This window comes from Nissabacter archeti (genome assembly GCF_018257325.1).
Lineage (GTDB): Bacteria > Pseudomonadota > Gammaproteobacteria > Enterobacterales > Enterobacteriaceae > Chimaeribacter > Chimaeribacter arupi.
This window is the reverse complement of the sequence record NZ_JAERKB010000005.1, coordinates 1-56,706: the sequence shown is the minus strand read 5'-3', so window position 1 is coordinate 56,706 and position 56,706 is coordinate 1. Positions and strand designations below refer to the sequence as shown.

Below are 56,706 nucleotides of genomic sequence, written 5' to 3'. Positions count from 1 at the left end.
CGTTACCTTGAAAAACCGGCTCACGCCGGTTTTTTTATTTCTGCCACCGCAACGCCGGGCTTATGGCATCGGCGAGGAGACGTCAGCCAGCCGCTCGTCCTGCGGGTCGCGGTGGCTGAACAGCCCGGAGAAATCCGTGTGGCAGATGCGCTGCACTGCCGGGTGCTGAATCATCCGCTCGGCGAAAATCACGTGATACTCCTCTTTCACCGAATCGACCTGCCCCAGCTGATGCACCTGCATCATGCCCTGCATGTCCGCCGCATACAGCGCCGGTGCCACAAAAATGGCATTGTTACGCCGGCCAAATGCCGCCATCAGTGCCGCATCATCAAACTCACCCAGGATTTCCGGCTGGATGCCCTGCGAGCTGAACCAGTTGAGCAACGTGCGCCCAAGCATCGAACGGCGGCCGGGGATCAACAGCTTACGGTGCCGCAGGCAGTCCGGGAAGGGCTGGGGCGGCAGCGGTGCCGCGCAATAGAAGCCCACTGCGCACTCCCCCAGCTTCAGGGAAAACAGCCCCGCCTGCTGGCTGGAATCCACCGTACAATCCGACAGGATCATGTCGAGTTTGTGCTGGCTCAGCTGCTCCAGCAGCAATTCATGGGTTGATTCATAACAGCGCAGGTGAATCTGGCCCTCCTCCGCCACCGCCGTTTCCAGCACCCGGCTGACCAGCCGCTTGGAGAGCGCATCCGCCACGCCGACATCAAACAGCAGGCTCGACTCTTTGCGGTAGTTGACGATATCCAGCATCTCCTGGCTGAGCATAAACATCTTGTCCGCATAGCGGAACACCAGTTGCCCCAGTTCAGACGGCACCAGCCCGCGCCCCTGCCGTTTGAACAGTTTGCCGTTCAGCCGCTCTTCCAGTGCTTTGATCTGGCCGGTGATGGTCTGGGGGGTCAGAAACAGTGCCTCCGCCGCCCCGGCCACCGACCCGGCTTTGCAGACATGCCAGAAATAGTAGAGATGGTTAAAGTTAAGATGAGACATACGCATGATAAAGCCTCACAACCGGCAGACGTTCCTGTCTGCCGGATAATGCCCGGATCAGGCGGGGCGTTTGGCCGGCAGTACCCGGCTCAGGGCCAGGTAACCGAAGCAGGCTGCCAGCAGGGAACCGCTCAGGATGCCCAGTTTGGCATAGTTAATCAGCGCCGGGTCATCATGGCCGAATGCCAGCCCGGCAATAAAGATAGACATGGTAAAGCCGATGCCGCACAGCACGGACACCGCGCCGATATGTTTGAACGTCGTGTTATCCGGCAGCCGGGCTATGCCGCTTTTCACCGCCAGCCAGCAGATCAGGGAGATCCCCAGCGGCTTACCGATAAACAGCCCGGCGATGATGCCGAGCGGCAAATCAGACAGCAGCCCCCCCATCGACACTTCACCCAGGTAGATCCCGGCATTGGCAAACGCAAACAGCGGCAGGATCAGGCGGGCGACCCACGGGTGCAACTGGTGCTCCAGCTCGCGCAGCGGGGAGAATTTGTGGCCGCGGTTAAGCGGGATCAGGAAGCCGGTAATCACGCCCGCCAGGGTGGCGTGGATGCCTGACTGTAGAATAAAGATCCACAAAACTGCCCCCAGCAGCAGATAGAGTGTGCGCGCATTAACGCCGCGCCGGTTCATCACCGCCATTACCAGAATGGTCGCTGCCGCCCCGGCCAGTGCAGTCAGGGAGAGATGGGAGGTGTAGAACAGGGCAATAATCACGATCGCCCCGAGATCGTCGATGATCGCCAGCGCCAGCAAAAAGGCTTTCAGGCTGGCAGGGACGCGGCTGCCGAGCAGCGCCATCACGCCGACGGCAAAGGCAATGTCGGTGGCGGCCGGGATGGCCCAGCCCACACGTGTGACCTCATCCGCGGCGTTAAACAACAGGTAAATCAGGGATGGCGCAATCATGCCGCCCAACGCGGCAATCACCGGGAAAATGGCTTTATTCCAGCCCGCCAGCGCTCCTTCCATCAATTCACGTTTAACTTCCATCCCGACCAGCAGGAAGAAGATCGCCATCAGGGCATCATTAATCCACCAGAGTGATGAATGGCTGAGATCAACACCGCCCAGATGCAGCGGCAACGGGGTGTTGATCAGCCATAAATAGGTATCATGCAGCGGCGAGTTTGCCATGATGAGCGCGATAATGGCCGCCACGATCAGCACAATGCCGCCGGAGGCTTCCATATTGAAGAAATGCCTGATGGTGTTACGCACGAGTGCCATCCTTTATATTTATGATCAGGTTGAACCAGGAGCCTAGAGGTTACGCATTTCAACTCATCGTTAAAAGCAGCTTTTTAGACAACTTTGATTCGGGATAAACGAATTGAACAAATAAATAAAAGGCGGGCGGAACAAAATGTTAAGTAAAAAAAACCAGATGACGTGTCATCTGGTTTTGTTAAGTAAGGTGCGCTTTTACGCAGCCGTCTTTTTAATCCGCTGTTTGAAACAAGCAGCGCCGCAGGTTAGCGGGTCAAATCGTCGAAGAACTTTTTCACGCCGTCGAAGAAGGATTTCGACCGCGGGCTGTTGTTCTCACCCGACGGGCCACCGAGGCTGTCTTCCAGCTCACGCAGCAGCTGTTTCTGTTTTTCGCTCAGGTTGACCGGCGTCTCGACCACCACGCGGCACAGCAGGTCACCCTGCGCCCCGCCACGGACCGATTTCACGCCTTTGCCGCGCATACGGAACAGTTTACCGGTCTGCGTTTCTGTCGGCACTTTCAGCTTCACGCGGCCATCCAGGGTCGGGACTTCAATTTCCCCGCCCAGGGCTGCCATCGCAAAGTTGATCGGCACTTCACAGTAGAGGTTATTGCCTTCACGCTCGAAGATCGGGTGGGCTTTCACCTGCACCTGAACGTAGAGATCGCCTGCCGGTGCACCGTGCTCCCCGGCTTCGCCCTCACCCGCCAGGCGGATGCGGTCACCGGTGTCCACGCCGGCCGGGATTTTCACCGACAGCGTTTTGGATTTCTCTACCCGGCCGTGGCCGTGGCAGGTGTTGCACGGGTCTTTAATGATCTGGCCACGCCCCTGACAGTGCGGACATGCCTGCTGCACCGTGAAGAAGCCCTGGCGCATCTGCACCTGACCGGCACCATGACAGGTTGGGCAGGTGACCGGGGAGCTGCCCGGTTTCGCGCCGCTGCCGTGGCAGATGTCACACTCTTCCAGCGTCGGGATGCGGATCTCTTTGGTGACGCCGCGAACGGCCTCTTCCAGCGTCAGCTCCATGTTATAGCGCAGGTCAGAGCCACGGCTGGCACGCTGACGGCGGCCGCCGCCAAAGATGTCGCCGAACACGTCGCCGAAGATGTCGCTGAAGTCTGCACCGCCGCCACCGAAGCCGCCGCCGCCGCCCATGCCGCCCTGTTCAAAGGCTGCATGGCCGTACTGATCGTAGGCCGCACGCTTCTGGGCGTCCGTCAGGATCTCGTACGCTTCTTTGATCTCTTTGAATTTGGCTTCCGACTCTTTATCACCCTGATTACGGTCCGGGTGGTATTTCATCGCCAGGCGTTTATAGGCCTTTTTGATCTCACGCTCTTCCGCTGTTTTGGAAACGCCTAAAATCTCGTAATAGTCTTTCTTCGCCATTCTGTTGTCCTGCCCTCAACATGCGTGCACGGGCGTAGAGTTTCCCCGACGCCCGTGCCTGGTTATCAGCAGCAGGGTGATATTCCTGGTTTCCCCGGCCTCACCGCTGCTGTGCCCGCTTAAGGGCGATTATTTTTTGTCTTTAACTTCTTCGAATTCAGCGTCGACAACGTCATCTTCTTTCTTGGCACCGTCAGTTGGCTGGCCTTCAGCCGCACCGGCCTGAGCCTGAGCCACTTCCAGCAGCTTGCCGGAAACCTGCACCAGCGCCTGGATTTTCGCTTCGATGTCTGCTTTGTCTTCGCCTTTCAGCGCGGCTTCCAGATCTTTCAGCGCGGCGTCGATCGGTGCTTTGTCGTCAGCAGAGAGTTTGTCACCGGCTTCTTCCAGCTGTTTACGGGTGCTGTGCACCAGATGGTCAGCCTGGTTGCGGGTCTGAACCAGTTCTTCGAACTTACGGTCAGACTCGGCGTTGGCTTCCGCCTCACGCACCATTTTCTGCACTTCTTCATCGCTCAGGCCGGAAGAGGCTTTGATGGTGATCTTCTGCTCGCGACCGGTGTTTTTGTCTTTCGCCGACACATGCAGGATACCGTCCGCATCGATGTCGAAGGTCACTTCGATCTGTGACATGCCGCGCGGTGCCGGCTGGATGCCGTCCAGGTTGAACTGGCCCAGGGACTTGTTGTCCGCGGCACGTTTACGCTCACCCTGCAGCACGTGGATGGTCACGGCGGACTGGTTGTCTTCCGCAGTCGAGAACACCTGGCTGTGCTTGGTCGGGATCGTGGTGTTTTTGGTGATAAGCGGAGTCATCACGCCGCCCATGGTTTCGATACCCAGGGAGAGCGGGGTCACGTCCAGCAGCAGCACGTCTTTCACGTCACCGCTCAGCACGCCGCCCTGAACCGCAGCACCGATGGCCACTGCTTCGTCCGGGTTAACGTCTTTACGCGGCTCTTTGCCGAAGAAGTCTGCCACTTTTTTCTGCACCATCGGCATACGGGTCTGACCGCCGACCAGGATCACGTCGTTGATCTCGGACACAGACAGGCCGGCATCCTGCAGGGCCACTTTCAGCGGCTCAATGGAGCGTGCAACCAGATCTTCTACCAGCGACTCGAGTTTGGCACGGGTCACTTTGATGTTCATGTGTTTCGGACCGGTTGCGTCTGCGGTGATGTACGGCAGGTTCACGTCGGTCTGTTGTGCAGAGGAAAGCTCGATTTTCGCTTTTTCTGCTGCTTCTTTCAGGCGCTGCATCGCCAGCGGATCGTTGCGCAGGTCAATGCCCTGCTCTTTTTTGAACTCATCCACCAGGTAGTTGATCATACGGCTGTCGAAGTCTTCACCACCCAGGTGGGTATCACCGTTGGTTGCCAGTACTTCGAAGGTTTTTTCGCCGTCAACGTCATCGATTTCGATGATGGAGATATCGAAAGTACCGCCACCCAGGTCATAAACTGCGATGGTGCGGTTGCCCGCGCCTTTGTCCATGCCGTATGCCAGTGCGGCAGCAGTCGGTTCGTTGATGATACGTTTGACTTCCAGACCTGCGATACGGCCGGCGTCTTTGGTCGCCTGACGCTGTGCATCGTTGAAGTAGGCCGGAACGGTGATAACGGCTTCAGTGACCGGCTCGCCCAGGTAGTCTTCTGCCGTTTTCTTCATTTTTTTCAGCACTTCAGCAGAGATCTGCGGCGGTGCGATTTTCTGGCCTTTTACGTCGATCCAGGCGTCACCGTTGTCTGCGCTGATGATCTGGTAAGGCATGATGCCTTTGTCGCGCTGGACTTCTTCGTCCTGGAAGCGACGGCCGATCAGGCGCTTGATCGCAAACAGGGTGTTTTGCGGGTTAGTGACAGCCTGACGTTTAGCCGGTTGACCTACCAGGGTCTCACCGTCCTGCGCATAAGCAATGATAGAAGGCGTGGTACGGTCGCCTTCGCTGTTCTCCAGCACGCGAGCCTGAGTGCCGTCCATGATTGCCACACAAGAGTTGGTTGTACCCAGGTCGATACCAATAATTTTGCCCATCTAAACGTCTCCACTAAATATTCATATTCGATCAGGTTGCTAATAGATATGCGGGCGGTTTTTTGCTTTTCAACGCCCGATATGTCCGGCTTGCCCGCGATTAGCAACTGCGGTTGCAAATAAGATGGGGCCAAGCGCGACGGCATCAAGGGGCAGAGATGAAAAAAAAATGCGTTTTCTTCCTTTCCGGATCAATGTTTGCCCATTTGCCGCTGATTATGATGGCGCGCCCTGCACCGTGAAGAAGGTTATCGGGGCATTTTTCCCGTTTTCAAATCCGGCCACTTACTCTTTTGTGATGCAGAGGACCTATGCACACCACGCACTACGCCAACCCCGCGCCCCTTGGGCTGATGGGCTTTGGTATGACCACGATCCTGCTTAATCTCCATAACGCGGGCTTTTGCGACCTGACGGCCGTTGTCCTGAGTATGGGGCTGTTTTTTGGCGGCCTGGCACAGATCCTCGCCGGGCTGTTGGAATTCAAAAAAGGCAACACCTTCGGCATGACCGCCTTTACCTCGTACGGCGCGTTCTGGCTCAGCCTGGTCGGGATTTTACTGCTGCCGCAACTGGGCCTGGCCCAGGCCAGTGACGGCGAAACGCTGGGCGGTTATCTGGCGCTGTGGGGCGTTTTTACCCTGTTTATGTTTTTCGGCACGCTGCGCGCCAACCGGGTGATGCAGTTTGTTTTCGCCAGCCTGGCGCTGCTGTTTGCGCTGCTGGCTGTGGGTAATCTCACCGGCAATGCCGGGCTGCTGCGCATTGCCGGGTTTGAAGGCATCGTCTGCGGTGCGAGCGCCATCTACCTGGCGATGGCGGAAGTGCTGAAAGAGCAGTTCGGGCGCACGGTGTTGCCGATTGGTGAAGCGGCCTGAATAAAACATCGGCGTAAATAATAGAGGAATAAAAAAGCCCTGTCTGACAGGGCTTTTTCTTTGTATTTTTTCTTTTACTGCGCGCTTATCGCTCCGGCGCCAGCGCGATTTTTTGTGCGCCTTCTGATGAGCGCCGGTTCAGCACCAGCCCTACCCCCACCCCTATCGCGGCCAGCGCCAGCACATAATAGGCCGGTGCCATCGGCGTCAGGGTCATCAGCAGGGTAACGCAAATGGGGGTCAGCCCGCCAAAAATCGCGTAGGCCACATTATACGAGAAAGAGATGCCGGTAAAACGCACCGCAGCCGGGAAGGCCCGCACCATCACATACGGCACCGCGCCCACCACCCCGACGCTGAACCCGGCCAGGGTATAGGCGGCGAACAGGGTCGGCGCATCCGCCGAGGCGAGATGGTAAAACGCCCAGCAACCGCCGCCCAGCAGCAGGGAGCCGCCGATCAGCGTCTTGCCGCCGCCGATGCGGTCCGCCAGCATCCCGCTCACCACACAGCCCACCAGCAACGCCACCGTCGCCAGGCAGTTGGCCTGCAACGCCAGCGCCGCCGGGACGCCCAGCTGTTTTTGCAGGTAGGTCGGCGTCATCAGGATCACCACCACGATGCCGGCCGAGAGCAGCCAGGTCACCAGCATACTGATCACCAGGCCGCGCTTATGGGCCGTCAGCACCGTTTTCAGCGGCAACTGTTGCGCCAGCGTTTTGCGTTGCTGCATCTCCGTGAAGACCGGTGTCTCTTTCAACCAGCGGCGCAGGTACATGGCGCCAAGGCCGAACAGGCCACCGAGGAAGAACGGAATGCGCCAGCCGCCCTGCGCCAGCGCCTGGGGCGTCAGCCAGGTGTTCAGCAAGGCGGCGACCAGCGACCCTAATAAAATCCCGGCGGTCAGCCCGGCCGTCAGGGTGCCGCAGGCAAAACCAGTGCGCCGATCCGGCACATGTTCCGCTACAAACACCCAGGCCCCCGGCACCTCGCCGCCGATCGCCGCGCCCTGCAACATCCGCAGTAACAGCAGCAGCAACGGCGCAGCAATGCCGATGGAGGCATAGGTCGGCAACAGCCCCATCGCCAATGTCGGCAGCGCCATCAGCAGGATGCTCAGGCTGAACATCTTCTTACGGCCGGCTTTGTCGCCAAAGTGCGCCATGATGATGCCGCCCAACGGGCGCGCCAGATAGCCGGCAGCGAAAATGCCGAACGTCTGCACTAACCGCAGCCACTCCGGCATCTGCGCTGGAAAGAACAGGTCGCCGATAACAGCCGCAAAGTAAACGAAGATAATGAAATCGTAGAACTCCAGCGCACCGCCCAGGGCGGCCAGGGAGAGGGTTTTGAAATCTTGCCGGTTCAGGCGGGAGGTAGCGTCAGGGATCATAATTAACCACGCGAATCAGGGGTAAAGAGTGCCGATTGTCTGTAAAGTTAACATGACTATATCGGCAATTTATTTACACACCAGCGCTGAGGCAGCTTATGACAGAAAAGCCTGAACTTTAGTTATTTGTTTCGCGGATGGCACTTTTAGGGCGGAAAGCTGCTGTCACCTGGGGGTTGGTCTCCACGTACGGCCCGTCCAGCAACTGGATACAATATGGGACACTGGCGAAGATGCCGTGTACAACTACCTTTCCACTTTCATCTTTCAGCCCTTCCAGCGTCTCCTGAATCGACTTCGGCTGGCCGGGCAGGTTAATGATTAACGCCTGTTTGCGGATCACCGCCACCTGGCGGGACAAAATAGCCGTCGGCACAAAATTCAGGCTGATCTGGCGCATCTGTTCGCCAAAGCCCGGCATTTCGCGGTCAGCTACCGCCAGCGTCGCGTCCGGCGTGACGTCCCGGCGGGCCGGGCCGGTGCCGCCGGTGGTCAGCACCAGGTGGCAGCCGCTCTCATCCACCAGCTCGCACAGGGTCTGCTCAATCAGCGTCTGCTCGTCCGGGATCAGGCGGGTTTCCACCACAAACGGCGAGGTCAGCGCCGTCGCCAGCCATGCCTGTAAAGCGGGAATGCCCTTATCCTGATAAACCCCGCTGGAGGCGCGGTCGGACACCGACACCAGACCAATGCGTAATGTATTCATACTCCACCTTTCCACACATGCTTCATTATGCGCTTTAGTATACGAATTCTGCCCCGGCTGCGATCCTTCCGGCATAAAAAAAGGCGGCCGGAGCCGCCTTTTCTGCGCCTTGTTCCGCCTTACAGCAGATCAGCGATCATTTTTTCCAGCTTTTCCTGATCCGCCGCGAATTTGCGGATGCCGTCGGTGAGTTTTTCCACGGCCATCGGGTCACTGTTGTGCTGCCAGTAGAATTCAGACTCGGTCAGCGGTTGCGGACGATCTTTAATCTCACCGGTATAGGAGAGTTTACGCTCCAGTGTGCCTTCGCTTTCCGCCAGCTCTTTCAGCAGGGCCGGGGCGATGGTCAGGCGGTCACACCCGGCCAGCTCAATGATTTCACCGATATTACGGAAGCTGGCACCCATCACCACGGTGTCGTAGCCATGCTCTTTGTAATATTTGTAGATCTCGGTAACGGACACCACGCCCGGATCTTCGTGGGATTCGAACTCTTTTTTCTCGCCGTTGGCTTTGTACCAGTCGAGGATACGGCCCACGAACGGGGAGATCAGGTACGCACCGGCTTCGGCACAGGCACGCGCCTGGGCGAAGGAGAACAGCAGCGTCAGGTTACAGTTGATCCCGGCTTTTTCCAGTTGCTCCGCAGCACGGATGCCCTGCCAGGTCGAGGCCAGTTTGATCAGGATACGATCGTTGCTGATCCCGGCGTCGTTGTAGAGTTTCATCAGGCGCTTGGCCTTGGCGACGCTCGCCTCGGTGTCATAGGAGAGGCGCGCATCCACTTCCGTGGAGATACGGCCTGGGATCAGCTTCAGGATTTCGAGGCCGATGTTTACGGCCAGCTTGTCAGAGGCATCCATGATTTGCTGATCGTGATCGTTGCTCTGGTCACGCGCCCAGGCAATGGCTTCTTCAATCAGTTTGCGGTATTCAGGGATTTGGGCGGCGTTCAGAATCAGGGAAGGGTTGGTGGTGGCATCTTGCGGCTGATAAAGTTTCATCGCTGCGATGTCGCCGGTATCCGCAACCACGGTCGTCAGCTGGCGCAGGGCAGTCAGTTTATTGGTCATGTTGGCATTTCTCATAGGATGGGTATTCATGGAGGCCGGGCGGCCTGGCCGTTGCCTGATAATAACATGCAACCGAAGCCGCGCAAGGCACGATCTGGGCGAAAACCTTACCGATTCCCACACACCTTCCGCCTGCAAAAATGACGCTGCAATTCAACCAGATCGGGCCAATCGTTCTGACAGGCAGCGCCGTGCAGTTCGTGGTAAAGTCGCGGTGGATGTCAGGTTTATACCGGTGCCCGGTTAACATCATGACCGGGCCGCGCGTGTGCCCCCCGCAATGAGGCCCTTCATGACAGAATTGCTGGATTTTCTTAACGCCCTGCTTTGGGATTCGATCCTGATTTACCTGCTGATCGGTGCCGGTCTCTATTTTATCTACCGCACCGGCGGCCTGCCGCTGCGCCACCTGCCGGAGATGTTCCGCGTGCTGACGCAACGCCGCGCCCACCCGCCGGGCAGCCTCTCTGCCTGGCAGGCGCTGTGCCTCAGCCTCGCGGGGCGCGTCGGGGCCGGTAATCTCGCCGGGGTGGCGGTGGCCATCAATACCGGCGGGCCGGGGGCAATTTTCTGGATGTGGGTAATAAGCTGGCTGAGCATGATCACCGCGCTGGTGGAGAGCACGCTGGGCCAACTCTATAAAACCCGTGACAGCCACGGGCAACTGCGCGGCGGCCCGGCCTGTTATATGGAAAAAGGACTGGGAATGCGCTGGATGGGGGTGGTGTTTGCCCTGCTGCTGATCTTTGCCTTTGGCTTCGCGTTTAATACCTTACAGGCAGGCACCATGGCGGTGGTGAACCGTTATGCGCTGAATTGCCCGCCGCTGGTGCTGGCGCTGGGCCTGTTGCTGCCCGGCGGCCTGGTGCTGTCGGGCGGGCTGCCGCGGATTGCCCGCTGTTGCGCCCTGCTGGTGCCGCTGCTCCTGCTGCTCTACCTGGCCCTGACCCTCTGGACGATGGCGACCCACCTCGCGGCATTGCCGCAGGTGTTCGCGGCCATTTTCCGCGGGGCGTTCGGCGCAGAACAGGCCGCAGGCGGCGCGATGGGTTACGGTATGTCACAGGCGATGACCCAGGGCGCCCAGCGCGGGATGTTCTCGAATGAGGCCGGGCTGGGGACCGTGCCGAATGCCGCGGCCTCGGCCCGCCCGACGCCGTTGCACCCGGTTTCCCAGGGGTATATGCAGATGCTCGGCGTGGTGGTGGACACCCTGATGATCTCCAGCGCCACGGCGATGATCATGCTGCTGGCCGGTACGCCCGGCCGCGCCCACCCGGCGCAGGGTGTGACCTTAACGCCGGAAGCCTTTGCGGCATTTTCCGGGCTGTGGGGCGGCCCGCTGGTGACGCTGGTGGTGTTTCTGTTCGCCTTCACCGCCATGCTGGCCAACTATGCCTATGCCGAAAATAACCTGCTGTTCCTGACCCGCCACCGCCCGGTTGGCCTGGTGCTGTTGCGCGTGCTGGTGCTGTTGGCGGCGGCGGCAGGTATCCTCTGGGATATCAGCTGGCTCTACCCGCTGGCGACCATCGCCACGGCGCTGATGACCCTCACCAACCTCACGGCGCTGCTGCTGCTGTCCGGGGTGGCGTTTACCCTCATCAAAGATTATCACCGCCAGCGCCAGATTGGCCGGGAGCCGGTGTTTAATGCCGCCCACTTCCCGGCGCTGCAAAAACAGCTTTCGCCCGGCATCTGGGAGCGCGAACGCTGAGACGGCGCGCCCTATCAAACTCATCGCCCCTTTTTACGCGGGCATTTGGTAGAGTAGCGCCAGGAAAACAGAGGACTGCCCGTTATGTTGATGATTATCTCCCCCGCCAAAACGCTGGATTATGAAAGCCCGCTGGCGACCACCCACTATACCCAACCGGCACTGCTGGACCACAGCCAGGCGCTGATCGAACGCTGCCGGGCGCTCACCCCGGCCCAGATCGCCAGCCTGATGAGCATCAGCGACAAGCTCGCTGACCTCAACGCCGGCCGTTTCCAGAACTGGACGCCGGATTTCACGCCGGACAATGCGCGCCAGGCGCTGCTGGCGTTCAAAGGCGATGTCTATACCGGGCTGGAAGCGCACACCTTCAGCGAACAGGATTTCAGCTTTGCCCAGCAACATCTGCGGATGCTGTCCGGCCTGTATGGCCTGCTGCGCCCGCTGGATCTGATGCAGCCTTACCGGCTGGAAATGGGCACGAAACTGGACACGCCGCGCGGCAAGGATCTCTACGCCTTCTGGGGGGAAATCATCACCACGGCGCTGAATGAGGCGGTGGCGGCGCAAGGGGATAATGTGGTGGTGAACCTGGCCTCGGATGAGTACTTCCGCGCCGTGAAACCGAAACAGCTTCAGGCCGAGATCGTGAAGCCGGTGTTCCTGGACGAGAAAAACGGCAGTTATAAAGTCATCAGCTTCTATGCCAAAAAGGCGCGCGGGCTGATGAGCCGCTTTATCATTACCCGGCGGCTGACGCAGCCGGAACAGCTTAAAGCGTTTGACCTGGAAGGCTACCGTTTAGACGAGGCGCGCTCGCAGGGCAACGAGTATGTCTTTACCCGCGCCCAGCCGTAACCCGGCCCGGCGGTATAAAAGAAAAAGCCGGGCGAATGCCCGGCTGGAGAAGTACAGATAACAATGCGTACCGATCAGTAGGTGCCTTTCGCCACCCACGGGCGGCCGGAGCCGGTGCCGCGTTCGGTCCCCGGTTCGTCGCCCTGCGTCCACCAGGAGGCCTGGTAGTTGGTGCCTTTCCAGCTGACGGTTTCGCCACCGCTGTACGCTTTGGTTTTGTCCCACAGCGGGTTGGGCGTGTCCTCTGCCGGTGCAGCAGGTTCTTCCGGTTCTTCCGCCGGGATCTCCTCTTCTTCATACTCCTCGTCAGGGTACGCCTCTTCCCCTGCGGCAATGACCGTCAGCACAAAGGTCTCCAGCGTTGAGCTGGCGTTTTTGCTGTCCGTCACTTCCAGCGAGAAGGTGAAGCTGGCTTCGCTGACGACATCCGGGACGATGAATTCAATGTCAGAGGCGGTTTTGTCCGTCACGTAAATCGCCGCCGGTACCGTCCACAGGTACGTGATTTCATCATCATCCGGATCATGGGAACCCACACCATTCAGGCGCACTTTTGACCCGCCCACAACCTGAAGATCAATCGCCGCCACCGGCGCACGGTTCTCAGCACCCGGTTCTTCTTCTTCCGGTGCCGGTTCATCCGGCACGGTGCCGCTGACGTTGATGCCTTCGAAATAGAACGGAGACATATCAATCACTTTTTTGCTGATGCTGCACCCCAGGCCTTCACGCGCCGCGTTAACCAGCACGCCGTTATCCTGGTCGATAGTCCAGGTAAACAGGGCACCCAGCCCTTTCTGTGCCACGTATTCCCCTTTGGCTTTGACGGAGCGCGGGGTTTCGCATGACATATAGAGCTTGGTTTCCGGGTTATACAGGTAATCGGCATCTGCCACCTGGTCGGTGTAGACGTTGAAGCCGTTGCGCCCTTTCTGGTTTTCCAGATCGATGTAGTTCTTGATCAGGTCATACCATTCAGTGGTGCCGCTCTCAAAGGTACCGGTGGTTTTTTCGCCTTCGGTAGGCTTATAGGTGCCTTTCAGCGGGGAGAAACTTTCGATCTCGGTATTCTGGCCGTTACGGGTATAAGCGGCATAGCCGACGTTGATGCGATCGGGTGCCACGCCTTGTGCAATCAGGTAATCCACTGCGGTATCCACGCCCCAGCCGTCTTTTTCCAGCGCATGGAGGTTGGTATGGTGGGCGAGCGTTTCTGCCCAGGGTGTACCGAAGAAGTCATAGGTCATGACGTTAAGGCCGTACAGGCCGGCCTCCAGCAGGCCTTTGATGTTGCTGTGCTCCAGCGTGCTGGGCACCGCCGAGCAGGCGATACTGATTTTGATGTCTTTACGGTTAATCGCCGCAAACTCTTTTGTCAGTTCGGCAATCAGCAGCGCATAGTTTGCGCCGTCTTCCGGGCCGTGCGGGTTGTTGTTCCCGATATTGTTCGGGTACTCCCAGTCAAGGTCTACCTCACTGAACATCGGGAAGCGTTTGAACAGGCCGGCGGTGCTTTTGGCAAAGGCACTGCGGCCTTCGGCGGTTTTCGCCATATTGTGGAACCCGTTACTCAGCGTCCAGCCACCGATACTCAAAGACAGCACCAGGTTATGCCCCTGCGCCTTGGCTTTTTTCTGCAGATCGCGCAGCCCGCCGACAACCCCTTTGGCGTTGGCCTGGGTCAGTGAGGAAAGAGAAAGTTCTACCCAGCCCGGATTATCCAGCCCGCAGTTGGTGGATGACGCGAAATCACCCCACGGGTCAAGGAAGGTGACTTCATTGTCTTTTTTATTGGCCTGCTGTGCCGCATTCGCCACGGTCTGTTGCTTTTCACCCTGATCGCCAACAATACCGATAAAACCTAAAATAATTTTGTCATAGGCGGTCGGGGAAACATTTGCCAGGTCATACCCACGTCCGCGCGCTTCAATCCCGGCGGAGCCACCACTCTGTAAGCGGCCGTCATACTGTGACCAGTCAGTGTAATAACCAAATACTTTAGGTTTATTCGCGGTGTTATATTTATTGTAAACGGGTTTAGTCACCCTGGCAGAGGTGGTGCTGTATTTAATCGTTTCGGTTGCGGGATCAAAACCATCCATCTTATAGGACTGCTCTGACAGATCGTCAGTTTGAATAAGTTTACTTGTCGCCATTTTATTTACCTTATGTAGTGTGAGAAAACATCAAACAGCCTTGCGCTGTGGACGTTATTTTTCGCTCTGCACGCCACGAAAACAAATCACACCACATCAAAATTATTATGTGAACAATCACTCACCCAGATAATAAAGTTTCCCACATGTATTGAGAAAAGAAAAACCCGCTCACCTTCATTGTCAGGCCGCGCTTCCCCGACATCATTTACCTATCTCTGCCGAAGGAAACATTAATTTTCCTGTTCTTAGCCTGACATATTATGTTACGTCCAAATACATAATTATCGCGATAAATCCGGCTCAAAAAATATAATTTGAGTAAAACTCAAAAGGGTATTTAGTAAAACTAAAAAAGGGTGGTTTTTATTGAAGTGCTCCACAGAATAAAATAAACGACAATGTTTTAGCCATCTCAGAACTAGATTATTGTGCAAACGCAATTACGCTTTTAAAAGTCCATCCGTTCCTGCAATGAACGCAACACATAAGAGAGCTTAATATGATGAGCAACTATCTTCTGAATAAGATGTGTATTTTCAATGAGAATGCTAAAGAACTGAAATTAGTGGACAGTGATGTCATTATAAAGCTCACGTCCATGCGGGCACGTTGCCTCAGCTATATCATTGAACATGCCAATGAAGACGTGATTGAAAAATCCTCGCTTTCACAGGCGCTCTGGGGGAAACGCAGCCAATTTGCCAGCGATGCCAGTCTGACCCAAACCCTCTATTTAATCCGGAAAGATCTCAAGACCCTGGGGCTGGATGACTTTTTTATTACCGTTCCGCGCTCTGGTATCCGGGTTAATGATACAGTGCAGATAGAGAAATTAGAGAAGGCGCCGGAGATCGTCTATCCGCGCAAAGGACTTTATCTCACTGGGGGTGCCTTAATTCTGTTTTTAATTGCGGTAGGCACCCTTTTCTTCCTCTATTAGTCGTTATAAACAAGGGGAAACCTTATGTTTACTAATCCTGTTATTAATAGCATCATAGAAAAAGAAGGACATTATGTTGATCACCCTCATGATAAGGGTGGGCCGACATGCTGGGGCATTACGGAAGACGTCGCCCGTAAGCATGGTTACAGGGGGGCGATGAAAGATCTCCCTAAAGAAAAAGCCTATAGTATTCTGGAGGATGACTACTGGCGAACACCGAAGTTTGACAAGGTGCATGACCTGGCGCCGATCCTGGCCCTGGAGCTGTGTGATACCGGTACGAATGTCGGCACCGTTCTTCCGGTGAAATGGTTGCAGCGCTGGCTGAATGCCTTTAATAACCAACAAAAATATTATCCTGATATTGTTGTCGACGGCCTGTTAGGCCCAAAATCATTCTCTTCCCTTGAGAGCTTCCTGAAAAAAAGGAATCCGCATGGTGAGAATGTTTTGATAACCTCTTTGAATTGCAGTCAGGGAAATTACTATCTGGAATTGGTGGAGAAAAGGGAGAAGAACGAAACGTTCATTTATGGCTGGATGAGTACACGCGTAGCATTAATCTGACTGAGATAAAAAGGAGAACGTCCTGTTCTCCTTTTTAGTCTTTTAGGCTGCATTTGCTTACTTAATCACGACCGCATTCCCCCCCAGGATATTTTTAATGCGCTCCCCGGCGACGGTTAACAGCGTACCGGAAAAGGCCCCGCCCAGCCCGGCCATCATGATAATCATATGTGAGCTTAATCCCCGCTCCAGCCCCAGCACACTCAGAATAAAGCCACTGAAGCAGGAGATAACCACCTGCGCAATACAACGGCGCGCCAGGTTCTCTTTGGACAAGCCATCTTTTTGCAGCAGTACGCGGATAATACCGCCCCAGGAGGCCATAATAAGAATGACCAGCAGTAATTCAAATTCCATAAAAGCAAAGTTTTCTACCATTGTTGCGTTCATAACCGATACCTCATTGAGTCATTAAAAAGGAGTTGTCTTGCTGGGGTGCATTTTAGGACCCGGCACCTGGGCCGGCAAATCACGCTGCCTCTCGTTTTCTATGTGACGTGTGTATAAAAATAATTATCTGTGAGCCTGAGCCGGGTTCAACATGTGATTAACTAGAGAAGTCATTACTCTCGTATTTCTTAACAAGTGGGTAAAAGAGAAATATTTAAGGAGGGCTTAAATCAATATTAAATGGCTTTTAATTTAGTAAGCAAGCTTTCAATCGTTGAATGGTAAGCGGAATTAACATAATGGCTGGCATACACATTAACCGGATAAGGCTCTAATTCCGGAGGAAGCGACAGTGTCGCCAGCTTCTTTTTTTCTTTATCTATCAAAAAACGGGCAATATCCTCAGGGACAATCGCAATCATATCACTCTTTTCAATCGCATTAATAATTCCGCTAAAACTGTTGGACCGATAAGCAATTTTACGCTTTCCCCGAAACTCATGGTTAATATGCATAAGCCTGCCTAATAAAGTGGTGTCCATATCGGAGATTTCCCCATTCATGCCTGCATGAGGCAGGGCATAATAATTTGCCAGGGTGATCCCCTCATTGGCGGCCAGCAGGTGATCTGAGCGGCAAATGGCGACAAACTTTTGCAGGCTATTTATTTTCTCCGATATTATTGACTCGTGAACGAGTGGCAAAAATGTTAACGCCAGATCACTTTTATTCTGTAACAGGCTATCGGTTAATTCAAACTCGTCCTGGTTTATCAGGGTATAAAAAACGATATTGTTTATCTGTAAATAGCCCATCTCAATTAATTGTGAGACGTAGTAAGCCTCGGTAAAATCTGATCCGGTTATCCGCAAAAATTCTAAATGACTCTCCTCCTTTTGATAGACTTCAATTATATTATCAACTATATCAATAGCTTGCCTGAAGGAACGGTTAATTTCCAATGCTGACGGGGTGGGCTTGAGTCCGGTGCCGGTTCTAATGAACAACTCCTGACCAAAATGCTTTTGCAGGCGGCTCAGAGAAAGGCTCACGGCGGAAGTGGAAAGGTTCAAACGCTTTGCGGCTTTAGACGCGCTCCCTGCGGCGATCACCTCATCCATAATTCGGATAAGGTTGTAGTCGAATAACGGGGAACGTCTTTCTTTCATTGCTGCCTCATGAGCGTTTTAGGCACGTTATCACTTTAGATATCGCTACATCCCTCTCCGGGTAAAATAACTTAGCCTAACTCACCTAAAAAGATTTAAAATTGAGAAGTTTGCGGCAGGCGAAGTTGGATAATTTTTATGTATAAAAAAAGGCCATTAAAAAATGGCCTTTATCTGAAAAGAGAGGGGAAAAAATTTATGCAGGAATATTCAGTAAAAATTCTCTTATTTTCAGGTAGTCAGCAGGCAGGTCGTGTGACAATAAATCCAGCCCGGCACGTGCCGCTAACGCCTCTGGCAAATCGAGTTCTTTTCCGAGAATCGCTTCCACACTCTCTTTGAATTTTGCCGGGTGCGCCGTTCCCAGGAACAGGCCAAATTCCCCTTCCTGGAGTTGATCGCGTAATAAACGGTAAGCGATGGCGGCGTGCGGCTCAGAGAGATAGCCTTTTTCATCCAGCTCACGCAGGGTATCACGGGTGGTTTCATCATCCACTGCGCCAAAGCCCAGCTCTTTCAGTTGCCAGGTTTTACGGCGGAACAGCTCCTCTACCCGCGGCCAGTTATTCGGCTGGCTGACATCCATCGCGTTCGACAGCGTAGCCACCGTGGTTTGCGGCTGCCAAGCCCCGGCTTGCAGGAAGCGCGGCACCGTGTCGTTGGCATTGGTGGCGGCAATAAAGCGTTTCACCGGCAGGCCCAGGGATTTCGCCAGCAGCCCGGCGGTCAGGTTTCCGAAGTTGCCGCTCGGCACCGACACCACCAGCTGGTTACGTGCCTCTTGCGGCAACTGCGCCACGGCTTCGAAGTAGTAGCAAATCTGTGCCAGCAGGCGGCTGATATTGATCGAGTTGGCGGAATTGAGGCCGAGGCGCTGTTTCAGCTCTTCATCATCAAACGCCTGTTTCACCAGCGCCTGGCAGGCATCGAAATCCCCCTCAACCGCGACGGTGTGGATATTGCCGCCCAGGGTACAGAACAGTTTCTCTTGCAGCGGGCTGATTTTCCCGCGCGGGTAGAGGATAACCACCCGCACATTCTCCATGCCATAGAACGCATGGGCCACGGCGGCCCCGGTGTCACCGGAGGTGGCCGTCAGGATGGTGACCGGCTGGTTGCCGGAGACCAGCGCCAGCATCTGCGCCATGAACCGGCCGCCAAAATCTTTGAATGCCAGGGTCGGGCCGTGGAACAGCTCCAGGGCGGCGATATCCTCTTCCACGTTCACCACCGGGGCCGGGAAAGCGAAGGCGGCACGCACCCGCGCTTCCAGCGTCTCAACCGGGATCTCATCGCCAATCATGGCTGACAGGATGCGGGTGCTGCGGGTCACGAAATCCTGCTCCAGCAGGCGGTCGATCTCCGTCAGCTCAAACTCCGGCAGTTCCAGCGGGAAAAACAGCCCCTGCTGTTTCCCTAACCCCTGCTTAACCGCCTGGGCGAAGCTGACTTGTTCGTTATGATCCTTCAGGTTGTAGAGTTTCATGTCTTATCCTAATTGTCGTGCGCCGGTGGTATCCAGACGGCATATATGAACAAAACCTTCATCATTTTGCAGGTAATGGTTTTGCAGCCATTCCGCCATGCGCTTCGCGGTGGCGGCCTCATTGCATACGGCAAACAGTGTCGGGCCGGAGCCGGAGATTCCGCAGGCCAGTGCGCCGATGTCCCCCGCGGCTTTGCGCGCCTCGGCGAAGCCGGGCAGCAGGCGGGTACGGTACGGTTCGGCGATCACATCGTTCATCAATTTGGCGGCCAGCAGCGGCTGGCGGGTATGGCAGGCGTGGATGAACCCCGCCAGGTAACGCCCATGGCTGATGCAATCCTGCCGGCGATATTGCGCAGGCAGAATGGCACGCGCCTCGGCGGTGGAGACTTTAATGCCGGGATAGGCCATCACCCAGAACCAGTCATCAAAGGCCGGCACCGGCTGGCTGATGATGCCGTCCGCTTCCAGCATCAGTTGCAGGCCCCCCAGGTAGCAGGGGGCGACGTTGTCATAATGCACGCTGCCGGAGATGCGCCCTTCCAGCTCGCCCATTAGGGAGAGCATGGTGGTTTCATCCAGCGGGCGGTCACAAAATTCGTTCATCGCCATCAGCCCGGCGACCACCGAGCAGGCGCTGGAGCCGAGGCCGGAGCCGATCGGCATGTTTTTTTCCAGCGTCATCGCCACCGGGATTTCGCGGCCGACGGCCTGGCAGAAACGCTGCCAGCACTGGTAGACGATATTCTCTTTCGGGTCATCCGGCAGTTTGCTGACGAAACGCCCTTCATTACGCAGACTGAATGTGGCGGCCGCCTCAACGCTGACGCAGTCGCCCAGCAGGGTGCCGTCCACCGGTGACACGGCCGCGCCCAGCACATCAAAGCCTACGCTGACGTTTCCGATTGACGCCGGTGCATACACCTTAACCATATTAAACCCCCAACTTCCATGACAGTGTGCGTAAAAGATCTGCAAAGACGCCGGCCGCCGTGACATCATTCCCGGCCCCGTAACCCCGCAGCACCAGCGGCAGCGGCTGGTAGTAACGGCTGTAGAACGCCAGGGCGTTTTCACCGTTCTTCACTTTAAACAATGGATCGTTGCCGTCAACGGCCGCGATTTTCACTTTGCAGCGCCCCTCTTCAATCACCCCGATATAACGCAGCACTTTCCCGGCGTCCCGCGCCTCCGCCACCCGGCGGGCGAACGCGTCGTCAAGCGTGGGCAGGCGTTGCAGGAAGGTGGCCACGTCACCCTGGCTGTCAAAGGTGGCGGGCAGCACCGGTTCCACCTCAATCTCATTCAGCTCCAGCGTATACCCGGCCTCACGCGCCAGGATCAGCAGCTTGCGCGCCACGTCCATGCCGGAGAGATCGTCACGCGGATCGGGTTCGGTATAGCCCATCTCTTTCGCCTGCAACGTGGCCGCCGAGAGTGACATGCCTTCATCCAGCTTGCCGAAGATAAAGGAGAGCGAACCGGAAAGAATACCGGAGAAGCGAGTAAGCTCATCGCCCGCATTCAGCAGGTTTTGCAGGTTTTCAATCACCGGCAGCCCCGCCCCGACGTTGGTGTCGTAGAGGAATTTGCGGCGGGAGCCTTGCGCGGCTTTGCGCAGCTGGTGGTAGTAATTCATCGACGAGGTGTTGGCCTTTTTGTTCGGCGTTACCACGTGGAACCCATCGGCCAGGAAATCGGCATACTGGTCCGCCACATCCTGGCTGGAGGTGCAGTCCACAATCACCGGGTTCAGCAGGTGATACTCTTTCACCAGGCGGATCAGGCGGCCCAGGTTGAAACTCTCCTGCGCGGCACCCAGCTCATCACGCCAGCTCTCCAGCGCAATGCCGTGCACGTTGGTCAGCATCGCCCGGGAGTTGGCAATGCCGCAGACCCGCAAATCGATGTGCTTTTGCTTCAGCCACGCCTGCTGGCGGTTGATCTGCTCGATCAAGGCACCGCCGACCCCGCCGACGCCAATTACAAACACCTCGATCACCTGATCGGTGTTGAACAGCATCTGGTGGCTGACACGCACGCCGGTGGTGGCGTCATCATTGTTGACCACCACGGAGATCGAGCGCTCAGAGGAGCCTTGCGCAATCGCCACAATATTGATGTTGGCCCGCGCCAGCGCTGAGAAGAATTTAGCCGAGATGCCGCGCAAGGTGCGCATCCCATCCCCCACCACAGAGATCACCGCCAGCCGCTCCATCACATCCAGCGGTTCCAGCAGGCCATCTTTCAGCTCCAGATAAAACTCCTCTTCCAGGGCGTAACGGGTGCGCGCCATATCGCTCTGCGGCACGCAGAAGCTGATGCTGTATTCCGACGAGGACTGGGTGATCAGCACCACGGAGATCCCGGCGCGGGACATCACGGCAAACACACGCGCCGCCATGCCGACCATGCCTTTCATGCCCGGCCCGGAGACGTTGAACATCGCCATATTGTTCAGGTTGGTGATGCCTTTGACCGGGTTGGCCTCGTCATGGCTGTCACCCCCAATCAGCGTGCCCGGTGCCTGCGGGTTGGCGGTGTTTTTGATCAGGCACGGGATCTGGAACTGGGCAATCGGCGTGATGGTGCGCGGGTGCAGCACTTTGGCCCCAAAATAGGAGAGCTCCATCGCCTCCTGATAGGACATCGATTTCAGCAGGCGCGCATCCGGCACGGTGCGCGGGTCACAGGTGTAGACGCCGTCAACATCCGTCCAGATCTCACAGCAGTCGGCGCGCAAACAGGCCGCCAGCACCGCCGCTGAGTAGTCGGAGCCATTGCGGCCCAGCACCACCAGTTCCCCCTTCTCATTGCCGGCGGTAAACCCGGCCATCAGGATAATATGGTCAGCGGGAATGGCCGCGGCAGAGATCCGCAGGGTGGACTCGGTGATGTCCACGGTCGATTCCAGATAGTGCCCCTGGGCCAGCAGCTTCTCGACCGGGTTGATCACCGTGACCGGGAAGCCTTTCGCGCGGAATACCGCTTCCATGATCGCGATGGAGAGTTTCTCACCCAGACAGATGATCGCGGCGTTGACGCTGTCGGGGCACTGCCCCAGCAGGGCGATGCCGTGCAGCTTCTGCTTAAGCTGGGCGATCTCCTGCTCCACAAACGCTTTCACCCCGGCCAGATCGAACCCCGGCTGCGCCTGTGCCAGCCCGGTGAGCAGCTCAGAGAAAATACGCTCGGCATCGCTGATATTCGGCTGGATGTCCTGCCCTGCGACCGTTTTTTCCACCATGGCCACCAGGTGGTTGGTGATCTTCGCCGGTGCAGAAAGGACGGTGGCGACTTGTCCCTGACGTGCGTTGCTTTCCATGATATCGGCCACGCGTAAAAAGCGCTCCGCATTCGCTACCGAGGTCCCGCCAAATTTCAGCACTCGCATTTCTGGTTTCTCCTGAATTTATGCCGAAAAAAAAGCCCGCACTGTGAGGTGCGGGCTTTTTTCTTGTTTTTTCCTGTACGCGTCAGCCCGCCCCGTTACCTGTGGTACCGGTGGTGGTAATAATTGTGGTGTTCAGGCTGATGTGTCGCATGGAGTCTGTCTGTCCGATTTATCTGTCCCCCTATTAGCTAAAGCAATCGCCCTTTCAAGTCAAATTATTTCTCCGGGCACCGGCGGAAAGCGCGAGGCAGCCCGCAAAGCGTTCTCACTGCAAAAGCCCGTGCGCTCCGGCATATCGCTTGATGCACGCAAGACGTGCAGACGATCCCACTGCCTGATCCACGCCGGGCAGGAGAATCCTCAGCGCTTAGTCAGCGAGTTTTTTTTCGATGTCATGCAACAAACGGTGCAACATCGCCGTGTCCCGCTGCGACACACTCCCCAGCCGCTGGTTGATCCAGGCCACCATTTTGTGGTCCTGCTCGCAGCCAAGTTGCGGCAACAGGCCCAGCGCCCGGCTGCGCAGCGCGGCCAGCTGGCCCGGCTCGGCGGCCGGGGCCACCGCCTGCGCCTGCTGATGCAGGGCGGAAAGCTGGTAACAGTAGACCATCACCGCCTGCCCGAGGTTAAGGGACGGGTAATCGGCCTGCATCGGCACGCCGGTCAGCAGATCCGCCAGCGCCAGCTCCTCGTTGGTCAGCCCGGAATCCTCCCGGCCAAACACCAGCGCCGCATGGTGGATCCACTGCTGTTTTTCCTCCAGTTGTGCCTGGAGCTCCTGCGGGGTGCAGTAGTAGTGATAGTGTGAACGGCTGCGCGCCGTGGTGGCGATGGTCAGGTCGATACCGGCCAGCGCCGCCTCCAGGGTGGGATAGTGCCGGGCCTTCTCCAGGATATCGGTGGAGCCGTGGGCGACCCAGCCGGCCTCCGGCTGCCGGTGGGCATCGCTGTCAACGATACGCAGTGACGAGAAACCCATGGTCTTCATGGCGCGGGCCGCCGCGCCGACATTTTCCGGGCGGGCGGGCGAAACTAAAATAATATGCAGTTGCATAACAGGCTCAACAGATCAAAAAAGAGAAACGTTCATTACTTTACCTTGTCGGTGGGATGCTGACCAGTTACGCTAATTTTACAGTGCATTAACATAAAAGCAGGGGCCATTTTCACCGGCTGATGTGCAGAATAATCCGCTTCATGATTAAAAAACTTTAAGTTATAACATTGCTTTATTTATACGGATGAAATTTTTATAAATCAAACGGATATAGTTTATCTTTTTCATAGATAATTAATATTAATTGCCACCATTAATCGTCATTAAAAGCGCAGGAATAATCGTTAAAGTGTGACTAAACCCGGCATTCTACGAAGTGTTTATCACCAATCTGTTAACGTGCTACAATTGAATTTGATATATGTCAACAAAGCGTAGTTTTGTTGGGTGGTAAATTCGATACACACTGTTATATTGCTGTTAATGGGGCTAGGATGTGCGCCTCTTTTGGTTCCCTGGCGCGGTTAGCGTATCTTCCCCAACCAGACTGGCGATGTTGTTGACGTTGATGGAAAGTGCATCAAGAACGAGTTTACGTACTTTAGTCGGGTAGTAAGGTGAGTTGACGGCCATTGCCGCATACAGCTCCATGAGAACAAAGACTTCTGTACTTCCTATTTTCTATTTGTTGGCAATTTTAGGTAGCAAACATGCAGACCCCGCAAATCCTGATCGTCGAAGACGAGTTGGTCACTCGTAATACGTTAAAGACCATTTTTGAGGCCGAAGGCTACCTGGTCTATGAGGCCAATGACGGTGCGGAGATGCACCAGATCCTGTCTGAAAATGACATCAACCTCGTTATCATGGATATCAACCTGCCGGGGAAAAACGGCTTGTTGCTAGCCCGTGAGCTTCGCGAACAGGCGAGTGTCGCCCTGATGTTCCTGACCGGCCGCGATAATGAAGTGGATAAGATCCTTGGCTTGGAAATCGGCGCGGATGATTACATCACCAAGCCGTTCAACCCACGCGAACTGACTATCCGCGCGCGTAACCTGCTCTCCCGCACCATGAACCTGGCGAGCACCGGTGAAGAACGTCGTCTGGTGGAGAGCTATCGTTTCAATGGCTGGGAGCTGGACATCAACAGCCGTTCCCTGATAAGCCCCCAGGGCGATCACTACAAGCTGCCGCGCAGTGAATTCCGCGCCATGCTGCACTTCTGTGAGAACCCCGGCAAAATTCAGACCCGTGGTGAATTGTTGAAAAAAATGACCGGGCGTGAGCTGAAACCGCACGACCGTACCGTGGATGTCACCATCCGCCGTATCCGCAAGCATTTTGAATCCACGCCGGATACCCCGGAAATCATCGCCACAATCCACGGCGAAGGTTACCGTTTCTGTGGTGACCTGGAAGAGTAAATCCCGGAAGCCTAAGGCTCTGCCGGAAACAAAAAAGCCAGCGTCTGCGCTGGCTTTTTTTATGGGTTATCGCCCGCTCCAGGGGATAATCGGCACCGCGCTCAGGGCATTTTTCGGTGAGCCGTCCACGACTTTGTCTGAATAGGTCAGGTAGATCAACGCATTGCGCTTTTCATCATAGAAACGCACTACCTGCAGCTTCTTGAAAATCAACGACGTCCGCTTCTGGAACACCACCACGCCTTTATCCTGCGTCTGTTTGACTTTATCACTCAGCGTAATCGGGCCGACCTGCTGGCAGGAGATGGCCGCGTCTGAGGTGTCTTCAGCCAGCCCCAGCCCACCCTTGATCCCGCCGGTTTTTGCCCGGCTGATATAACAGGTGACGTTATTGACGTCCGGATCATCAAAAGCCTCAACAACAATTTTGTGGTCCGGCCCGAACAGTTTAAACACGGTATCCACTTCGCCGACCTGTTCAGCCTGCGCCATCCCTGCACTGCCCAACAGCAGGCTGCAACATATTAACCAGCTTATTTTCATTTACTTACTCCCTTTTACCATAAAGTAACGCGGTCGGCTTACCACTGCCATCTCTGTACCGTGCTCACAAAAACAGATAATTCTCTACATTTTTACCCCGCAATAGCACGTGCGGGCAAAAAATTCTTCAGAAGTGTTAGTCTGAAAATATTGCTATCATGCGGCGTCAAATTTAGTTGCGCCAATCTTAGTTCAATGAGGACGATCTATGGATCAAGCCGGAATTATTCGCGATCTGCTTAGCTGGCTGGAAAGCCACCTTGATCAGCCGTTATCCCTTGATAATGTGGCAGCCAAAGCCGGGTATTCCAAATGGCATCTGCAACGCATGTTCAAGGATGTTACAGGGAATGCGATTGGTGCTTATATTCGTGCACGCCGTCTTTCGAAAGCCGCGGTCGCGCTTCGCCTGACCAGCCGCCCGATCCTGGATATCGCCCTGCAATACCGCTTTGATTCGCAGCAGACGTTTACGCGCGCGTTCAAAAAACAGTTTGCCCAGACACCGGCGCTCTACCGCCGAGCGGAGGACTGGCACTCTTATGGCATCTGCCCGCCGATCAGGCTCGATAACCAGCCACTGCCGGAACCGGAGTATGTCTCCCTGCCGGAGCAGCATCTGGTGGGCCTGACGCAAAGCTACACCTGCACCCTGGAGCAGCTTTCCCGGTTCCGCAGCGAATTGCGCTCGCAGTTCTGGGGCCAGTTCCTCGGCCAGGTTTCCACCCTGCCGCCGGTGCTGTACGGCCTGCACCACTCCCGCCCGAGCCAGGAAAAAGATGATGAGCAGGAGGTGTTCTACACCACTGCCCTGTTGCCGGAGCATGTGCCGGAGAGCGTGCAGGAGGGGCAGCCGGTGGTATTGCAGGGCGGCGAATACGCGATGTTCCGTTACGAGGGGCCGATCAGCGCCTTCCAGGACTTTATCCTGATGCTGTACAGCACCTGCCTGCCGCTGCTGAAAATGACCCGCCGCAAAGGCTACGACATTGAGCGCTTCTCTCCGAGAGGCGATCAGAGCACACGCCCTCCGAAAGAAGTGGCGTGTGACTACCTGATCCCGATCCGGCGTTAACGCTGGAGTTCATCCAGGGCGGGCAAGTCCAGATGCGAGACATCGCCCGCACTCTCCACAATCCAGCCGGGGGCCAGCCACGGGCTTTGCTGGTGGTCCACGCGGGAAATCGAGCAGTTGCGCAGCCGTAACCGGCGTTCCGCATAAGGCGGCAAGCCGATAATGGTGCCCAGCAGGCAGCCCAGCGCAATACCGTGGCTGACCACCAGCGGCACGCTGCCTGCCGGCAGTTCCAGCAGGCTGTTGAGCGCCTCATGCATCCGCGCGCCCAGCTCCGTCATGGATTCGCCCTGCGGGATGCGGCCATCCGGCGTGCCGTCCACCATCTGTTTGCGCCACGTCTCCTCTTCAGCCGTCAGGCTGTCGATTTCCCGTTCTTCCAGCACGCCCATATGCAGCTCGCGCAGGCGCGGCTCGAGGATAACCGGGCAGCCACACGCATCGGCAATGATCTCTGCGGTACGGCGGGTGCGGCCCAGATCACTGGTGACCACATGGGTGATGCCGAGCGAGCGGGCGCGCTGCGCCACCTGGCGGGCCTGTAGCTCGCCCTTGGCGGTCAACGCGCTGTCTGACTGCCCCTGAATACGGCGCGCCGCATTCCATTCGGTTTCGCCGTGGCGAACAAGATATACCTGTAGCATGTGTGTTTTCCGTTATACTGCGTGAAATTTGCCAAAGAATGCTGAAATCTTTATGTATCACGTGGTCGTCGCAACAACCAATCCCGCCAAACTTGACGCTGTCCAACTGGCTTTTGAAGACATTTTCGGGGCAGGCACGTTCCGTATAGAAGGTGTCAACGTCGACAGCGGGGTGCCGTCCCAGCCAATGAGTAACCTGGAAACCCGCACCGGGGCGCGTCACCGGGTTATTTCAGCCCGCCAGGTGCGCCCGGAAGCGGATTTCTGGGTCGGGATTGAAGCCGGGATAGAAGAGGAGATGACTTTCGCGTGGATGGTGATCGAAAACATGCACCAACGCGGGGAGTCGCGCTCTGCCAGCCTGATGCTGCCGGAAACCATCCTGCAGGGGATCCGCCAGGGCAGTGAGCTCGGGGATGAAATGGCCAGGTTCAGCGGCATTGCCGATGTAAAACGCCGGGGCGGTGCCATCGGCTTGTTTACTGCCGGGGTGCTGAGCCGCACCCGCGTATACCATCAGGCGCTGGTGCTGGCATTGGCCCCGTTCCATAACGAGATCTACCAGCAACGCCGCCGCACGCACTGATCAGGCCGGGTCGTCGAGCAGTTGCTCGGTCAGCCACTGTTTGAGTTCAGGCGTGGCGCTTTTCAAACTGTTGGAGCCGCGGGTGATGGTCGCAATGCCGACCCCCAGCTCCCCTTTCAGCTCACGCTGGCTCAGTTCGCCCCGCATCAGCTCTTCAATAATCCGTAGCCGCGTGCCCAGCGAGGTGCGCTCGTCCGGGGTCAAAAACAGCTGCAACAGCTGCGGGTGCCGGTTTTCGGCAAACGCCTGCTGGAGCAGCGCGACAAAACGCAGCCAGTCTTCATTGCCTTGTTGGGAAAGAGCCGGATCGTTAAGGATTAATTGCGCCATAATCTGCTGCCATACTATTTAACTAGTACAGCAGCATACCATAACCCAGTAAAAATCAATAACGCCTCTGCCATTCTGCGTCGGTCAGCACTTTTGCCGGCCGGTGCATGAAATAGCGGTAGAACGCATCATATGATAACACGTTTTTAACATATCCTCGGGTTTCAGAGAAAGGAATACTTTCAATGAACGCCACCGCATCTGCCCGCCCGGCGCTGTTCTCCAGCCAGGTGGTGACCCGCCCCGGCCCGGCGTTGTACCCGGCAGAGGCGAGGATGCGGTTACGGCCCAGCATTTGGTAAACGTACTCCAGGTAGCTGGTGCCGATCAGGATATTGGTCTGTGGATCAAGCAACTGGCTGCTGTTGTAGTAGCCGGGAATGTTGCTCATTTTCACCGTATGCTCGGCGGTGCGCGGCATCACCTGCATCAGCCCGGCCGCCCCGACCGGCGACTGCGCTTTCGGGTTCCAGGCGCTCTCCTGGCGGGCGATCGCCATCGCATAGCTTGGCGTAATCCCCTTCCCTTCGGTGTTGGTGCGGAACTCTTTCACCCACGCCATCGGGAACCGCTCCTCCAGGTTATCCCAGAGTTTGCCGGTGATGGTGGCCTGAACGCTCAGATCCGCCCAGCCCTGATTAAAGGCGTAGCGCGCCAGTTGCCCCTGCTCGGTTTTATCACGGCTGGCGACCAGGTAACTCCATTCGGTACGCGCCAGGTTGTCCATGCCCCAGTACATCAGCTCACGCACCCGCGCGATGCCCGGCAACGCGGCGGTGCGGCTGTCCGGTGCGGCAGAAGGCGTCACGTTGATGGTGTAAGGGACATTGAGTTTCTGCGCCGCCACCATCGGGTAGAAGCCGCGCGCCTGCATCAGCGAGCGCAGGATCGCCTCACCTTCACTGCGGCGGCCCTGGTCTATCAGCACGGACGCGCGCCAGTAGCGCCACTCATCTTTCTGCTGCGCCTCTTCCGGCAAACGGTTCAGCCACACGGCCAGCCCCTGGCGGTCGCCCGCGCCCAGCGCCATACGCACGCGGCGTTCCAGCAAGGCCGTGGCGTGCCCGCGCAGGATCACGTTGTCGCGCCAGGCGGCCTGTTCCGCAGTGACGTCATTGCCCATCAGCCGCCAGGCAATCGCCTCCTCCAGCGCCAGCTTTTCGCTGTCGCTCATTTTTTGCAGCCGGGCGATCACCGGCAACATGGAACGCGCATTTTCCGCATCCTCACGCGCCACGCGCTCAAACGCCACGGTCACGGCCTGGCGGGTGAAATCGGTCGGCCCCACGGTGCGGGCAAAACTCTCCACGCTGTCCGGCTGGTTTTGCAGCGTCGTCAGCGCGGTGGCCATCGTCTGGTAATCTTCCGGCAGTTGTTTCGCCAGGAAGTTGACCAGATTGGTGTTGCCCTCTTTCATCGCCAGGCCGATGCGCGCCAGGATGGTAATTGGCGTAACGTTGCCGGCCTGCTGCCAAACGGTGAACAGCTTATCGCAACTGCCCGGCAGCGAGTTGCCGGAGAGCCAGATAGCCTTCGCGCCATCCCAGGCCACCTGCTGCTGGCCGGTCGCCCATTTGGCATAGTAATAGTTGCAGCGGGCCGCCACCGGTTTCGGCGGCTGCGGGCTGAAGGCGAGCAGGCCGCGCCAGTCCTCACGCCGCGCCAGCTCATTAACGAAGCGCGACGCCAGTGACCGCGCGGGCGGCAGCGTCGGGTTTGCCTTGATAAAGGCCGATACCCGCATGGACACGGCCGTACCGAGATCCTCCGTCAGCTGGCGGTATTCAAGGTAGGGATAGAGCGGATAATCCTGCAACGTCGGCATCAGCTGATAGACGGTATCCATTTGCTTACTGTCCCAGGCCTGTTTGATCTGCTGATAGCGCTGCCGCTGGGCCTCCAGCGAATCGGCATGGGCGCTCCCGGCCAGCAATGCCAGCCACACCCCTACTGCCAGAACCCCTCTTTTGTCCACCTTGACCATACGTGCTCTTACCCTCGCTGTGTGTCGGCGAACGGGGGAATGCCCCCCGTTGCGCATATTCTCTGCCGGCCGTTTTGCCGTGCCGGCTAACCGTAACGCTAATCTATTCACCGCTAAAATTGAAGGTCGCGCCCGGTAAAGCCACAAAATTTACACGCGCCACACCGCCCTTTTTCGCCGGCCTGGTGCCTGCCGGGATGAAAAGAAAACAAAAAAGCCGGGCGAATAAGGCAGCCCGACGCGGTTTTTTATTAATCCAGATCAAAACGCGAAATGGCAGGTCATTTACCATCACGCCTCCAAATAATTTAGCAGTAACAAATTCACGGCATGATTAATTTAGATCCGGCGGCAGTTTACGTTTTATTAATGAAACGTTAATAAAAAGAGGCGCGTTATTTTCTTCTCTCTCCCTGACTGTTTACCCCTGGTTTATTCAGGCTTTTATTTTCGCTGTGTCGTCATGCCGTTATTCCCCTTTAATCCCACGATCAGGAGTACGACCTTATGGCGATCACCCCCTCTTCCCCGCCGGATAGCCACGCAAACCTTTCGCCCGCCTGGTACCAGTACCGCGCCGATGAAACCCTGGCACGCCTCCACAGCCGCGAAACCGGCCTCACTGCCCTGGAGGCGGAAAACCGGCTGGCGCGCTATGGCCGTAACAGCCTGCCCGCCGCGCCGCGCAAACCGGCCTGGCTGCGCTTCCTGCTGCATTTCAATGATGTCTTGATTTACATCCTGCTGGCGGCGGCCGTGGTCACCGGCGTGATGGGCCACTGGGTCGACACCGCCGTGATCCTGGCCGTGGCGGTGATTAACACCCTGATCGGCTACCTGCAGGAGAGCAGTGCCGAGCGCTCGTTGCAGGGCATCCGCGCCATGCTCTCCAGCCGGGCGCGGGTTATGCGCCAAGGCCGTGTCCAGGCGATCGAGGCGGATGAGCTGGTTCCAGGCGATATCGTTCAGCTCCGGCCGGGGGATAAAGTCCCGGCGGATCTGCGCCTGATAGCAGCCCATAATCTCCGGGCCGATGAAGCGATTCTGACCGGTGAATCGATTACCGCCGAGAAAACCTGCACGCCGATTCAGGGCGAAAGGGGCATCGGCGACCGCAGCAATATGCTGTTCTCCGGCACGATGGTCAGTGCCGGCAGCGCCGCCGGGGTGGTGGTGGCCACCGGGCAGGCCACCGAGCTCGGCCGGATCAACCAGATGATGGGCGAGGCGAAAGCCCAGCGCACGCCCCTGCTGCAACAGATGGATCGCCTCGGCAAAGGCATTCTGGGGCTTATCCTGCTGATGATGGCCTTCCTGTTTCTCTTTGCCTTTATCCTGCGGGATATGCCGCTGGGCGAGCTGCTGCTGGCGCTGATCAGCCTGGCCGTGGCGTCGGTGCCGGAAGGGTTACCGGCGATCATCTCGATTATCCTGTCGCTCGGCGTACAGGCGATGGCACGCAACCATGCCATTATCCGCAAGTTACCCACGGTAGAGACGCTGGGGGCAATGACGGTGGTCTGTTCCGACAAAACCGGCACCCTGACCCGCAACGAGATGACGGTCAACGCAGTGATCCTGGCCGACAGCCAATGGCGCGTCAGCGGTGACAGCTATGCACCGCAAGGCGAGATTGTGCATGAAACCTCCGGCCGCCCGGCCAGCCTCACGCAGGACACCGCACTCTCTGCCTTTCTTACCGCCGCCCATCTCTGTAACGACAGCCAGTTGGCGCAGGATCCGGCCGGAGACTGGTCAATCACCGGCGGGCCGACCGAAGGGGCGATGAAAGTGCTGGCCGCCAAAGCGGGAGTCACCCACGCCACCGCACGGCTGGTGGATAAGATCCCGTTTGATTCCGCTTATAAATACATGGCGACCCACCACCAGTTGGGTGATGAGCACCGGATCTTCCTGACTGGCGCGCCGGATGTGCTGTTCTCCCTGTGCGAATACCAGCTCACCGACGCAGGCGTGGTGCCGTTTGAGCGCGAATTCTGGGCGCGGGAGATGGCGCGTTATGCCCGCCAGGGGCTGCGGATGCTCGCCGCCGCCAGCAAACCGGCCACGCCGGACGCGGCCCCGCTCGATCACGCTGACCTGCATCAGGGCATGGTCTTCCTCGGTATCGCCGGCATGATGGACCCGCCGCGGCCCGAGGCGGTGGATGCCATCGCCACCTGCCGCCAGGCGGGGATCCGCGTCAAAATGATCACCGGCGATCACCCGGAGACCGCGATGGCGATCGGCGCCATGCTGGGGATCGGTGACGGCACCACGGCGATCACCGGGGCGGAGCTGGAAACGATGAGTGACGAGGCACTGGCCGGCGCGGCCCAGCGTTACGACATCTTCGCCCGGACCAGCCCGGCCCATAAACTGCGGCTGGTGCGCGCCCTGCAACAGCGCGGGGAAGTGGTCGGCATGACCGGGGACGGAGTGAACGATGCCCCGGCCCTGAAACAGGCTGACGTCGGCATCGCGATGGGCATCAAGGGCACCGAAGTCACGCAGGAAGCGGCAGATATGGTGCTCACCGATGATAACTTTGCCACCCTGGCCCAGGCAGTGAAAGCGGGCCGCCGGGTCTATGACAACCTCCGCAAGACCATCCTGTTTATCATGCCGACCAACCTGGCGCAGGGCTTGCTGATCGTGATCGCCATTCTGGCCGGGGCGCTGATCCCACTGACGCCGATCCAGATCCTGTGGATGAACATGGCGACCTCCGTCACCCTTTCGTTCGGGCTGGCGTTTGAACCGGCGGAACCCGATCTGATGCAGCGCCGCCCGCGTGATCCGCGACGGCATGTGATCGACCTGCACGGGATCTGGCGCATCGGCTTTGTCGGCACGTTGATCGCCTGCGCGGCCTTCCTGCTGGAAGCCTGGCTGCAACCACGCGGTTATGCGCCTGAGTTCATCCGTACCGTGCTGTTGCAGATGCTGGTCACCGCCCAGTGGGCCTACATGCTCAACTGCCGCACCCTGCAAGGCTTTGCCCTTAACCGGAAGGTGTTTGCCAACCGCGCGCTGTGGGTGGTGTCCGGCATTCTGCTGCTGCTGCAACTGGCCATCCTGTACTTGCCGTTTATGAACACCCTGTTCGGCACCGTGCCGCTGCCGCCCACCTGGTGGGGCGTCACGCTGCTGGCCGGCGTGGGGATCTTCCTGATCGTCGAGCTGGAGAAGTGGTTGCTCGGGCGCATCAAAAAACCCGTATCACCGGCGGCTGAACCCACCGGCGATCGTTCATAACGTCTCAATCTGGCGTCAGGTTGTCTCAATCCTGGCCTGCCCGCTTTACAGTGCCGCAGGCCTGCCCTATTACTGCTCGCATGGCCGGTTGCGCACACCTGCCTGCCTTTTATCGTGGATGGATAACCCTGGCGCGTTTTCACCGCCCCTGACATTACATGGAAATACTATGTCTGCCATTATTGTAGATCCGTGCCATTTTACCCGGCTGGCGCTCTCCACCACCCTGCTTGATATGGGCCTGGACACACACGAGATGCTGGCAATAAGAACCCTCTCCGCCCTGCGGGAGAATATCGGCCTGATGATGCCGCATGCCGTGTTTATTAATGAACTCTGTTTCTGCCGCAGCCCGGCGGGTACCGCGCAGTTCCGGCAAATTATTGATAATTACCCCGGCACCCAGTTTGTGATTTTAATTGACTATGAGCAGGCAAATTACCGGGAGTTTGTTCCACTCCGCCGCAATATTGTGATCCTGTCCAAATCGGCCCGGCCGCACACCCTTTACCCGCTGCTGCGCCAGTGTCTGCCGGCGGTTGCCACGCCGGACGACGAAGATGAGATCGACCTTACCCCGTTATTGCTGAGCCGCTCAGAATCCCAGGTGCTGAGCATGTGGATGGCGGGCCAGCCGACCCCGGTGATTTCCCGGCAGCTGAACATCCAGCAAAAAACCGTGTCGCTGTATAAAGGCAATATCCGGCGCAAAGTCGGCTGCATGAATAATCAGGTGATCCACCACGTTGCGCGGCTGGCCGGGCAACTTACCAGCGGCATCCAGGTCACCCGCCGTTAAGCACCGGTAAAAAGCCCAATGTTGTGCGTTGCCCGGCATTCGCCGCGCGTTTAGCGGCGGTAAGCGGCAACCATCCACGCTATACTGGGTGGTCAATGCGTTCGGCTGTTATCGCGCCCGGAAACGGGCTACACTCCGCAGCCGAACTCCAATACCCGGTCTGATAAAGAGGCTCAATTCAACGTGGCTCAATACGTCTATACCATGCATCGCGTCGGCAAAGTGGTTCCGCCGAAGCGTCATATCCTGAAAAACATCTCCCTCAGCTTCTTCCCCGGCGCCAAAATTGGTGTGCTGGGCCTGAACGGTGCCGGTAAATCGACCCTGCTGCGCATTATGGCAGGCATCGATAAAGACATCGAAGGCGAAGCGCGCCCGCAGCCCGGCATCAAAATCGGCTACCTGCCGCAGGAGCCGCAGCTGAACCTGGAGCAGACCGTCCGCGAATCCATCGAGGAAGCGGTGGCCGAGGTGAAGAACGCCCTGACCCGCCTGGACGAAGTCTACGCAGCGTACGCCGATCCGGACGCCGACTTCGACAAGCTGGCAAAACAGCAAGGCGAGCTGGAAGCGATTATCCAGTCCCATGATGGCCACAACCTCGACAACCAGCTTGAGCGCGCCGCCGATGCGCTGCGCCTGCCGGCGTGGGATGCCAAAATCAGCAACCTTTCCGGGGGTGAGCGCCGCCGTGTGGCAATCTGCCGCCTGCTGCTGGAAAAACCGGACATGCTGCTGCTCGACGAACCAACCAACCACCTGGACGCCGAGTCCGTGGCCTGGCTGGAGCGCTTCCTGCACGATTACGAAGGCACCGTGGTGGCGATCACCCACGACCGTTACTTCCTCGACAACGTGGCCGGCTGGATCCTGGAGCTGGACCGCGGCGAAGGCATCCCGTGGGAAGGCAACTACTCTTCCTGGCTGGAGCAGAAAGATCAGCGTCTGGCACAGGAAGCCTCGGCAGAAGCCGCCCGCCGCAAATCCATTGAGAAAGAGCTGGAGTGGGTGCGTCAGGGGGCCAAGGGCCGCCAGTCCAAAGGCAAGGCGCGTCTGGCCCGCTTTGAGGAGCTCAACAGCGTTGAGTACCAGAAGCGTAATGAAACCAGCGAGCTGTTCATTCCGCCTGGCCCACGCCTCGGTGACAAAGTGCTGGAAGTTGAGCACCTCAGCAAATCCTATGGCGATCGCGTCCTGATTGATGACCTGAGCTTCTCGCTGCCGAAAGGGGCGATTGTCGGCATCATCGGCCCGAACGGCGCCGGTAAATCCACCCTGTTCCGGATGCTCTCCAACCAGGAACAGCCGGACAACGGCACCATCACCCTGGGTGAGACGGTACAACTGGCGTCTGTTGACCAGTTCCGTGACAACATGGACGGCTCAAAAACCGTGTGGGAAGAGGTGTCCAATGGTCAGGACATCATGCGTATCGGCAACTTTGAGATGCCGAGCCGCGCCTATGTCGGCCGTTTCAACTTCAAAGGGGTGGATCAGGGCAAACGCGTCGGTGAACTCTCCGGCGGTGAGCGCGGCCGTCTGCACCTGGCGAAGCTGTTGCAGGTAGGCGGCAACATGCTGCTGCTCGACGAACCGACCAACGACCTGGACATCGAAACCCTGCGCGCGCTGGAAAACGCCCTGCTGGAGTTCCCTGGCTGCGCGATGGTTATCTCGCACGACCGCTGGTTCCTGGACCGTATCGCCACCCACATCATCGACTACCAGGATGAAGGCAAGGTGGAATTCTTCGAAGGTAACTTTACCGAATACGAAGAGTACAAGAAGCGTACCCTGGGTGCCGAAGCCCTGGAGCCGAAACGCATCAAGTACAAGAAGATCGCCAAGTAAGCGCCCTTCTCCGCTGATAAAAAAGCCCGCAATGCGGGCTTTTTTTATGCGGCCCGGTCAGCGCGGCATCCCCAGCAATTGCTGGATCAACTCGACGCAGCGTAGGAAGCGCTGGTCATAATCTGCGGAGTCAACGTGCTCAAATTCCACGTTATTCTCGTTGAGCATCTGCACCAGCAACTGCTGGAAGCTCTGCCGGTCGACTGAACTGCCCAGGCTGCGCAGGCCGTCCGCCACCCACGGCGTGTTGTTCTCCAGCAGGATCACCAGATCAAACCGGTACTCATCAATCAACGCCTGCACAAACGGGTGTTCCCGCCCCTCATACTTTTTGCAGAACGCCTGCGTAGTGACGAAATCGGTGTCGATGATCGCCACTTTGTTGGCATATTTCACCGCGAAATCGATGTATTGCGCCTGCCCCAGCGCGATCTTGTCGTAGTCGGAATATTGCAGCGCCATCTCGTCACCCCCCAGGTGGGAGAAGACGTAATCGCGGCCATACTCCCAGGCGCTGGTGGTGTTAAAGATGTTGGCGAGCTTGTTGACCAGCGTCGATTTACCGCTCGATTCCCCACCGAGGATCGCCACGGTGCGCACAAAGAACGGCTTCACTTCTGTCGGGATGTAGTCCCAGTAGCGGAACGGGTTCTGGCGGATCTGCGTGCCGCTGATGCTCATAAAGGAGCGCTGCGGGTCAATCAGCACCGTATCAATGCCGAGGTGTTCACGGTATTGCGGCGCGTCCTGCGCTTCGCTGGTGTAGATGGTGTTTGGTTCGATGCCCTGCGCCGACATAAACGCCTTGATGCCGCGGCTCCAGACATCCCAGCCGTGCGGGTACGGCTCCACGCCCTCTTCATTAAAGGCATGGATACGGATGTTTTTCTGGTATTTGAAGGTTTGCAGCAGCCAGCGCAGGCGGTCACTCACCGTGGGCTGCTGGGACATCGAGCTGTTTTCAAACAGCTGGCGATCGCGCGGCTCGTCAAAGCCCATCACGATATGCAGTTCATCCACCTGGCTACAGGCGCGCTGGATCAGGTAGATATGGCCGGTGTGCAGCGGGTAAAATTTACCAAACACCACGCCAATCTTTTTCTCGCGGTGCGGATACTCCAGCCCCAGGAAGTGATGCAGCGCCTGTAACTTCTGCGCGCTGGGGCTTTTTATCTTGTCATTAAGGAGTTGGCTTAAATAGCCTTTGGTCATTCCGCTGGCGTCCGCCACCTGCTGAAGGGTGCATCCCTTATGCTTTATGGCCGCCTTCAGGTAATCAAACTGCGACATCGCCGATCCTCTTGTTCAGGGCATTAAACCACCCTATCACAACCACGGCGACGTTGAAGCGCCGGCGTTACAATTCGTCGAGGATCGACAGCGCATCCGCCAGTTTTTTCACCCCGAACACCTGCATGTTGGGCGGCAATTTTTTCGGCACGTTGGCGTGCGGCACAATGGCGCGCTTGAAGCCGTGTTTGGCTGCTTCCGAGACGCGCTCCTGCCCGCTCGGCACCGGGCGGATTTCGCCGGACAGCCCCACTTCGCCAAACACCACCAGATCCTGCGGCAGCGGCCGGTCACGCAGGCTGGAGACCAGCGCCAGCAGCAGCGAGAGGTCAGCGCTGGTTTCGGTGACTTTCACCCCGCCGACCACGTTGACGAACACATCCTGATCGGACATCTGCAACCCGCCGTGCCGGTGCAGCACCGCCAGCAGAATCGCCAGCCGGTTCTGCTCCAGCCCCACCGCCACGCGGCGCGGGTTCGCCATCATTGAGTGGTCCACCAGCGCCTGGATCTCCACCAGCAACGGGCGGGTGCCTTCCCAGATCACCACCACCGCACTGCCGGACATGATCTCATCGCCGCGGCTGAGGAAGATGGCGGACGGGTTACTCACCTCGCGCAGGCCCTGCTCCGTCATGGCGAACACGCCCAGCTCGTTCACCGCACCGAAACGGTTTTTGTGGCTGCGCAAGGTACGGAAGCGGGAATCGGCGTCGCCGTCCAGCAGCACCGAACAGTCGATGCAGTGCTCCAGCACCTTCGGCCCGGCCAGTGAACCATCTTTGGTGACGTGGCCCACCATGATGATCGCCACCCCGCGGGTTTTGGCGAAGCGCGTCAGGTAGGCGGCGGTTTCCCGCACCTGCGCCACGCTGCCGGGCGAGGACTGGATCTCCGCCATGTGCATCACCTGGATGGAGTCGATCACCATCAGTTTCGGCTGCTCCTGCTCAGCAATCAGGCAGATCTGCTCGATGCTGGTTTCAGAAAGCATATTGAGGTTGGCAGTCGGCAGGCCGAGGCGGTGGGCGCGCATCGCCACCTGCTGGAGGGATTCCTCACCGGTGACGTAGAGCGTTTTCATGTTTTCTGAGAGTTTGCACAGCGTCTGCAGCAGCAGGGTACTTTTACCGGCACCGGGGCTGCCGCCGATCAGGATGGCGCTGCCCGGCACCACGCCGCCGCCCAGCACGCGGTCAAACTCTTTGAACCCGGTAGAGAAGCGCGGCAACTCTTCCAGGCTGATGTCGGAGAGCTTCTGCACTTTGCTGATGCCGGCATCACCGGCATAGCCGCTGAAGCGCTCGGTGCGCGCCGACGAGGAAGATGAGGCAGCCACGCGCACTTCCGTAATGGTATTCCAGGCGTGACAGGCACTGCACTGCCCCTGCCAGCGCGGGTAATCCGCACCACATTCATTACAGACAAACGCACGTTTTGGAGCTTTAGCCACAGCTTACCTCATCGTTTTGCAGCGCCGGGGCGCCCTGACAACCGGCACGTTTTGCGCCGGACAAGGCCCGATTATACCCCGTTAACTGTATAAATAACCAGTCTTTAAATGCCGTCGCGGAAGCTGCCGCTCAATACGCACAGCACGCCGGTGAGATCCGCATGGCGGATGCTGACGCGCGCCTGCGCATAGACTTTTGGCTTGGCATGGTACGCCAGCCCCAGCCCGGCGGCTTCAATCATCAGCAGGTCGTTGGCACCGTCACCGATGGCGACGGTCTGGGACGGTGGGATCTCCAGCTTTTCCGCCAGCGCAGTCAGCGTGTCGGCTTTGTATTGGGCATCCACAATCGGCCCCAGCACATTGCCGGTCAGCTTGCCGTCACGCAGTTCCAGCTCGTTGGCCACAATCGCCGTCAGGCCGAGGGTATCCCGCAGGTGTTCAGCAAAGTAGGTGAACCCGCCGGAGGCGATCGCCACATGCCAGCCAAAGCCCTGCATACGGGCCACCAGCTCAGTCAGCCCCGGCATCAGCGGCAGGCGGTCACGCACGGTTTTCAGGATGTTGGCATCGGCATCTTTCAGCGTGCCGACGCGCTGGCGCAGGCTGGCGGTGAAATCCAGCTCGCCGCGCATCGCCCGTTCGGTGACCTCGGCCACCTGCTCGCCCACGCCCGCCAGTTTGGCAATCTCATCGATACACTCAATTTCAATGGCGGTGGAGTCCATGTCCATCACCAGCAGGCCCGGCACCCGCAGGTCCGGCAGTTTGCCGAGCGGCGCGACGTCCAGCTGGTAGCGGTCTGCCAATGCGGCGATTTCCGGCGTCAGGGTACCGGCAATGCGGGCCACACAGTTGTGCCCGATGCACCAGGCGCTGACAATCACCAGCGCATTGCCCAGTTCACGCTGGAAACGGGTCACGGTCTGCTTATCCAGCGTGGTGCCGTACAGCAGCCAACCGGTCTGGCCAGCGCGATAGTCAAGCGGCATCACTTCATCACCGCTTAATGAAAGGGGGAGCCCCGGCCATTGATCAATCTCCGCCGGAAGATCGCAATAGGTCAGACTGGTAGACATCGTTAACTCCTGTAGGGGTGCAGAGGGGTCATGATAAACTGGGTGATAGTGCCGATGCATTCATTATGCAAAACGATCAGGCATGGATTTAACTGATAAAGCGGAAAGCAGGCAGCCCACAGGGCACGGCGAACGTGGCTCTCGTTAAAACGCCGCATCAAGCTATCCTATCGCCCTTGCTTCTGGCAACATGAAACTGATGAAATCCCCCTGAAGGAAATGGCATGGCCCGAGCCAAATTTACGTTCCGCCTGCACCGCACGGTTATCGTGCTGATTTGCCTGGCATTGCTGGTGGGGCTGATGCAGGGTGCCTCCTACTTCAGCCTGAGCCACCAGATGGCGCGCTCAGAGCAGACGGAGGAGCTGGCGCAGACGCTGGCGCGGCAGGTGGCCTATTCATTGGCACCCCTGATGGATAACGACAATGACAACGTGGACAGCGACAAGATCAACGCGCTGCTCACCCGCCTGACGGATGACAACAGCCGCATTCTGGATGCCGCCGTGTACCAGCTTGACGGCGCACTGGTGGCCCATGCCGGTGAGACGGTGCCGGTGCGCGACCGGCTGGCGCTGGACGGCAAGCGCGCCGGCAGCTATTTCAACCACCAGATTGTGGAGCCGGTGGGCGACCGCGCCGACCCGAGCGGCTTTTTGCGCATCACGCTGGACACCCACGTGCTGGCCACCGAATCGAAGCAGGTGGATAACACCACCAACCTGCTGCGCCTGATGATGCTGCTGGCCCTGGCGATCGGCATCATCCTGGCCCGCACCCTGTTGCAGCACCGCCGCAGCCGCTGGCAGCAGTCCCCTTTCCTGCTCACCGCCAGCACCCCGCTGAAAGAGAAGGACGACCCGGCAGAAGACGCCCCGCCGGGGAAATAGCCGGCATAAAAAAAGCGCCCCGCAGGGCGCTTTTTTATCGGCAGGGAACCCCTTACTCCTGGTCGCCCAGCAGCACGGATTCCAGTGCGATTTCGATCATGTCGTTGAAGGTGGTCTGGCGCTCTTCAGCCGTGGTCTGCTCGTGGGTACGGATATGGTCAGACACGGTGCAGATGGTCAGCGCTTTTGCGCCGAACTCGGCGGCCACGCCGTAGATACCGGCGGCTTCCATCTCAACACCCAGGATGTTGTACTTTTCCATCACGTCGAACATTTGCGGGTCCGGCGTGTAGAACAGGTCAGCAGAGAAGATGTTGCCCACACGCGCCGGGACGCCTTTGGCTTTCGCCGCGTCTACCGCATTGCGCACCATGTCGAAGTCCGCGATCGCCGCGTAGTCGTGATCTTTAAAACGCAGACGGTTCACTTTGGAGTCGGTGCAGGCACCCATGCCAATCACCACATCACGCAGTTTCACGTCGCTGCGCACTGCGCCGCAGGAGCCGACACGGATGATCTTCTTCACGCCGAACTCGGTGATCAGCTCTTTGGCGTAGATGGAGCAGGACGGGATGCCCATGCCGTGGCCCATCACAGAGATGCGGCGGCCTTTGTAGGTGCCGGTGTAGCCCAGCATACCGCGCACTTCGTTCACCAGGCGGATATCGTCCAGGAAGTTCTCAGCGATGTACTTGGCACGCAGCGGGTCGCCCGGCATCAGTACCACGTCTGCAAAATCACCCATTTCAGCATTGATATGCGGCGTAGCCATAATTCATTCCTTATTCTGCCAATTCTGGCGTTAATCATCGGTAAAAAAGCGCCGCCCGGAGGCGGCGCAAGCAAAGGTTACAGCATCGATTTGCCATATTCCATCGGCGAAAGGCCGAAGTAGGCGGCAACGGTCTGGCCGATATCCGCAAAGGTGTCGCGCTTGCCGAGGAAGCCCGGCTTGATTTTCGGGCCGTAGATCAGCACCGGGATGTGCTCACGGGTATGATCGGTGCCGGTCCAGGTCGGGTCACAGCCGTGGTCGGCGGTGAGGATCAGCATGTCATCCGGGCCGACCAGCTCCATCAGCTCCGGCAGGCGGCGGTCGAACAGCTCCAGCGCGGCGGCATACCCCGGCACGTCACGGCGGTGGCCGTAGGAGGAGTCGAAATCAACGAAGTTGGTGAAGACGATGGTATTGTCGCCCGCCTGCTTCATCTCTGCGACGGTGGCGTCAAACAGCGCGTCCAGCCCGGTGGCTTTCACTTTTTTGGTGATGCCGACCTGCGCATAGATGTCCGCGATTTTACCCACTGACACCACGTTACCGCCCTTCTCGTCCACCAGCTTTTTCAGGATGGTCGGGGACGGCGGCTCGACGGCCAGGTCGTGGCGGTTGCCGGTACGCTGGAATTCGCCCGGCTTGTTGCCGATGAACGGGCGCGCAATCACGCGGCCGATGTTGTAGCCGCCCTCGGTCAGTTCTTCACGGGCAATTTCACACAGCTCATACAGTCTCTCCAGCCCGAACGTCTCTTCGTGGCAGGCGATCTGGAACACGGAGTCCGCGGAGGTGTAGAAAATCGGCTTGCCGGTTTTCATGTGCTCTTCGCCGAGCTGGTCGAGGATCACGGTGCCGGAAGAGTGGCAGTTACCGAGGTAGCCCGGCAGGTTGGCGCGCTCTACCAGCTTATCCAGCAGTTCCTGCGGGAAGCTGTTTTCGGTGTCGCTGAAGTAGCCCCAGTCAAACAGGACCGGCACCCCGGCGATCTCCCAGTGGCCGGACGGCGTGTCCTTGCCGGAGGAGAGTTCGCTGGCGTAGGCATACGCACCGATGATATCTGCTTTCTCATCCAGCCCTGCCGGGAACGTCCCGGTGGAGGCTTCGGCCGCCTTGCCGAGGCCCAGGCGGCTCAGGTTCGGCAGGGTCAGCGGCCCTTTGCGGCCGACGTCGGCGTCGCCGCGCGCACAGGCTTCAGCGATGTGGCCCAGCGTGTCGGAACCTTTGTCGCCAAATTTCTCCGCATCAGCACTGTAGCCGATGCCGAAAGAGTCTAAAACCATGATAAAAGTACGTTTCATTCTGCTCTCCTGCGTATTCACGCGTTTTGCGGCGGGCTGACAGCCGGGCCACAGAGGGTGCTAAAGGATGACCATTATGCCCGGATACGTTGGCAGACCACCGGCGTCGCCCCGGGGGCGTGTTCACTCAGCGTCACGGCAGCGCGCACAGCGGCCGCGGCCTGTTCCCACGCCTCTTCACTGGCAGCATGGATCATCGCCAGCGGCTGCCGGGTGTCAACCCGGTCGCCCAGGCGCGCCATGCCGGTGAGGCCCACGCTGTAGTCAATGGTGTCACTGGCCCGGCGGCGTCCGCCGCCCAGCGCGACCACGGCCATGCCCAGCGCGCGGGTATCCATCGCGCTGATGATGCCGTTTTCCATCGCATACACCGGCTTGCTCAGCGTTGCCGCCGGCAGGTAACGGTCATAGTGCTCAATAAAATCGGTGGGGCCGCGCTGGGCTGCCACCATCCGGCCAAAGATTTCTGCGGCCGCGCCATTGTCCAGCACGGCCTGCAATTTCGCGCGGGCATCGGCATCATCTTTCGCCAGCCCGCCCGACAGTAACATTTCCACGCACAGGGCCATCGTGACCTCATACAGGCGCGGATTACGGTAATCGCCGGTCAGGAAGCGCACCGCTTCGCGCACTTCGACGGCGTTCCCGGCGCTGGAGGCCAGCACCTGGTTCATGTCCGTCAGCAGCGCGGTGGTCTGGCAACCGGCCCCGTTCGCCACGCCGACAATCGCCTGCGCCAGATTTTCTGACGCTTCATAAGTCGGCATAAACGCACCGGAGCCCACTTTGACATCCATCACCAGCGCATCCAACCCTTCGGCCAGTTTTTTCGCCAGAATCGACGCGGTGATCAGCGGAATCGAGTCCACGGTCGCGGTGATGTCACGCGTCGCATAGAAGCGTTTGTCCGCCGGGGCCAGTGAGTTGGTCTGGCCGATAATCGCCACACCGACCTCTTTGATGATGGCGCGGAAACGCTGGTCGTCCGGGAAGATGTCAAACCCCGGGATCGCTTCCAGCTTGTCCAGCGTGCCGCCGGTGTGGCCGAGGCCGCGCCCGGAGATCATCGGCACGTAGCCGCCGCAGGCGGCCACCATCGGGCCGAGCATCAGCGACGTCACATCGCCCACGCCGCCGGTGGAGTGTTTGTCCACCACCGGGCCGTTCAGCCCCAGCTCCGCCCAGTTCAGCACGGTGCCGGAATCACGCATCGCCATCGTCAGCGCCACGCGTTCTGCCATGTTCATGTCATGGAAGTAGATCGTCATCGCCAGCGCGGCGATCTGCCCTTCTGAAACCTGGTTGTCGCGAATGCCGTTGACGAAGAAACGAATCTCTTCTGCCGTCAGCGGCTGGCCGTCCCGTTTTTTTCGAATAATTTCTTGTGCCAGAAACAAGGTGTCCCCCTGCATGACGCAGTAAATAACAGCGCCGCACCGGTATGGCCGGCGCGGCATTATTCAGATCAATAGCCGCCGTTGCTTTTCGCGGTGGCGTGGCCGAGCGTGGTAAGCAGGCTGGCCAGCAGGCTGGAGGCGCCGAAACGGAAGTGGCGCGCATCGGCCCAGGCTTCACCCATGATGCGGTCAGCAATCGCCAGGAACTCGGCGGCATCCTCTGCGGTGCGCACGCCGCCGGCGGGTTTAAAGCCGACGCGGTCGCCCACGCCCAGATCGTGGATCACCTGAATCATCAGCGCCGCGCTTTCCGGTGTGGCATTCACCGGCACTTTGCCGGTCGAGGTTTTGATGAAGTCAGCCCCGGCGTTGATGGCGATCTCAGACGCCTTGCGGATCAGCGCGTCCTGCTTCAGCTCACCGGTTTCGATGATCACTTTCAGCAGCACATTGGCGGCGGCGCAGGCTTCTTTGCACACTTTCACCAGCTCAAAGCCGACCTGCTCATTGCCGGCCATCAGCGCGCGGTACGGGAAGACCACATCCACTTCGTCCGCCCCGTAGGCGATAGCGGCGCGGGTTTCTGCCAGCGCGATGTCGATGTCATCATTCCCGTGCGGGAAGTTGGTGACGGTCGCGATGCGGATCTCCGGGGTACCCTGCTCACGCAGGGCCTTGCGGGCCACCGGGATGAAACGCGGATAGATGCAGATGGCGGCGGTGTTACCGGCCGGGCTTTTCGCCTGGCGGCACAGCGCGATCACCTTCTCATCGGTATCGTCTTCATTCAGGGTGGTTAAATCCATGAGGCTCAGCGCACGTTGCGCTGCGGCGGTTAAATCAGTCATATGACTCTCCAACATTTTCGTTGCTGATGGCCACGATCACTTCTGAGGTTTCATGGGCAACGCGTTCCACAGGTTGGCGAGCGGGCTTGGTTCCATGAAGAGGCCGCAGCCTGCCTGAAAGCGGGCCACGGTTGAATTCCTTCTCACCGCGCGAGCCGGCAAACACCGGGCCGGTACTGGCTATTGAACCATGAGCACAGGGGACGCTTATGTGTTCTGATTCACAAAATCCTAAAGCCAATTGTAACGCGTTTAGATTAACTGTGACAGGAGTCACAGGATAATCGTTTTATGCTCAGAAAGTGACCATGATGATAAGTTTACACCAGGTAGAGTGGCCCGGCGTGTGAAGGCCGCTGATCGGGTCAGGCGGCCATGCTCTCTGGCTGTGATGTTATAATAGTCACATTAAGAAGAGAACGGATTTCCGCGCCACAGCCCAAAATCATTAAAGGTTGCGCAAGGTGAACCGGATAACTGCCCGGTAAATGTGATTATTTTCACATTGATTTTCAGATTCGGGCAGGGGGTGTTTTTAGCCCGGCAGCAGCGGCAGGTTAAACACCCGGCGGGTATTGGCGTTCAGGGCGGCGGCGAGGGTTTCCGGCGGCTCCGGGCGCAACTGGCAGAGCACCTCAAACACCAGGGCGGCGCGCTCCGGCCGGTTGGGCTGGCCCTGATAACCGGCCAGCGGCATATCCGGCGCATCGGTTTCCAGCAGCAGGCAGGAGAGCGGCAGCGCCGCGATGGTGTTGCGGGTTTTTTGCGCCCGCTCATAGGTAATGGTGCCGCCGACGCCAATCGCGTAGCCGAGTTTCACAAACGCCTGCGCCTGCGCGAGGCTGCCGGCAAAGCCATGCACCACACCCGTGGCGGGCAGCGCCTGCTTGCGCAGCAGGGAAAACAGCTGATCATGGGTGCGGCGGGAGTGCAGGATCACCGGCAGGTTGGCCTGTTTCGCCAGGGAGAGCTGATCCACCAGCAGCGCTTTCTGCCGCTCAAAATGCGGGTTCTCCATATAGAGATCCAGCCCGACCTCACCGATTGCCACCACCTTCGGGTGCGGCTGCTTCAGGCTCTGTGCCAGGCGGGAGAGCGCCGCATCATCATGCTGTTGGATAAATAACGGATGCAGCCCCAGCGCGGCGAACAGGGCATCATGCTGGTTCGCCAGCGCCAACACGCGGTCAAAGCGATCCGCGGTCACCGCCGGGACGATAATCTGCCGGACATGCTGGTCAGCGGCACGGGCCACGCTGGCGGCCGCGTCATCGGCAAACGGCGGGAAATCGAAGTGGCAATGGGTGTCAATAAAGTAACGCGCTGTGCTCATCCCGCCTGCTCCTCATCATCCGGTTCTTCATTCTCTGCCACCGGCGGCGCATCCACCAGCAAGCCGCTGACCGCATCACTCACGGCCGACACCAGCGGGGAATCGGTGATCAGCGGCGTATTCGCCGGTTCTTCCGGAAGAACCGTGGCGGCCGGTACCTGCACCGCCAGATCCGGCTGTTCGTCACGCGGCAGCAGCCAGTGCGCCACGGTCGCCAGGAAGTAGCGCCCGCACCGCCGCCCGAGGTGATAATCGCGGTTCAGCGCCGACAGCCGGCTGCCCAGCGCCCGGCTGGCCAGCGGTTTGGGTGGGTAAATTTCAAAGATGCGCAGGTTGCCCGGCGGGTTCTCAATAAATTGCTGGATGCGCCGGTAGCTTTTTTCATGGTGCTGCATCATATGCACCAGTTGTTGCAGGCTGCTTTCACTCAGCCACTGCTCCATGCGCTTCATCCACTGCGGCGCGTAGAACATTTGCGACGGCACAGTACGGACAACAATAATGGTGTCGGCACCGCGCCGGTACGCCTCTTCCACCGGGATCGCATCACTGATGCCGCCATCCTGGTAGCTGATGCCGTCCAGCTCGACGCCCATCCGGTAGAAACCGGGAATGGCGCTGGAGGCCTTCAGCACCGACAGCCAGTTTTCACGGGTCGGTGAGAAATAGGTGGGGCTGTAATCATCACTGCGGCAGGCGCACATCAGGAATTCCCGGTCATTGCCGAGATAGCTTTCCGCCGCTTCCAGCGCCAGCGGCATCTGTTGGCCCGTCACGTCCACCAGCCAGTCGAGATCGATCAGGTGCCCGCCGCGCACAAAGCGCAAAGGGTTAAAAAACTGGGGAGCGGTGGTGTAGCGGGAGATCACACGCCGGGCATAGCCGGGTTGTTGGCAGACAAACGCAGAGAGGTTTTGTGCACCGGCAGAGGTGCCGATCAGCAGGTCAAACGGATTGAAGCGGGCACGTTGAAATTCATCCAGCACACCGGCTGTGAATATTCCGCGTTGCCCGCCCCCTTCGCATACCAGCGCGATTTTACCCGGCTGGTAGGGTTTATACGCCAGGGGTTCAATATTCCCCAGCGTGATCGGTATTCTGTATCCCAACCTTTACCCCGTTACCTGGTCGTCCCCATCCTGGGTTGAGCATACCCGGTATTCGCTCTTGCCGTAATCATCTTGTATGACATTGGTGAATAAATCGTTGCGTCCTGGCCTGATTTACTCGTTACGGCAAGAGGTTAAAGGTGTTTTACAGCGTCGCTATGAGCGCCGGCGACCGGTAAACAGGCTGACCAGGAACAGGATGATGCCGACAACGAAGACGATTTTCGCAGCCCATGCCGCAGTACCTGCCAGTCCACCAAAGCCCAGTGCTGCGGCAATCAGTGCGATGACTAAAAAGATAATGCCCCATCGAAACATAAAATCTCTCCTTACCTTATTAAAATTTGAGATGCCCTTGCACAGCACAAAGTTTCGTCGCCAGAACGCGAAACCTTATTAAAAAAGATAGCGTTAAATCAGAATCCTGCCTGACTTTCGCGCACTTTTCCTGCTGCCGGGCGCACATTTTCTTGTGGTTTTGGTCACGCTACCGGCTGCCCTGCAACCAGGGCAGCCGTTACATCATCAGTTCAGCAGAGCTTATGGTTTGATCTGCAGGTCGTTTTTAACGGATTTCACACCGTCAACCGCCTTGGCAACACTTTCTGCGCGCTCAGACTGGGCCTGGTTCTCAACCGTACCGGTCAGCTGTACCACGCCTTCGGTGGTGATCACTTTCACGTTACGGGACGGGACAATGTCATCGGCCAGCAGTTTGGCTTTGACTTCGCCGGTGGTGGCGGAATCACCTGCATAGGCTTTCGCAGACTGCTCTTTTGCGTCACGCACGTGCAGCTTATCGCTGACGGAGGTCACGCCTTCCACTTTCTTGGCGGCGGCGACGGCCTGGTCGGCTTCAGCCTGGCTGCCGACAAAGCCGCTCAGCGTGACCACACCGTTGGTGGTGTCGACAGAGATATCGGTGCTTTTGATCGCATCGTTATCTACCAGCGCGCTTTTCACTTTCGCCGTGACGGCGCTGTCGCCCATGTAGTTGCTGACTTTGTTGACTGAACTATCGATTTTCGCGCCTGCGGAGTCCGCAGCGTTCTCAGTCTTGCTTGTCATGGTTTCAGCCAGGGCGTTACCGCCAACCAGCGCAGAACTCAACACCACGGCCATCATTGAATAGGCAAATTTAGACTTTTTCATCGATTCATTCCTTTATGTTGTGATTCCCAACTGCCGGGAAACCGTGAGTCACGAACAGGGTGACGACTAATCGTTGCGACAATTTCACGTTTTTATGCACGTCGGAAACTTGCAGAGTGTGCGTCTTAAAAGCTAAACATTCTGTTGTCTTATGAATTCACGCCGAAGCGTTTCCTTCTCTCCATGACATGTCCGGTGTCCGTACCGAACTTCCTGGGCATACCCGCTTTATAAGGATTAACGACTGCTTTTTAGCATAGTTGCCTTATAATTCGCTGCCTTCCTTGTTAACTCCAGTGCTTTATGGCGGTTTTCGCCGGGCACAAATTAAATATAGTCGAAAAAGACCGGAGTGGTTGAAAAATTGCAGAAAAGCGGGGAAATGCAGACTAGTCCGAGCTTTTCGGCCTGAAAATAGCCAAAAAACCGGATGAAAGCGGAAAAAACCAGCAAAAGGCGGGCAAAAAATGGGGAGATATTCCCGGAATCACAGGCATAAAAAAACGGCATTGCTGCCGTTTTTTTGACCTGCCGGAGGAACGGGGAGGATCAGTGTTCGCGGGTTTTGCGGAAGCTGATGTCCGGGTAACGTTCCTGCGTCAGATTAAGGTTAACCATCGTCGGGGCGATGTAGGTGAGGTTGTCACCGCCATCCAGCGCCAGGTTCAGCTCACTCTTGCGCTTGAACTCTTCCAGCTTCTTCACGTCATTGCACTCGACCCAACGGGCGGTGGAGACGTTCACGGATTCATAAATCGCCTCAACGTTGTATTCGCTTTTCAGGCGGGCGACGACCACATCAAACTGCAGCACACCCACCGCGCCCACAATCAGGTCATTGTTGGCGATTGGGCGGAACACCTGCACCGCGCCCTCTTCCGACAACTGCACCAGCCCTTTCAGCAACTGTTTCTGCTTCAGCGGGTCACGCAGGCGGATGCGGCGGAACAGTTCCGGCGCAAAGTTCGGGATGCCGGTGAACTTCATGTCTTCACCCTGGGTAAAGGTGTCACCGATCTGGATGGTGCCGTGGTTATGCAGGCCGAGGATGTCGCCTGGGTAGGCCTCTTCCACATGGGAGCGGTCACCGGCCATAAAGGTCAGCGCATCGGAGATGGTCACGTCTTTGCCGGTACGCACCTGGCGCAGCTTCATGCCCTTCTCATAGCGGCCGGAAACCACACGCATAAAGGCCACGCGGTCACGGTGTTTCGGGTCCATGTTCGCCTGGATCTTGAACACGAAGCCGGTGAACTTCTCTTCCTGTGCCGTCACTTCACGGGTGTCCGTGTTGCGCGGCATCGGTGCCGGTGCCCACTCCACCAGCCCGTCCAGCATATGGTCTACGCCGAAGTTACCCAGCGCGGTACCAAAGAAGACCGGGGTCAGTTCGCCGTTCAGGAAGGCTTCACGCTCAAACTCATGGGAAGCGCCCTGCACCAGCTCCAGCTCGTCACGCAGTTGCGCGGCCAGGTCCTCACCCACGGCAGCGTCCAGATCCGGGTTATTCAGCCCCTTCACGATCCGCACTTCCTGGATGGTATGGCCTTTACCGGACTGATAGAGGTAAACCTCATCCTTATAGAGGTGGTAAACGCCTTTGAACAGCTTGCCGCAGCCAATCGGCCAGGTGATCGGCGAACAGGCGATCTTCAGCTCACGCTCCACCTCATCCATCACTTCCATCGGGTCACGGATGTCACGGTCCAGTTTGTTCATAAAGGTCAGGATCGGCGTGTCGCGCAGACGGGTGACTTCCATCAGCTTACGGGTACGATCCTCAACGCCTTTTGCGGCGTCGATCACCATCAGGCAGCAGTCCACTGCCGTCAGGGTACGGTACGTATCCTCGGAGAAGTCTTCGTGCCCTGGGGTGTCCAGCAGGTTGACCAGGCTGTCACGGTACGGGAACTGCATCACCGACGTGGTGATGGAGATACCACGCTGCTTTTCCATCTCCATCCAGTCCGATTTCGCGTGCTGGCTGGAGCCGCGGCCTTTTACCGTCCCGGCAGTCTGGATAGCCTGTCCGAACAGCAACACCTTCTCGGTGATGGTGGTTTTACCCGCATCGGGGTGAGAGATAATGGCGAAGGTGCGGCGTTTGGCCACTTCGCGGGCGTATTCACTTGGAGACATTTTCACGTTTCTATAGTTGTACCGCCCTGCGACAGGAACATCGTGCCGCGAACGGCAGCAGGCAAAGCGGAAGGAATAAATTATGGGGCGCTATTTTCTATGATTTACCCGGCAGAGACAATCAATGATGAAATATTGTGCGTTTTATGCCCATCACAAGCGAAAGTCAGGATGAAGCCGTGCCTGGTGAGCCTGCAATAGCCGTTTATGTGCCTCATACATGGGTAACTCTGCCAGCATCGCCGGCCAGCGTTCATGCGCCAGTTGCAGCGCCTCCTCCAGGTGGACACGCAATGCCGGCCAGGGCACTCCGATTCTTCCAGCCCATAGGGCGAACGTCGCCATACTCAGGTGATACCAGCGTTTCTCATGCGCCATATTGAGCGCAACTTCCTGCTCGTCCCGGACGTAAGGCAGCGTGCTGAGGATATCATAGGCCGGGGACAATCGGGCGTTCAGGCCATCGGGGTAGTAAATCGTCCAGTTTTTCAGATGGGCGTCGCCGTTGCCGAGCAAAATATTCGCCAGCAGACGGCGCGCCATTTGCTGGATATCAGCCAGACCGCCATTGCCCATCCGATAGAGCGTGGCGCCCAGTTGATCATAATTAAAACGCCGGTATTTCTCATGGGGATAGACCTCGAAAATCTGCGCGAAATCCTCGGCATGCACCCGTCCGGTTTGATACCGGTCAAACCGGCGGATGCCATAGGCATACGGCTCATTGGGTAAAGGAATATCCGGAAGCGCGGCAAGTTGCGTCAGAGGGATTAATTTCACCTCAGGGATGGTGACGCCAATAGCCTGCGCCAGCAGCATGGCGGAGAACTCATTCTCCGGCACGCCTTTGTGTATGGTAGAGGGCGTTTTGATTATCCAACTCTCTCTGCCGGCGCCATTACTGATCATGAACCGGCCATCCTGTCGCAAGGCAGAGAATTTCATCTGTACACCCGCCAGCGAGAACTTATTGGCCTGATGCCGCACCTCAATCTGTACGGGTGCCAGCCGGTCGCCACGCGAGGCCTGCGCCCATGGCGGTATGCCGCCCAGAGGCAAAGGTTTTGCCACCAGCGCCCCTGGTAAATTATTGCCTGCAAAGGCAATCAGTGGAAATTCCGCATCAACATGGACTTTCAGCTCGCGGGCCATCCATTCCCGCAGCGCACCTTCACTCAGCAGATTAGACAACACCGGCGGCAGACGCCCGGTTGAGGTTAAAGGCTGAGAGAGGTAGCCGGGGCGAATTCTTTGGGTCAGGGTGAATAACGGCTGGTGGTCAGTGGGAAGGTCACGATAGGCAGGGTTGAAAGTCAGGAAATTGCGGTTGCCTGAATAGTGCGCCAGCACCGCGATCTGCTGGTCATGCAGCAGGAGCTCCAGCGCCTCGACAGATTCTGTTCGCCGCTCTGCCATTAGTCCTCCAGCCTGCGCATCATCTCATCCCATTCCCGGAAACGTCGCTCTGCCTCTTCCGAACCTGCCGGCGTGACCTGCGCAGCCTGCCCTTCTGGTTGCCCGCCACGTTCACGCGGCACCAGTTGCAGTTCCAGATCCATTCCTTCGAGTACCCGCAGTAATGTGGAGAGCCGCACATCACCGCCCGCCTCGATCCGCTGGTACTGTTGCTGCGACATGCCGATTTTCATCAGCATATCGTGCTGGTTAAGCGCCAGCGCCTGACGGCGCTGTTTTAAAATCCCGGCAAGCTCATCCAGTTTTTTCATCGTTAAACCCCTGAAACGTTAACAACACATTAGTTGTTAACTGGCTTCTTTACAACAAACTGGTTGTTTTAAAGGGCATAAACAACTCATGAGTTGTATTCAAGGGACAATATCATTGTAATGAGGTGCCGTTACACCGGCAGCGCCATGATCACCGCATCCTCACGGCCGGTGGCGGTGGGGTAATAGTTGCGGCGCAGTGAGACTTCATTAAAGCCGAGCTGCTCATACAGGGCGAGTGCACCGGCATTCGACGCACGGACTTCCAGCCACAGCGTGAGGATGCCGCGCGCCTCAAGTTCAGCGATCAACGCCTCCAGCAGTTCACGGCCGAGGCCGCGGCGCTGGAACACCGGATCAATGGCGATATTGAACAGCGTCGCCTCGTCCAGCACGATCTGGGTGATGGCGAAACCGGCCATCTGCCCGTCGGCCTCAATTTTCAGGTTAAGGTAGCGCTCGCCCTGGTTGCCGGCGAAGGTGGCGTCACTCCACGGAAAGGCGTGGCTGGCGCGTTCAATCTGCATGGCGCGCGGATGGTCGTCCGGCGTCAGGATAGAGATGCTGTTCATGGTCACAAATCTGCTGCCAGAGTGCGCGTTTCGCACCGGCGTCCTGGGAAAGCACCGGCAGCGCCGGGCTGGAAAGGTGTACGCCCTCAAGGGCCGGTGGCGTGCTGAGGCCGAGGCACCAGCTGGCGCAGCGGGTGCCTTCCGGCAGCATCGCCACGTTATCCGGGGTCAGGCTGTAGACCTGGTGCGGCTGCAACCCCAGCGCGTGCAGGACGTCCTGCAACAGCGGGTGATCCTGCGGCGGCAGGTCATCCGCCACAATCAGCAGCCGCGCATCGTCCGGCAGATGGACGGCGATTTCACCCTGCAAGACCGCCGGGCGGCGCAGCGTCCACTGCGTAATACCCAGTTGTTGTAACAGTATGTCGCGTCGCGTTGCCATGCCAAACCCTGCCAAGCACCCAAATGTGCCGCGCTATGCTAGCAAACCCATCGAACATGCGCCAACAAACCTCTATAATCCCCGGTCATCTTCTTAAGGAGCCACACCCTGATGTCTGCATTAACCCCCGCCAGTGAAGTCATACTGCGCCACACTGATGAATTTACCGAGCGCCGCGTGCTGTTTGCCGGCGACTTACAAGACAGCCTGCCCGCCCAGCTTGAAGCCGCGGAGGTGCGTGTCCATACCAACCAATATCATCACGGACAGATGCTGAGCCAGGCGCTGGGGGAAAACGTTCAGTACAGTCTGCTGGCAGACGCCGACGTGGTGGGCGGCTGCGATACGCTCATCTACTACTGGCCGAAGAGCAAGCAAGAAGCACAGTTCCAGCTCACTAACCTGCTCTCCCTGCTGCCGGCCGGCAGCCATGTCTTCGTGATCGGCGAAAACCGCGCCGGGGTGCGCAGCGCGGAACCGATGCTGGAAGGGCTGTGTACCTTGCAGAAAATCGACAGCGCCCGCCGCTGTGGCCTCTATTATGGCCGCCTGGAACAGCAGCCGGAATTTGATGCGGACGCGTGGTGGCAATCCTACGTGGTGGCGGACGTCACGGTGAAAACCCTGCCGGGCGTCTTCAGCCGTGATGCGCTCGACCCAGGCAGTATGCTGCTGCTGGGCACCTTCAGTGAAGACATCAAAGGTTCCGTGCTGGACATCGGCTGCGGGGCCGGTGTGGTCGGCGCGGTGCTGGGCACCCATTTTGCGAAAGTGAAACTGACGCTGAGTGACGTCAACGCCGCCGCGCTGGAAGCGAGCCGCGCGACGCTGGCCGCCAACGGCCTGGAAGGCAACGTGATCGCCAGTAACGTTTACTCCGACATCCGCGGCCGGTTTGACATGATCGTCTCTAACCCGCCGTTCCACGAGGGGCTGCAAACCAGCCTGCACGCGGCAGAGATGCTGATCCGCGGCGCAGCCAGCCACCTGCACATCGGCGGCAAGCTGCGCATCGTGGCGAACGCCTTCCTGCCGTATGCCGACATCCTGGATGCCACCTTCGGCAGCCATGAAGTGCTGGCGCAAACCGGCCGCTTTAAGGTGTACCAGGCTGAACTGGGCCGCCCGCCGCGCGCGTCGAAGAAAAAATCTAAGCGTTAAGCATCGGCATCACGTGGTCCTGATACCGCCCGCCGGCGGCCGCGTGATACGGGAAGATGGCCTCAATCGCCGCCAGTTCGCTGTGCGTTAACCTCACATCGAGGGCGGCGATGTTCTCATCCAGATAGCGGCGGCGCTTGGTGCCGGGGATCGGCACAATGTGCTCCCCCTGCGCCAGCACCCAGGCCAGCGCCAGCTGCGCCGGGGTTACTCCCTTCTCTTCCGCCAGCGTTTTCACCTTCTCCACCAGTGCCAGGTTGCGGCTGAAATTCTCCGGGCTAAAGCGCGGGTTATCCCGCCGGAAATCATCGGCTGCCAGATCCTCCGGCGACGTCAGCGTCCCGGTCAAAAAGCCGCGCCCCAGCGGGCTGTAAGGCACAAACCCGACCCCCAGCCGTTCACAGGCCGCCAGGATCCCGTCTTCCACATCACGCGTCCAGAGCGAGTACTCCGTTTGCAGTGCCGTAATCGGGTGCACCGCGCAGGCCCGTTCCAGCGTGCTGACGGAGGCCTCACTCAGGCCGAGATAACGGATCTTGCCTTCACGCACCAGATCGGCCAGCGTGCCGACCACCTCCTCCACCGGTACCGCAGGATCGACCCGGTGCTGGTAGTAAAGATCAATCACCTCCACCTGTAACCGCGCCAGGCTGCCTTCGACAGACTGGCGGATATACGCCGGGCGGCTGCTGACGCCCCGCAGCGACGGCTGGGCCGGATCGCGCAGGATGCCGAACTTGGTGGCGAGGAAAACCTGGTCGCGCTTGCCTTTGATCGCCTCGCCAATCAGTGCCTCATTGGTGTGCGGCCCGTACATGTCGGCAGTGTCGAGCAGCGTGACGCCCCGCTCCAGCGCATGGTGCAGCGTGGCCACCGCCTCTTTATGGTCGCTGCCGGTGGAGTAAAAATCGCTCATGCCCATGCAGCCCAGCCCGATGGCGGAGACCGCCGGCCCATTTTTTCCCAGTTGACGCTGTTGCATTGTGTTCTCTCCCCTAGGGTGCTGTGTCAGTGGTGGAGAGTGTGGTTGTTTATCCGGGCAAGATAAATCATGCTTCCTGCTCAGCACTGTTCAGAAATCACCAACAATCGGATGCCCTATGGACCAGATCCAGGCGATGCGGATCTTCACCCGTATTGTGGAGTTACAGAGTTTCAGCCGCGCGGCGGAAGACCAGAACCTGCCGCGCGCCACCGTCAGCACCACCCTGAAACGGCTGGAGTTGCGGCTCGGCGTGCGCCTGCTGGTGCGTACCACCCGCCGGCTGCACATCACTGACGAAGGCGAGCTTTATTACCATCGCTGCCTGCAACTGCTGGATGCGCTGGCGGAAACCGACGCCCTGTTCGCCCACCAACGCCACCAGCCGCAGGGCAACGTGCGGGTGGATATGCCGCACTCGCTGGCACGGGAAATCGTCATTCCGGCGCTGCCGGATTTTACCGCACGTTACCCGCAGATTGCGGTGATGCTCAGCGCCAATGACAGCGCCATCGACCTGCTGCACCACGGTGTGGATTGTGTGCTGCGCGCCTGGCCCTCTGCCGATGAACAGCTGGTGACGCACGCCCGCGCGGCGTTGCCGCAGGTCACCTGCGCCTCGCCCGGCTACCTGGCCCGCTATGGGCAGCCGCGTTCGCCGCAGGCACTGGGCGGGCATCAGATGGTGGGTTACGTGTCCGGTCATGGCCGGCAGGCGGAGGCGCTGGAGTTCCAACAACAGGGGGAAACGGTGGCATTACAGTTGCTGTACACCCTGAGTGTCAGCGGGGCCGATGCCTATATCGCCGCCGGGCGCAGCGGGTTTGGCTTAATCCAGGCGGCACGCCATGCGTTACAGCGTGAACTGGCCGCCGGTGAGCTGGTGGAAGTGATGGCGGATTGCCCGCCGCCACCGATGCCGGTCTGGCTGATGCACCCGCCCGGCCGTTTTATTGCGCCCCGCGTACGGGTCATGCTGGCCTGGCTGACCGGCTTATTGCAGCAAATGGAAGCGGGTTAACCGGCTGAAAACCGCAATCTGCACTTTTTCTGATGCTTTTTGCAGCAGTCGTGTCATCTTACCGAAATAACTATTGACGCCCCGGCGAAAATCTCTAGAATTCGCCTCCGTGGTTGCATTACTCCGGTAGTGCACTTGGAATGCGAAGGTGGCGGAATTGGTAGACGCGCTAGCTTCAGGTGTTAGTGTCCTTACGGACGTGAGGGTTCAAGTCCCT

General features: G+C 58.2%; 51 protein-coding genes and 1 other annotated feature. Of the genes, 14 read left to right on the top strand and 37 right to left on the bottom strand.

Going from position 1 to position 56,706, the window contains the following annotated elements; all coding sequences use genetic code 11:
- Nucleotides 1-60: 60 nt before the first annotated feature.
- The 4 genes from nhaR to dnaK all read right to left on the bottom strand — a co-directional run bounded on the left by nhaR (nucleotide 61) and on the right by dnaK (nucleotide 5,654).
- On the bottom strand, nucleotides 61-1,005 hold the full coding sequence (gene nhaR, locus JK232_RS07855; protein ID WP_212589028.1) for a transcriptional activator NhaR: 945 nt from the start codon (nucleotides 1,003-1,005) through the stop codon (nucleotides 61-63).
- Nucleotides 1,006-1,056: 51 nt separating this feature from the next.
- Entirely contained in the window at nucleotides 1,057-2,199 is a 1,143-nt protein-coding gene (gene nhaA, locus JK232_RS07850) for a Na+/H+ antiporter NhaA (RefSeq protein ID WP_241506064.1), read from the bottom strand.
- Between the two features lie 284 nt (nucleotides 2,200-2,483).
- On the bottom strand, nucleotides 2,484-3,617 hold the full coding sequence (gene dnaJ, locus JK232_RS07845) for a molecular chaperone DnaJ (protein ID WP_072928673.1): 1,134 nt from the start codon (nucleotides 3,615-3,617) through the stop codon (nucleotides 2,484-2,486).
- A 129-nt stretch (nucleotides 3,618-3,746) separates the two neighbouring features.
- Complete coding sequence (dnaK, locus tag JK232_RS07840; protein ID WP_072928672.1) at nucleotides 3,747-5,654, bottom strand: molecular chaperone DnaK; 1,908 nt, start codon at nucleotides 5,652-5,654, stop codon at nucleotides 3,747-3,749.
- A 311-nt stretch (nucleotides 5,655-5,965) separates the two neighbouring features.
- Here dnaK and satP point away from each other — a divergent pair, with 311 nt between their 5' ends.
- Complete coding sequence (gene satP, locus JK232_RS07835) at nucleotides 5,966-6,532, top strand: acetate uptake transporter (protein WP_101828004.1); 567 nt, start codon at nucleotides 5,966-5,968, stop codon at nucleotides 6,530-6,532.
- Between the two features lie 85 nt (nucleotides 6,533-6,617).
- Here the strand turns inward: satP and JK232_RS07830 are convergent, their stop codons facing one another.
- From JK232_RS07830 to tal, 3 genes are all read right to left on the bottom strand, one after another.
- Nucleotides 6,618-7,925 carry an MFS transporter gene (locus tag JK232_RS07830; RefSeq protein ID WP_101828005.1) on the bottom strand — a complete coding sequence of 436 codons (1,308 nt, stop codon included), beginning with the start codon at nucleotides 7,923-7,925 and terminating at the stop codon, nucleotides 6,618-6,620.
- A 118-nt stretch (nucleotides 7,926-8,043) separates the two neighbouring features.
- A complete protein-coding gene (gene mog / locus JK232_RS07825) occupies nucleotides 8,044-8,631 on the bottom strand; it encodes a molybdopterin adenylyltransferase (protein WP_072928669.1) in 588 nt (195 codons plus the stop codon).
- Nucleotides 8,632-8,750: 119 nt separating this feature from the next.
- On the bottom strand, nucleotides 8,751-9,704 hold the full coding sequence (tal, locus tag JK232_RS07820; protein WP_072929070.1) for a transaldolase: 954 nt from the start codon (nucleotides 9,702-9,704) through the stop codon (nucleotides 8,751-8,753).
- Between the two features lie 292 nt (nucleotides 9,705-9,996).
- Between tal and JK232_RS07815 the strand changes: the two genes are divergently transcribed.
- Entirely contained in the window at nucleotides 9,997-11,421 is a 1,425-nt protein-coding gene (locus tag JK232_RS07815) for an alanine/glycine:cation symporter family protein (RefSeq protein ID WP_212589026.1), read from the top strand.
- Between the two features lie 84 nt (nucleotides 11,422-11,505).
- On the top strand, nucleotides 11,506-12,279 hold the full coding sequence (yaaA, locus tag JK232_RS07810) for a peroxide stress protein YaaA (protein WP_212589025.1): 774 nt from the start codon (nucleotides 11,506-11,508) through the stop codon (nucleotides 12,277-12,279).
- A 74-nt stretch (nucleotides 12,280-12,353) separates the two neighbouring features.
- On the opposite strand, the gene JK232_RS07805 is transcribed toward yaaA, so the two are convergent.
- On the bottom strand, nucleotides 12,354-14,435 hold the full coding sequence (locus JK232_RS07805) for a glycoside hydrolase family 18 protein (protein WP_072928666.1): 2,082 nt from the start codon (nucleotides 14,433-14,435) through the stop codon (nucleotides 12,354-12,356).
- A gap of 502 nt (nucleotides 14,436-14,937) precedes the next feature.
- Here JK232_RS07805 and JK232_RS07800 point away from each other — a divergent pair.
- A complete protein-coding gene (locus JK232_RS07800) occupies nucleotides 14,938-15,378 on the top strand; it encodes a winged helix-turn-helix domain-containing protein (protein WP_079205233.1) in 441 nt (146 codons plus the stop codon).
- A 24-nt stretch (nucleotides 15,379-15,402) separates the two neighbouring features.
- Nucleotides 15,403-15,948, top strand: a complete 546-nt coding sequence (locus JK232_RS07795) for a glycoside hydrolase family 108 protein (RefSeq protein ID WP_072928665.1) — start codon at nucleotides 15,403-15,405, stop codon at nucleotides 15,946-15,948.
- A 57-nt stretch (nucleotides 15,949-16,005) separates the two neighbouring features.
- On the opposite strand, the gene JK232_RS07790 is transcribed toward JK232_RS07795, so the two are convergent.
- The 7 genes from JK232_RS07790 to JK232_RS07760 all read right to left on the bottom strand — a co-directional run bounded on the left by JK232_RS07790 (nucleotide 16,006) and on the right by JK232_RS07760 (nucleotide 23,441).
- A complete protein-coding gene (locus JK232_RS07790; RefSeq protein ID WP_079205232.1) occupies nucleotides 16,006-16,338 on the bottom strand; it encodes a phage holin family protein in 333 nt (110 codons plus the stop codon).
- 236 nt (nucleotides 16,339-16,574) lie between these two features.
- Complete coding sequence (locus JK232_RS07785) at nucleotides 16,575-17,507, bottom strand: LysR family transcriptional regulator (protein ID WP_212589024.1); 933 nt, start codon at nucleotides 17,505-17,507, stop codon at nucleotides 16,575-16,577.
- Between the two features lie 196 nt (nucleotides 17,508-17,703).
- A complete protein-coding gene (thrC, locus tag JK232_RS07780; protein ID WP_072928663.1) occupies nucleotides 17,704-18,993 on the bottom strand; it encodes a threonine synthase in 1,290 nt (429 codons plus the stop codon).
- 3 nt (nucleotides 18,994-18,996) lie between these two features.
- Complete coding sequence (gene thrB, locus JK232_RS07775) at nucleotides 18,997-19,926, bottom strand: homoserine kinase (protein WP_072928662.1); 930 nt, start codon at nucleotides 19,924-19,926, stop codon at nucleotides 18,997-18,999.
- A 1-nt stretch (nucleotide 19,927) separates the two neighbouring features.
- On the bottom strand, nucleotides 19,928-22,387 hold the full coding sequence (gene thrA / locus JK232_RS07770) for a bifunctional aspartate kinase/homoserine dehydrogenase I (protein WP_072928661.1): 2,460 nt from the start codon (nucleotides 22,385-22,387) through the stop codon (nucleotides 19,928-19,930).
- Between the two features lie 25 nt (nucleotides 22,388-22,412).
- Nucleotides 22,413-22,531, bottom strand: a sequence feature (Thr leader region).
- Nucleotides 22,470-22,538 carry a thr operon leader peptide gene (gene thrL / locus JK232_RS07765; protein ID WP_072929064.1) on the bottom strand — a complete coding sequence of 23 codons (69 nt, stop codon included), beginning with the start codon at nucleotides 22,536-22,538 and terminating at the stop codon, nucleotides 22,470-22,472. (Overlaps the previous feature by 62 nt.)
- A 216-nt stretch (nucleotides 22,539-22,754) precedes the next feature.
- Nucleotides 22,755-23,441 (bottom strand): tRNA/rRNA methyltransferase, encoded by a 687-nt coding sequence (locus JK232_RS07760; protein ID WP_072928660.1) that lies wholly within the window; start codon nucleotides 23,439-23,441, stop codon nucleotides 22,755-22,757.
- 653 nt (nucleotides 23,442-24,094) lie between these two features.
- On the opposite strand from JK232_RS07760, the gene arcA reads away from it, so the two are divergent.
- The gene (arcA, locus tag JK232_RS07755) at nucleotides 24,095-24,811 is read left to right on the top strand and encodes a two-component system response regulator ArcA (protein ID WP_072928659.1); all 717 of its coding nucleotides are present in this window, start codon (nucleotides 24,095-24,097) and stop codon (nucleotides 24,809-24,811) included.
- Nucleotides 24,812-24,877: 66 nt separating this feature from the next.
- On the opposite strand, the gene creA is transcribed toward arcA, so the two are convergent.
- Entirely contained in the window at nucleotides 24,878-25,354 is a 477-nt protein-coding gene (gene creA, locus JK232_RS07750) for a protein CreA (protein WP_072928658.1), read from the bottom strand.
- 208 nt (nucleotides 25,355-25,562) lie between these two features.
- Here creA and robA point away from each other — a divergent pair, with 208 nt between their 5' ends.
- Nucleotides 25,563-26,429: an MDR efflux pump AcrAB transcriptional activator RobA gene (gene robA, locus JK232_RS07745; RefSeq protein ID WP_072928657.1), complete on the top strand. Its 867-nt coding sequence runs from the start codon at nucleotides 25,563-25,565 to the stop codon at nucleotides 26,427-26,429.
- Here robA and gpmB read toward each other — a convergent pair.
- Complete coding sequence (gene gpmB, locus JK232_RS07740) at nucleotides 26,426-27,073, bottom strand: 2,3-diphosphoglycerate-dependent phosphoglycerate mutase GpmB (RefSeq protein WP_072928656.1); 648 nt, start codon at nucleotides 27,071-27,073, stop codon at nucleotides 26,426-26,428. The two genes, robA and gpmB, sit on opposite strands and share 4 nt — an antisense overlap.
- A gap of 52 nt (nucleotides 27,074-27,125) precedes the next feature.
- Here gpmB and yjjX point away from each other — a divergent pair, with 52 nt between their 5' ends.
- Complete coding sequence (gene yjjX / locus JK232_RS07735; protein WP_072928655.1) at nucleotides 27,126-27,659, top strand: inosine/xanthosine triphosphatase; 534 nt, start codon at nucleotides 27,126-27,128, stop codon at nucleotides 27,657-27,659.
- On the opposite strand, the gene trpR is transcribed toward yjjX, so the two are convergent.
- From trpR to JK232_RS07720, 3 genes are all read right to left on the bottom strand, one after another.
- Nucleotides 27,660-27,989 carry a trp operon repressor gene (gene trpR / locus JK232_RS07730; RefSeq protein WP_072928654.1) on the bottom strand — a complete coding sequence of 110 codons (330 nt, stop codon included), beginning with the start codon at nucleotides 27,987-27,989 and terminating at the stop codon, nucleotides 27,660-27,662.
- Nucleotides 27,990-28,044: 55 nt separating this feature from the next.
- Entirely contained in the window at nucleotides 28,045-29,973 is a 1,929-nt protein-coding gene (gene sltY / locus JK232_RS07725; protein WP_072928653.1) for a murein transglycosylase, read from the bottom strand.
- A 103-nt stretch (nucleotides 29,974-30,076) separates the two neighbouring features.
- A complete protein-coding gene (locus JK232_RS07720; protein ID WP_101828010.1) occupies nucleotides 30,077-30,265 on the bottom strand; it encodes a hypothetical protein in 189 nt (62 codons plus the stop codon).
- Nucleotides 30,266-30,480: 215 nt separating this feature from the next.
- Here JK232_RS07720 and JK232_RS07715 point away from each other — a divergent pair, with 215 nt between their 5' ends.
- The 3 genes from JK232_RS07715 (at nucleotide 30,481) to ettA (ending at nucleotide 35,881) form a co-directional block, all read left to right on the top strand.
- Nucleotides 30,481-33,231, top strand: coding sequence for a cation-transporting P-type ATPase (locus tag JK232_RS07715; protein ID WP_212589023.1), 2,751 nt, complete (start codon nucleotides 30,481-30,483; stop codon nucleotides 33,229-33,231).
- A gap of 169 nt (nucleotides 33,232-33,400) precedes the next feature.
- Entirely contained in the window at nucleotides 33,401-34,030 is a 630-nt protein-coding gene (gene rcsA / locus JK232_RS07710; protein WP_165699706.1) for a transcriptional regulator RcsA, read from the top strand.
- A 183-nt stretch (nucleotides 34,031-34,213) separates the two neighbouring features.
- Nucleotides 34,214-35,881, top strand: coding sequence for an energy-dependent translational throttle protein EttA (gene ettA, locus JK232_RS07705; protein WP_072928650.1), 1,668 nt, complete (start codon nucleotides 34,214-34,216; stop codon nucleotides 35,879-35,881).
- 57 nt (nucleotides 35,882-35,938) lie between these two features.
- Here ettA and nadR read toward each other — a convergent pair whose 3' ends face one another.
- The 3 genes from nadR to serB all read right to left on the bottom strand — a co-directional run bounded on the left by nadR (nucleotide 35,939) and on the right by serB (nucleotide 39,703).
- On the bottom strand, nucleotides 35,939-37,171 hold the full coding sequence (nadR, locus tag JK232_RS07700; RefSeq protein WP_072928649.1) for a multifunctional transcriptional regulator/nicotinamide-nucleotide adenylyltransferase/ribosylnicotinamide kinase NadR: 1,233 nt from the start codon (nucleotides 37,169-37,171) through the stop codon (nucleotides 35,939-35,941).
- A 67-nt stretch (nucleotides 37,172-37,238) separates the two neighbouring features.
- On the bottom strand, nucleotides 37,239-38,624 hold the full coding sequence (gene radA, locus JK232_RS07695) for a DNA repair protein RadA (RefSeq protein ID WP_072928648.1): 1,386 nt from the start codon (nucleotides 38,622-38,624) through the stop codon (nucleotides 37,239-37,241).
- A 104-nt stretch (nucleotides 38,625-38,728) separates the two neighbouring features.
- Nucleotides 38,729-39,703 (bottom strand): phosphoserine phosphatase, encoded by a 975-nt coding sequence (serB, locus tag JK232_RS07690; protein WP_072928647.1) that lies wholly within the window; start codon nucleotides 39,701-39,703, stop codon nucleotides 38,729-38,731.
- Nucleotides 39,704-39,927: 224 nt separating this feature from the next.
- Here serB and JK232_RS07685 point away from each other — a divergent pair, with 224 nt between their 5' ends.
- Entirely contained in the window at nucleotides 39,928-40,593 is a 666-nt protein-coding gene (locus JK232_RS07685) for a YtjB family periplasmic protein (protein WP_072928646.1), read from the top strand.
- Nucleotides 40,594-40,645: 52 nt separating this feature from the next.
- Here the strand turns inward: JK232_RS07685 and deoD are convergent, their stop codons facing one another.
- From deoD to JK232_RS07620, 13 genes are all read right to left on the bottom strand, one after another.
- Nucleotides 40,646-41,365, bottom strand: a complete 720-nt coding sequence (gene deoD / locus JK232_RS07680) for a purine-nucleoside phosphorylase (protein WP_072928645.1) — start codon at nucleotides 41,363-41,365, stop codon at nucleotides 40,646-40,648.
- A gap of 77 nt (nucleotides 41,366-41,442) precedes the next feature.
- On the bottom strand, nucleotides 41,443-42,666 hold the full coding sequence (gene deoB, locus JK232_RS07675; RefSeq protein WP_072928644.1) for a phosphopentomutase: 1,224 nt from the start codon (nucleotides 42,664-42,666) through the stop codon (nucleotides 41,443-41,445).
- Between the two features lie 74 nt (nucleotides 42,667-42,740).
- Nucleotides 42,741-44,063 carry a thymidine phosphorylase gene (gene deoA / locus JK232_RS07670; protein ID WP_072928643.1) on the bottom strand — a complete coding sequence of 441 codons (1,323 nt, stop codon included), beginning with the start codon at nucleotides 44,061-44,063 and terminating at the stop codon, nucleotides 42,741-42,743.
- A 68-nt stretch (nucleotides 44,064-44,131) separates the two neighbouring features.
- The gene (deoC, locus tag JK232_RS07665; RefSeq protein WP_212589022.1) at nucleotides 44,132-44,911 is read right to left on the bottom strand and encodes a deoxyribose-phosphate aldolase; all 780 of its coding nucleotides are present in this window, start codon (nucleotides 44,909-44,911) and stop codon (nucleotides 44,132-44,134) included.
- Nucleotides 44,912-45,446: 535 nt separating this feature from the next.
- A complete protein-coding gene (locus JK232_RS07660) occupies nucleotides 45,447-46,244 on the bottom strand; it encodes a TatD family hydrolase (protein ID WP_212589021.1) in 798 nt (265 codons plus the stop codon).
- Nucleotides 46,241-47,353 (bottom strand): patatin-like phospholipase family protein, encoded by a 1,113-nt coding sequence (locus tag JK232_RS07655; protein ID WP_072928641.1) that lies wholly within the window; start codon nucleotides 47,351-47,353, stop codon nucleotides 46,241-46,243. Before JK232_RS07655 ends, JK232_RS07660 begins: the two co-directional genes overlap by 4 nt.
- 156 nt (nucleotides 47,354-47,509) lie before the next feature.
- On the bottom strand, nucleotides 47,510-47,671 hold the full coding sequence (locus JK232_RS07650) for a DUF1328 domain-containing protein (protein ID WP_072928640.1): 162 nt from the start codon (nucleotides 47,669-47,671) through the stop codon (nucleotides 47,510-47,512).
- Between the two features lie 222 nt (nucleotides 47,672-47,893).
- A complete protein-coding gene (gene osmY, locus JK232_RS07645) occupies nucleotides 47,894-48,505 on the bottom strand; it encodes a molecular chaperone OsmY (protein WP_072928639.1) in 612 nt (203 codons plus the stop codon).
- Nucleotides 48,506-49,054: 549 nt separating this feature from the next.
- Entirely contained in the window at nucleotides 49,055-50,644 is a 1,590-nt protein-coding gene (gene prfC / locus JK232_RS07640; RefSeq protein ID WP_072928637.1) for a peptide chain release factor 3, read from the bottom strand.
- A gap of 153 nt (nucleotides 50,645-50,797) precedes the next feature.
- Nucleotides 50,798-52,060, bottom strand: coding sequence for a type II toxin-antitoxin system HipA family toxin (locus tag JK232_RS07635; RefSeq protein ID WP_212589020.1), 1,263 nt, complete (start codon nucleotides 52,058-52,060; stop codon nucleotides 50,798-50,800).
- Nucleotides 52,060-52,371, bottom strand: a complete 312-nt coding sequence (locus JK232_RS07630) for a helix-turn-helix domain-containing protein (protein WP_072928635.1) — start codon at nucleotides 52,369-52,371, stop codon at nucleotides 52,060-52,062. The genes JK232_RS07635 and JK232_RS07630 overlap by 1 nt, the downstream gene beginning before the upstream one ends.
- 131 nt (nucleotides 52,372-52,502) lie before the next feature.
- Entirely contained in the window at nucleotides 52,503-52,943 is a 441-nt protein-coding gene (gene rimI / locus JK232_RS07625; protein WP_101828013.1) for a ribosomal protein S18-alanine N-acetyltransferase, read from the bottom strand.
- Complete coding sequence (locus JK232_RS07620) at nucleotides 52,888-53,325, bottom strand: DNA polymerase III subunit psi (protein WP_072928633.1); 438 nt, start codon at nucleotides 53,323-53,325, stop codon at nucleotides 52,888-52,890. Before JK232_RS07620 ends, rimI begins: the two co-directional genes overlap by 56 nt.
- A 111-nt stretch (nucleotides 53,326-53,436) precedes the next feature.
- On the opposite strand from JK232_RS07620, the gene rsmC reads away from it, so the two are divergent.
- Nucleotides 53,437-54,486: a 16S rRNA (guanine(1207)-N(2))-methyltransferase RsmC gene (gene rsmC, locus JK232_RS07615; protein ID WP_101858051.1), complete on the top strand. Its 1,050-nt coding sequence runs from the start codon at nucleotides 53,437-53,439 to the stop codon at nucleotides 54,484-54,486.
- On the opposite strand, the gene JK232_RS07610 is transcribed toward rsmC, so the two are convergent.
- On the bottom strand, nucleotides 54,476-55,468 hold the full coding sequence (locus JK232_RS07610; protein ID WP_072928631.1) for an aldo/keto reductase: 993 nt from the start codon (nucleotides 55,466-55,468) through the stop codon (nucleotides 54,476-54,478). The two genes, rsmC and JK232_RS07610, sit on opposite strands and share 11 nt — an antisense overlap.
- Before the next feature lie 118 nt (nucleotides 55,469-55,586).
- Between JK232_RS07610 and JK232_RS07605 the strand changes: the two genes are divergently transcribed.
- Complete coding sequence (locus JK232_RS07605) at nucleotides 55,587-56,489, top strand: LysR family transcriptional regulator (protein WP_212589019.1); 903 nt, start codon at nucleotides 55,587-55,589, stop codon at nucleotides 56,487-56,489.
- Nucleotides 56,490-56,706 lie beyond the last annotated feature (217 nt).

What these genes read in the sequence shown, in the direction of transcription:
- deoD (WP_072928645.1), bottom strand. Translation starts at nt 41,365, where the DNA reads ATGGCTACGCCGCATATCAATGCTGAAATGGGTGATTTTGCAGACGTG.
- creA (WP_072928658.1), bottom strand. Translation starts at nt 25,354, where the DNA reads ATGAAAATAAGCTGGTTAATATGTTGCAGCCTGCTGTTGGGCAGTGCA.
- JK232_RS07785 (WP_212589024.1), bottom strand. Translation starts at nt 17,507, where the DNA reads ATGAAAGAAAGACGTTCCCCGTTATTCGACTACAACCTTATCCGAATT.
- thrC (WP_072928663.1), bottom strand. Translation starts at nt 18,993, where the DNA reads ATGAAACTCTACAACCTGAAGGATCATAACGAACAAGTCAGCTTCGCC.
- gpmB (WP_072928656.1), bottom strand. Translation starts at nt 27,073, where the DNA reads ATGCTACAGGTATATCTTGTTCGCCACGGCGAAACCGAATGGAATGCG.
- rsmC (WP_101858051.1), top strand. Translation starts at nt 53,437, where the DNA reads ATGTCTGCATTAACCCCCGCCAGTGAAGTCATACTGCGCCACACTGAT.
- prfC (WP_072928637.1), bottom strand. Translation starts at nt 50,644, where the DNA reads ATGTCTCCAAGTGAATACGCCCGCGAAGTGGCCAAACGCCGCACCTTC.
- serB (WP_072928647.1), bottom strand. Translation starts at nt 39,703, where the DNA reads ATGTCTACCAGTCTGACCTATTGCGATCTTCCGGCGGAGATTGATCAA.
- thrA (WP_072928661.1), bottom strand. Translation starts at nt 22,387, where the DNA reads ATGCGAGTGCTGAAATTTGGCGGGACCTCGGTAGCGAATGCGGAGCGC.
- JK232_RS07760 (WP_072928660.1), bottom strand. Translation starts at nt 23,441, where the DNA reads ATGCAACTGCATATTATTTTAGTTTCGCCCGCCCGCCCGGAAAATGTC.
- rimI (WP_101828013.1), bottom strand. Translation starts at nt 52,943, where the DNA reads ATGAACAGCATCTCTATCCTGACGCCGGACGACCATCCGCGCGCCATG.
- JK232_RS07610 (WP_072928631.1), bottom strand. Translation starts at nt 55,468, where the DNA reads ATGCAACAGCGTCAACTGGGAAAAAATGGGCCGGCGGTCTCCGCCATC.
- dnaJ (WP_072928673.1), bottom strand. Translation starts at nt 3,617, where the DNA reads ATGGCGAAGAAAGACTATTACGAGATTTTAGGCGTTTCCAAAACAGCG.
- JK232_RS07620 (WP_072928633.1), bottom strand. Translation starts at nt 53,325, where the DNA reads ATGGCAACGCGACGCGACATACTGTTACAACAACTGGGTATTACGCAG.
- arcA (WP_072928659.1), top strand. Translation starts at nt 24,095, where the DNA reads ATGCAGACCCCGCAAATCCTGATCGTCGAAGACGAGTTGGTCACTCGT.
- JK232_RS07715 (WP_212589023.1), top strand. Translation starts at nt 30,481, where the DNA reads ATGGCGATCACCCCCTCTTCCCCGCCGGATAGCCACGCAAACCTTTCG.
- thrB (WP_072928662.1), bottom strand. Translation starts at nt 19,926, where the DNA reads ATGGTTAAGGTGTATGCACCGGCGTCAATCGGAAACGTCAGCGTAGGC.
- JK232_RS07800 (WP_079205233.1), top strand. Translation starts at nt 14,938, where the DNA reads ATGATGAGCAACTATCTTCTGAATAAGATGTGTATTTTCAATGAGAAT.
- nadR (WP_072928649.1), bottom strand. Translation starts at nt 37,171, where the DNA reads ATGTCGCAGTTTGATTACCTGAAGGCGGCCATAAAGCATAAGGGATGC.
- nhaR (WP_212589028.1), bottom strand. Translation starts at nt 1,005, where the DNA reads ATGCGTATGTCTCATCTTAACTTTAACCATCTCTACTATTTCTGGCAT.
- JK232_RS07790 (WP_079205232.1), bottom strand. Translation starts at nt 16,338, where the DNA reads ATGAACGCAACAATGGTAGAAAACTTTGCTTTTATGGAATTTGAATTA.
- JK232_RS07630 (WP_072928635.1), bottom strand. Translation starts at nt 52,371, where the DNA reads ATGAAAAAACTGGATGAGCTTGCCGGGATTTTAAAACAGCGCCGTCAG.
- yaaA (WP_212589025.1), top strand. Translation starts at nt 11,506, where the DNA reads ATGTTGATGATTATCTCCCCCGCCAAAACGCTGGATTATGAAAGCCCG.
- JK232_RS07605 (WP_212589019.1), top strand. Translation starts at nt 55,587, where the DNA reads ATGGACCAGATCCAGGCGATGCGGATCTTCACCCGTATTGTGGAGTTA.
- yjjX (WP_072928655.1), top strand. Translation starts at nt 27,126, where the DNA reads ATGTATCACGTGGTCGTCGCAACAACCAATCCCGCCAAACTTGACGCT.
- JK232_RS07795 (WP_072928665.1), top strand. Translation starts at nt 15,403, where the DNA reads ATGTTTACTAATCCTGTTATTAATAGCATCATAGAAAAAGAAGGACAT.
- robA (WP_072928657.1), top strand. Translation starts at nt 25,563, where the DNA reads ATGGATCAAGCCGGAATTATTCGCGATCTGCTTAGCTGGCTGGAAAGC.
- deoB (WP_072928644.1), bottom strand. Translation starts at nt 42,666, where the DNA reads ATGAAACGTACTTTTATCATGGTTTTAGACTCTTTCGGCATCGGCTAC.
- JK232_RS07660 (WP_212589021.1), bottom strand. Translation starts at nt 46,244, where the DNA reads ATGAGCACAGCGCGTTACTTTATTGACACCCATTGCCACTTCGATTTC.
- dnaK (WP_072928672.1), bottom strand. Translation starts at nt 5,654, where the DNA reads ATGGGCAAAATTATTGGTATCGACCTGGGTACAACCAACTCTTGTGTG.
- JK232_RS07720 (WP_101828010.1), bottom strand. Translation starts at nt 30,265, where the DNA reads ATGGTAAATGACCTGCCATTTCGCGTTTTGATCTGGATTAATAAAAAA.
- JK232_RS07635 (WP_212589020.1), bottom strand. Translation starts at nt 52,060, where the DNA reads ATGGCAGAGCGGCGAACAGAATCTGTCGAGGCGCTGGAGCTCCTGCTG.
- rcsA (WP_165699706.1), top strand. Translation starts at nt 33,401, where the DNA reads ATGTCTGCCATTATTGTAGATCCGTGCCATTTTACCCGGCTGGCGCTC.
- trpR (WP_072928654.1), bottom strand. Translation starts at nt 27,989, where the DNA reads ATGGCGCAATTAATCCTTAACGATCCGGCTCTTTCCCAACAAGGCAAT.
- satP (WP_101828004.1), top strand. Translation starts at nt 5,966, where the DNA reads ATGCACACCACGCACTACGCCAACCCCGCGCCCCTTGGGCTGATGGGC.
- osmY (WP_072928639.1), bottom strand. Translation starts at nt 48,505, where the DNA reads ATGAAAAAGTCTAAATTTGCCTATTCAATGATGGCCGTGGTGTTGAGT.
- tal (WP_072929070.1), bottom strand. Translation starts at nt 9,704, where the DNA reads ATGACCAATAAACTGACTGCCCTGCGCCAGCTGACGACCGTGGTTGCG.
- JK232_RS07815 (WP_212589026.1), top strand. Translation starts at nt 9,997, where the DNA reads ATGACAGAATTGCTGGATTTTCTTAACGCCCTGCTTTGGGATTCGATC.
- nhaA (WP_241506064.1), bottom strand. Translation starts at nt 2,199, where the DNA reads ATGGAAGCCTCCGGCGGCATTGTGCTGATCGTGGCGGCCATTATCGCG.
- JK232_RS07650 (WP_072928640.1), bottom strand. Translation starts at nt 47,671, where the DNA reads ATGTTTCGATGGGGCATTATCTTTTTAGTCATCGCACTGATTGCCGCA.
- JK232_RS07830 (WP_101828005.1), bottom strand. Translation starts at nt 7,925, where the DNA reads ATGATCCCTGACGCTACCTCCCGCCTGAACCGGCAAGATTTCAAAACC.
- sltY (WP_072928653.1), bottom strand. Translation starts at nt 29,973, where the DNA reads ATGGTCAAGGTGGACAAAAGAGGGGTTCTGGCAGTAGGGGTGTGGCTG.
- mog (WP_072928669.1), bottom strand. Translation starts at nt 8,631, where the DNA reads ATGAATACATTACGCATTGGTCTGGTGTCGGTGTCCGACCGCGCCTCC.
- deoC (WP_212589022.1), bottom strand. Translation starts at nt 44,911, where the DNA reads ATGACTGATTTAACCGCCGCAGCGCAACGTGCGCTGAGCCTCATGGAT.
- JK232_RS07805 (WP_072928666.1), bottom strand. Translation starts at nt 14,435, where the DNA reads ATGGCGACAAGTAAACTTATTCAAACTGACGATCTGTCAGAGCAGTCC.
- JK232_RS07685 (WP_072928646.1), top strand. Translation starts at nt 39,928, where the DNA reads ATGGCCCGAGCCAAATTTACGTTCCGCCTGCACCGCACGGTTATCGTG.